The sequence below is a fragment of the Burkholderia sp. A2 genome (genome assembly GCF_001729305.1).
GTDB lineage: Bacteria > Pseudomonadota > Gammaproteobacteria > Burkholderiales > Burkholderiaceae > Burkholderia > Burkholderia sola.
The window spans coordinates 1-55,117 of record NZ_LZXX01000024.1; the positions used below are offsets into that span (position 1 = coordinate 1).

Annotated in this window: 56 protein-coding genes, 1 tRNA gene, 1 pseudogene and 1 riboswitch (1 of these 59 cut by a window edge); of the genes and pseudogenes, 29 read left to right on the forward strand and 29 right to left on the reverse strand. The window is 67.9% G+C overall.

What is annotated here, in order from left to right; all coding sequences use genetic code 11:
* Window positions 1-109: 109 nt before the first annotated feature.
* Window positions 110-475, reverse strand: coding sequence for a BON domain-containing protein (locus A9Z05_RS01770; protein WP_050011705.1), 366 nt, complete (start codon window positions 473-475; stop codon window positions 110-112).
* Between the two features lie 431 nt (window positions 476-906).
* On the opposite strand from A9Z05_RS01770, the gene A9Z05_RS01775 reads away from it, so the two are divergent.
* From A9Z05_RS01775 to A9Z05_RS01785, 3 genes are all read left to right on the forward strand, one after another.
* A complete protein-coding gene (locus A9Z05_RS01775; RefSeq protein ID WP_069616634.1) occupies window positions 907-2,349 on the forward strand; it encodes a TAXI family TRAP transporter solute-binding subunit in 1,443 nt (480 codons plus the stop codon).
* A 94-nt stretch (window positions 2,350-2,443) separates the two neighbouring features.
* Window positions 2,444-3,082: a 2-hydroxychromene-2-carboxylate isomerase gene (locus A9Z05_RS01780; protein ID WP_069616635.1), complete on the forward strand. Its 639-nt coding sequence runs from the start codon at window positions 2,444-2,446 to the stop codon at window positions 3,080-3,082.
* 80 nt (window positions 3,083-3,162) lie between these two features.
* Window positions 3,163-4,110: a LysR family transcriptional regulator gene (locus A9Z05_RS01785; RefSeq protein WP_069616636.1), complete on the forward strand. Its 948-nt coding sequence runs from the start codon at window positions 3,163-3,165 to the stop codon at window positions 4,108-4,110.
* Between the two features lie 44 nt (window positions 4,111-4,154).
* Here the strand turns inward: A9Z05_RS01785 and A9Z05_RS01790 are convergent, their stop codons facing one another.
* From A9Z05_RS01790 to xdhA, 4 genes are all read right to left on the reverse strand, one after another.
* Window positions 4,155-4,556, reverse strand: a complete 402-nt coding sequence (locus A9Z05_RS01790) for a nuclear transport factor 2 family protein (protein WP_069616836.1) — start codon at window positions 4,554-4,556, stop codon at window positions 4,155-4,157.
* Window positions 4,557-4,647: 91 nt separating this feature from the next.
* Entirely contained in the window at window positions 4,648-5,316 is a 669-nt protein-coding gene (xdhC, locus tag A9Z05_RS01795) for a xanthine dehydrogenase accessory protein XdhC (protein ID WP_069616637.1), read from the reverse strand.
* Between the two features lie 69 nt (window positions 5,317-5,385).
* Complete coding sequence (gene xdhB, locus A9Z05_RS01800) at window positions 5,386-7,749, reverse strand: xanthine dehydrogenase molybdopterin binding subunit (protein WP_069616638.1); 2,364 nt, start codon at window positions 7,747-7,749, stop codon at window positions 5,386-5,388.
* Window positions 7,750-7,767: 18 nt separating this feature from the next.
* A complete protein-coding gene (xdhA, locus tag A9Z05_RS01805) occupies window positions 7,768-9,366 on the reverse strand; it encodes a xanthine dehydrogenase small subunit (RefSeq protein ID WP_069616639.1) in 1,599 nt (532 codons plus the stop codon).
* Window positions 9,367-9,698: 332 nt separating this feature from the next.
* Here xdhA and A9Z05_RS01810 point away from each other — a divergent pair, with 332 nt between their 5' ends.
* Window positions 9,699-10,913: an MFS transporter gene (locus A9Z05_RS01810; RefSeq protein WP_069616640.1), complete on the forward strand. Its 1,215-nt coding sequence runs from the start codon at window positions 9,699-9,701 to the stop codon at window positions 10,911-10,913.
* A gap of 246 nt (window positions 10,914-11,159) precedes the next feature.
* On the opposite strand, the gene A9Z05_RS01815 is transcribed toward A9Z05_RS01810, so the two are convergent.
* Window positions 11,160-12,050, reverse strand: coding sequence for a DMT family transporter (locus A9Z05_RS01815; protein WP_069616641.1), 891 nt, complete (start codon window positions 12,048-12,050; stop codon window positions 11,160-11,162).
* A 133-nt stretch (window positions 12,051-12,183) separates the two neighbouring features.
* On the opposite strand from A9Z05_RS01815, the gene A9Z05_RS01820 reads away from it, so the two are divergent.
* Window positions 12,184-13,119 (forward strand): AraC family transcriptional regulator, encoded by a 936-nt coding sequence (locus tag A9Z05_RS01820; protein WP_069616642.1) that lies wholly within the window; start codon window positions 12,184-12,186, stop codon window positions 13,117-13,119.
* A gap of 28 nt (window positions 13,120-13,147) precedes the next feature.
* Here A9Z05_RS01820 and A9Z05_RS01825 read toward each other — a convergent pair whose 3' ends face one another.
* Entirely contained in the window at window positions 13,148-14,359 is a 1,212-nt protein-coding gene (locus A9Z05_RS01825; protein WP_069616643.1) for an alanine--glyoxylate aminotransferase family protein, read from the reverse strand.
* A 762-nt stretch (window positions 14,360-15,121) separates the two neighbouring features.
* On the opposite strand from A9Z05_RS01825, the gene A9Z05_RS01830 reads away from it, so the two are divergent.
* From A9Z05_RS01830 to A9Z05_RS01850, 5 genes are all read left to right on the forward strand, one after another.
* A complete protein-coding gene (locus A9Z05_RS01830; RefSeq protein ID WP_069616644.1) occupies window positions 15,122-16,105 on the forward strand; it encodes a LysR family transcriptional regulator in 984 nt (327 codons plus the stop codon).
* Window positions 16,106-16,135: 30 nt separating this feature from the next.
* Window positions 16,136-17,134 (forward strand): 2-hydroxyacid dehydrogenase, encoded by a 999-nt coding sequence (locus A9Z05_RS01835; RefSeq protein ID WP_069616645.1) that lies wholly within the window; start codon window positions 16,136-16,138, stop codon window positions 17,132-17,134.
* A gap of 172 nt (window positions 17,135-17,306) precedes the next feature.
* A complete protein-coding gene (bluB, locus tag A9Z05_RS01840) occupies window positions 17,307-18,035 on the forward strand; it encodes a 5,6-dimethylbenzimidazole synthase (RefSeq protein ID WP_069616646.1) in 729 nt (242 codons plus the stop codon).
* Window positions 18,036-18,253: 218 nt separating this feature from the next.
* Entirely contained in the window at window positions 18,254-19,423 is a 1,170-nt protein-coding gene (locus tag A9Z05_RS01845) for an MFS transporter (RefSeq protein WP_069616647.1), read from the forward strand.
* A gap of 285 nt (window positions 19,424-19,708) precedes the next feature.
* Window positions 19,709-20,869, forward strand: a complete 1,161-nt coding sequence (locus A9Z05_RS01850) for an MFS transporter (protein ID WP_069616648.1) — start codon at window positions 19,709-19,711, stop codon at window positions 20,867-20,869.
* 226 nt (window positions 20,870-21,095) lie between these two features.
* Here A9Z05_RS01850 and fahA read toward each other — a convergent pair whose 3' ends face one another.
* Genes fahA through A9Z05_RS01875 form a run of 5 tightly spaced genes read right to left on the reverse strand, consistent with a single transcriptional unit; the run spans window position 21,096 to window position 27,014 of the window.
* On the reverse strand, window positions 21,096-22,400 hold the full coding sequence (fahA, locus tag A9Z05_RS01855) for a fumarylacetoacetase (protein ID WP_069616649.1): 1,305 nt from the start codon (window positions 22,398-22,400) through the stop codon (window positions 21,096-21,098).
* The gene (gene hmgA, locus A9Z05_RS01860; protein WP_069616650.1) at window positions 22,397-23,731 is read right to left on the reverse strand and encodes a homogentisate 1,2-dioxygenase; all 1,335 of its coding nucleotides are present in this window, start codon (window positions 23,729-23,731) and stop codon (window positions 22,397-22,399) included. The genes fahA and hmgA overlap by 4 nt, the downstream gene beginning before the upstream one ends.
* Window positions 23,732-23,747: 16 nt before the next feature.
* Window positions 23,748-25,106 carry an aromatic acid/H+ symport family MFS transporter gene (locus A9Z05_RS01865; protein ID WP_069616651.1) on the reverse strand — a complete coding sequence of 453 codons (1,359 nt, stop codon included), beginning with the start codon at window positions 25,104-25,106 and terminating at the stop codon, window positions 23,748-23,750.
* Window positions 25,103-25,333, reverse strand: a complete 231-nt coding sequence (locus A9Z05_RS01870; RefSeq protein ID WP_069616652.1) for a DUF2783 domain-containing protein — start codon at window positions 25,331-25,333, stop codon at window positions 25,103-25,105. The genes A9Z05_RS01865 and A9Z05_RS01870 overlap by 4 nt, the downstream gene beginning before the upstream one ends.
* Window positions 25,334-25,361: 28 nt before the next feature.
* On the reverse strand, window positions 25,362-27,014 hold the full coding sequence (locus tag A9Z05_RS01875) for an FAD-dependent oxidoreductase (RefSeq protein WP_069616653.1): 1,653 nt from the start codon (window positions 27,012-27,014) through the stop codon (window positions 25,362-25,364).
* Between the two features lie 364 nt (window positions 27,015-27,378).
* On the opposite strand from A9Z05_RS01875, the gene A9Z05_RS01880 reads away from it, so the two are divergent.
* A complete protein-coding gene (locus A9Z05_RS01880) occupies window positions 27,379-28,182 on the forward strand; it encodes an EAL domain-containing protein (RefSeq protein ID WP_069616654.1) in 804 nt (267 codons plus the stop codon).
* A gap of 197 nt (window positions 28,183-28,379) precedes the next feature.
* Here A9Z05_RS01880 and A9Z05_RS01885 read toward each other — a convergent pair whose 3' ends face one another.
* Together A9Z05_RS01885 and A9Z05_RS01890 are read right to left on the reverse strand one after the other, a co-directional pair.
* Window positions 28,380-28,790 (reverse strand): GFA family protein, encoded by a 411-nt coding sequence (locus A9Z05_RS01885; protein WP_069616655.1) that lies wholly within the window; start codon window positions 28,788-28,790, stop codon window positions 28,380-28,382.
* 145 nt (window positions 28,791-28,935) lie between these two features.
* On the reverse strand, window positions 28,936-29,727 hold the full coding sequence (locus tag A9Z05_RS01890) for an IclR family transcriptional regulator (RefSeq protein WP_069616656.1): 792 nt from the start codon (window positions 29,725-29,727) through the stop codon (window positions 28,936-28,938).
* Window positions 29,728-30,042: 315 nt separating this feature from the next.
* Here A9Z05_RS01890 and A9Z05_RS01895 point away from each other — a divergent pair, with 315 nt between their 5' ends.
* Window positions 30,043-31,230, forward strand: coding sequence for an acyl-CoA dehydrogenase (locus tag A9Z05_RS01895; protein ID WP_059779344.1), 1,188 nt, complete (start codon window positions 30,043-30,045; stop codon window positions 31,228-31,230).
* A gap of 119 nt (window positions 31,231-31,349) precedes the next feature.
* Here A9Z05_RS01895 and A9Z05_RS01900 read toward each other — a convergent pair whose 3' ends face one another.
* Window positions 31,350-31,988, reverse strand: coding sequence for a peroxiredoxin (locus A9Z05_RS01900; RefSeq protein WP_006476788.1), 639 nt, complete (start codon window positions 31,986-31,988; stop codon window positions 31,350-31,352).
* A gap of 317 nt (window positions 31,989-32,305) precedes the next feature.
* On the opposite strand from A9Z05_RS01900, the gene A9Z05_RS01905 reads away from it, so the two are divergent.
* The 3 genes from A9Z05_RS01905 (at window position 32,306) to A9Z05_RS01915 (ending at window position 33,605) form a co-directional block, all read left to right on the forward strand.
* Entirely contained in the window at window positions 32,306-32,608 is a 303-nt protein-coding gene (locus tag A9Z05_RS01905; protein WP_006494044.1) for a YqjD family protein, read from the forward strand.
* 120 nt (window positions 32,609-32,728) lie between these two features.
* Window positions 32,729-33,118: a phage holin family protein gene (locus A9Z05_RS01910; RefSeq protein WP_069616657.1), complete on the forward strand. Its 390-nt coding sequence runs from the start codon at window positions 32,729-32,731 to the stop codon at window positions 33,116-33,118.
* A 43-nt stretch (window positions 33,119-33,161) separates the two neighbouring features.
* Window positions 33,162-33,605, forward strand: coding sequence for a DUF3318 domain-containing protein (locus tag A9Z05_RS01915; protein ID WP_069616658.1), 444 nt, complete (start codon window positions 33,162-33,164; stop codon window positions 33,603-33,605).
* 54 nt (window positions 33,606-33,659) lie between these two features.
* Here A9Z05_RS01915 and A9Z05_RS01920 read toward each other — a convergent pair whose 3' ends face one another.
* The 7 genes from A9Z05_RS01920 to glyA form a co-directional block, all read right to left on the reverse strand.
* Complete coding sequence (locus A9Z05_RS01920) at window positions 33,660-34,106, reverse strand: type IV pilin protein (RefSeq protein ID WP_069616659.1); 447 nt, start codon at window positions 34,104-34,106, stop codon at window positions 33,660-33,662.
* On the reverse strand, window positions 34,103-34,630 hold the full coding sequence (locus tag A9Z05_RS01925; RefSeq protein ID WP_176730135.1) for a hypothetical protein: 528 nt from the start codon (window positions 34,628-34,630) through the stop codon (window positions 34,103-34,105). Before A9Z05_RS01925 ends, A9Z05_RS01920 begins: the two co-directional genes overlap by 4 nt.
* Window positions 34,631-34,773: 143 nt before the next feature.
* Window positions 34,774-35,607: a type IV pilus assembly protein gene (locus A9Z05_RS01930; RefSeq protein WP_069616660.1), complete on the reverse strand. Its 834-nt coding sequence runs from the start codon at window positions 35,605-35,607 to the stop codon at window positions 34,774-34,776.
* Window positions 35,597-35,986, reverse strand: coding sequence for a hypothetical protein (locus tag A9Z05_RS01935; RefSeq protein ID WP_176730132.1), 390 nt, complete (start codon window positions 35,984-35,986; stop codon window positions 35,597-35,599). The genes A9Z05_RS01930 and A9Z05_RS01935 overlap by 11 nt, the downstream gene beginning before the upstream one ends.
* A gap of 17 nt (window positions 35,987-36,003) precedes the next feature.
* Window positions 36,004-36,567: a GspH/FimT family pseudopilin gene (locus A9Z05_RS01940; protein WP_069616661.1), complete on the reverse strand. Its 564-nt coding sequence runs from the start codon at window positions 36,565-36,567 to the stop codon at window positions 36,004-36,006.
* A gap of 153 nt (window positions 36,568-36,720) precedes the next feature.
* Window positions 36,721-37,200, reverse strand: coding sequence for a transcriptional regulator NrdR (gene nrdR, locus A9Z05_RS01945; RefSeq protein WP_050011738.1), 480 nt, complete (start codon window positions 37,198-37,200; stop codon window positions 36,721-36,723).
* A 6-nt stretch (window positions 37,201-37,206) separates the two neighbouring features.
* Entirely contained in the window at window positions 37,207-38,454 is a 1,248-nt protein-coding gene (gene glyA / locus A9Z05_RS01950) for a serine hydroxymethyltransferase (protein ID WP_069616662.1), read from the reverse strand.
* A gap of 137 nt (window positions 38,455-38,591) precedes the next feature.
* Window positions 38,592-38,692, reverse strand: a riboswitch (ZMP/ZTP riboswitch).
* A gap of 180 nt (window positions 38,693-38,872) precedes the next feature.
* Here glyA and A9Z05_RS01955 point away from each other — a divergent pair.
* The 9 genes from A9Z05_RS01955 to A9Z05_RS01995 all read left to right on the forward strand — a co-directional run bounded on the left by A9Z05_RS01955 (window position 38,873) and on the right by A9Z05_RS01995 (window position 45,436).
* Complete coding sequence (locus tag A9Z05_RS01955; RefSeq protein WP_069616663.1) at window positions 38,873-39,619, forward strand: SDR family NAD(P)-dependent oxidoreductase; 747 nt, start codon at window positions 38,873-38,875, stop codon at window positions 39,617-39,619.
* 108 nt (window positions 39,620-39,727) lie between these two features.
* On the forward strand, window positions 39,728-40,213 hold the full coding sequence (gene ybgC, locus A9Z05_RS01960) for a tol-pal system-associated acyl-CoA thioesterase (protein ID WP_069616664.1): 486 nt from the start codon (window positions 39,728-39,730) through the stop codon (window positions 40,211-40,213).
* 144 nt (window positions 40,214-40,357) lie between these two features.
* The gene (gene tolQ, locus A9Z05_RS01965) at window positions 40,358-41,035 is read left to right on the forward strand and encodes a protein TolQ (protein ID WP_006476795.1); all 678 of its coding nucleotides are present in this window, start codon (window positions 40,358-40,360) and stop codon (window positions 41,033-41,035) included.
* Window positions 41,036-41,045: 10 nt separating this feature from the next.
* The gene (tolR, locus tag A9Z05_RS01970; protein ID WP_006484943.1) at window positions 41,046-41,495 is read left to right on the forward strand and encodes a protein TolR; all 450 of its coding nucleotides are present in this window, start codon (window positions 41,046-41,048) and stop codon (window positions 41,493-41,495) included.
* On the forward strand, window positions 41,492-42,547 hold the full coding sequence (gene tolA, locus A9Z05_RS01975) for a cell envelope integrity protein TolA (protein WP_069616665.1): 1,056 nt from the start codon (window positions 41,492-41,494) through the stop codon (window positions 42,545-42,547). Before tolR ends, tolA begins: the two co-directional genes overlap by 4 nt.
* A gap of 109 nt (window positions 42,548-42,656) precedes the next feature.
* Window positions 42,657-43,952 carry a Tol-Pal system beta propeller repeat protein TolB gene (gene tolB, locus A9Z05_RS01980; RefSeq protein ID WP_059574261.1) on the forward strand — a complete coding sequence of 432 codons (1,296 nt, stop codon included), beginning with the start codon at window positions 42,657-42,659 and terminating at the stop codon, window positions 43,950-43,952.
* Between the two features lie 17 nt (window positions 43,953-43,969).
* On the forward strand, window positions 43,970-44,482 hold the full coding sequence (gene pal, locus A9Z05_RS01985) for a peptidoglycan-associated lipoprotein Pal (RefSeq protein WP_050011745.1): 513 nt from the start codon (window positions 43,970-43,972) through the stop codon (window positions 44,480-44,482).
* A 19-nt stretch (window positions 44,483-44,501) separates the two neighbouring features.
* Window positions 44,502-45,251: a tol-pal system protein YbgF gene (ybgF, locus tag A9Z05_RS01990; RefSeq protein ID WP_006484965.1), complete on the forward strand. Its 750-nt coding sequence runs from the start codon at window positions 44,502-44,504 to the stop codon at window positions 45,249-45,251.
* A 108-nt stretch (window positions 45,252-45,359) separates the two neighbouring features.
* Window positions 45,360-45,436: transfer RNA gene (locus tag A9Z05_RS01995), tRNA-Lys, on the forward strand.
* 128 nt (window positions 45,437-45,564) lie between these two features.
* Here the strand turns inward: A9Z05_RS01995 and A9Z05_RS02000 are convergent.
* The 7 genes from A9Z05_RS02000 to yiaA all read right to left on the reverse strand — a co-directional run bounded on the left by A9Z05_RS02000 (window position 45,565) and on the right by yiaA (window position 51,753).
* Window positions 45,565-46,512: a fatty acid desaturase family protein gene (locus A9Z05_RS02000; protein ID WP_069616666.1), complete on the reverse strand. Its 948-nt coding sequence runs from the start codon at window positions 46,510-46,512 to the stop codon at window positions 45,565-45,567.
* Complete coding sequence (locus A9Z05_RS02005; protein WP_256121819.1) at window positions 46,509-47,114, reverse strand: phosphatase PAP2 family protein; 606 nt, start codon at window positions 47,112-47,114, stop codon at window positions 46,509-46,511. The genes A9Z05_RS02000 and A9Z05_RS02005 overlap by 4 nt, the downstream gene beginning before the upstream one ends.
* An 8-nt stretch (window positions 47,115-47,122) precedes the next feature.
* Window positions 47,123-48,280, reverse strand: coding sequence for a hypothetical protein (locus A9Z05_RS02010; protein WP_069616667.1), 1,158 nt, complete (start codon window positions 48,278-48,280; stop codon window positions 47,123-47,125).
* On the reverse strand, window positions 48,277-49,026 hold the full coding sequence (locus A9Z05_RS02015) for a hypothetical protein (protein WP_069616668.1): 750 nt from the start codon (window positions 49,024-49,026) through the stop codon (window positions 48,277-48,279). The genes A9Z05_RS02010 and A9Z05_RS02015 overlap by 4 nt, the downstream gene beginning before the upstream one ends.
* Window positions 49,023-50,039: a hypothetical protein gene (locus A9Z05_RS02020; RefSeq protein ID WP_069616669.1), complete on the reverse strand. Its 1,017-nt coding sequence runs from the start codon at window positions 50,037-50,039 to the stop codon at window positions 49,023-49,025. Before A9Z05_RS02020 ends, A9Z05_RS02015 begins: the two co-directional genes overlap by 4 nt.
* Window positions 50,040-50,106: 67 nt before the next feature.
* On the reverse strand, window positions 50,107-51,171 hold the full coding sequence (locus A9Z05_RS02025; protein ID WP_069616670.1) for a glycosyltransferase family 2 protein: 1,065 nt from the start codon (window positions 51,169-51,171) through the stop codon (window positions 50,107-50,109).
* 138 nt (window positions 51,172-51,309) lie between these two features.
* Entirely contained in the window at window positions 51,310-51,753 is a 444-nt protein-coding gene (gene yiaA / locus A9Z05_RS02030; RefSeq protein ID WP_050011812.1) for an inner membrane protein YiaA, read from the reverse strand.
* A 267-nt stretch (window positions 51,754-52,020) separates the two neighbouring features.
* Here yiaA and A9Z05_RS02035 point away from each other — a divergent pair, with 267 nt between their 5' ends.
* From A9Z05_RS02035 to A9Z05_RS02050, 5 genes and pseudogenes are all read left to right on the forward strand, one after another.
* Window positions 52,021-52,350 carry a carboxymuconolactone decarboxylase family protein gene (locus A9Z05_RS02035; protein ID WP_069616671.1) on the forward strand — a complete coding sequence of 110 codons (330 nt, stop codon included), beginning with the start codon at window positions 52,021-52,023 and terminating at the stop codon, window positions 52,348-52,350.
* 189 nt (window positions 52,351-52,539) lie between these two features.
* Window positions 52,540-53,373, forward strand: a complete 834-nt coding sequence (locus A9Z05_RS02040; RefSeq protein ID WP_069616672.1) for a class II glutamine amidotransferase — start codon at window positions 52,540-52,542, stop codon at window positions 53,371-53,373.
* A gap of 574 nt (window positions 53,374-53,947) precedes the next feature.
* Complete coding sequence (gene cysC, locus A9Z05_RS02045; protein ID WP_069616673.1) at window positions 53,948-54,511, forward strand: adenylyl-sulfate kinase; 564 nt, start codon at window positions 53,948-53,950, stop codon at window positions 54,509-54,511.
* Between the two features lie 85 nt (window positions 54,512-54,596).
* A pseudogene (locus A9Z05_RS33900) lies at window positions 54,597-54,758 on the forward strand (mannose-1-phosphate guanylyltransferase/mannose-6-phosphate isomerase); the annotation flags it as partial.
* 187 nt (window positions 54,759-54,945) lie between these two features.
* A protein-coding gene (locus A9Z05_RS02050; RefSeq protein WP_069616674.1) for a mechanosensitive ion channel family protein crosses the window boundary here: on the forward strand, window positions 54,946-55,117 show its beginning. The gene runs 641 nt beyond the window's last position; only the first 172 of its 813 coding nucleotides appear in the window; it begins with the start codon at window positions 54,946-54,948; its stop codon lies beyond the right edge, outside the window.

Genomic DNA, 55,117 nt, shown 5'->3' on the forward strand with positions numbered 1-55,117 from the left:
CGCCGCCGCGCCGCGCGCGGCTGCCGGCCTCTGAAGCGCAAACGGGCCCCGGCATGCCGGGACCCGCCTGAAACGGGCGCGCGCGGCGCTCGCGCGCCGCCGCCCGGCGTTACTGCTGCTGGACCGTCAGCTTGTTCGTGACCGACGTCACGCCGCTCACGCCCTTCGCCGCCTCTTCCGCCTTGTCGATCTGAGCCTGGTCGGGCACCGTGCCCTCCAGCGTGATCGCGCCGCCCTTCGAGCGCACGACGAGGTTCGCCACGTCGATGCCGCCTGCCTTCGTAATGGCCTTGCGCACCGCGTAGCCGAGCTTGCGGTTCGCCTTCTTCGCGGTTTTCGCGGCGGCCTTCGGCGCGCTCGTCGCGGCCGCCGGCGCTTCCGTTGCCGCTGCGTCGCTCGACTGCGCATATACGCTGCCCGACAGACAGGCCGCCACGGCGGCGACGCCCAACGCTCTCAACACGATCGACTTCATGCTATCTCCTTATCACTCCGGAACGGCCGTGCACAGTACGGCCGGATACCCCCAAAAACAGCCGGCCCGCGCGCGAACGGGCGGGACAGCCGGTGTTTTCCACGGCGATACGAGAGAGGCGTCACGGGCCGGCGGCCGGCGCACGCGAAAGCGGGCCGGCCGGGCCGGGCAGCCGCCGGCCGGACGCGCCCGGTCTCATGACGTGCCGGGTCGCGCGCAAATCGGGCGCGGCTGCGTCGCACAATGTAATCCAGCGCCCGCCGAAGCGCAAAGCTTTTGACGCGACGGCGCCCGCAGCCGTCGCCGCGCAGCCGCGCGAGCCCACCCGATTCGCGCATGCGCGGCGAAACCGGGTACCATCGCCGCGAGCATCCGCGTCGTCCCGCGACGACCGTCATCGATGCGTCACGCCAGCGTCATCCGCCGATCCCATGAAGCCTGCCCGCCCCCGCCCGCCGCGCCGCATCCTCGCCCGCTTCGTCGCCGTCTCGTGGCGCGACCTCGCGCTGTCGATCGGCCCGACCGTGCTGCTCGCCGGCGCGGCCGTCTGGCTCGCGGTCAAGCTGATCCAGCCGGCGCCGCCGTCCTCGCTCGTGATCTCGGCCGGGCCGCCCGGCAGCACGTACTGGAACGCCGCGCAGAAGTACAAGACGATCCTCGCGAAAAACGGCGTCACGCTCGACGTTCAATCGTCCGAAGGTTCCGCGCAGAACCTCGCGCGGTTGTCGAACCCGAACGCGCCGGTCGACGTCGGCTTCGTGCAGAGCGGCATCGGCCCGAAGGAGCGCGACGAGCATCTGGTGTCGCTCGGCAGCATCGGCTACGTGCCGCTCGCGATCATGTACCGCGGCCCGGTCGTCGCGCGCCTGTCCGACTTCAAGGGCAAGCGGCTCGCGCTCGGCGCCGAAGGCAGCGGCGCGCGCGAACTGAGCCTCGCGCTGCTGAAGATGAACGGCATCGTGCCGGGCGGCCCGACCGAGCTCCTGCCGACCGCCGGCGAGGACGCCGCGACCGCGCTGCTCGACGGCAAGATCGACGCCGCGTTCCTGTCCGGCGACTCGACGCAGATCCCGGTGATGGCGAAGCTGTTCCGCGCGCCCGGCGTGCACGTGTATTCGTTCACGCAGGCCGAGGCGTACGCGCGGCGCTTTCCGTACCTCACCGCGATCACGCTGCCGATGGGCGTCTACGATCTCGGCCGCAACCTGCCGCCCGCCGACATCCACACGGTCGCGCCGACGATCGAACTCGTCGCGCGCGACTCGCTGCATCCGGCGCTGTCCGACCTGCTGATCGAGGCCGCGCGCGAAGTGCACGGCCACGCGACGATCCTCCAGCACGCGGGCGAATTCCCGTCGTCGGTCACGCGCGGCTTCCCGCTGTCCGACGACGCCGCGCGCTACTACAAGTCGGGCAAGAGCTTCCTGTACCGGCGGCTGCCGTTCTGGGTCGCGAGCCTCGTCGACCGGCTGCTGGTCGTGGTCGTGCCGCTGATCGTCGTGCTGATCCCCGGGCTGCGGCTCGTGCCGTCGCTGTACGGCTGGCGCGTGCGCTCGCGCATCTACCGCTGGTACGGCGCGCTGATCGCGCTCGAGCGCCGCGCGCTCGGCGAACATACGGCCGAGGAGCGCGTGCAGCTGCTCGACGAGCTCGACGACATCGAGGAAGCCGTGAACCGGATGAAGATGCCGCTCGCGTATGCCGGGCAGTTCTACGTGCTGCGCGAGCACATCGGCTTCGTGCGCGAACGGCTCACCGCGCACGACCAGGATGCGCCGGCGGGCCCGCCCGGCGCCGGCAACCCGCCGGCGCGCGCGGAAACCGGCCCGCCGCCGGCCGGCGATGGCCCCCGGGCGACTCCCGGTTCCGCGTGAGCGAACGATCCGCGATCATTGCTGCATGCGCGCGCTGCCGCGTAACATGGAGGCCGCCGCCAGGCGCCGCACGCCCCACCTTCTGGAGAACGACATGACCACCGGCCTCGATACCGCCCAACCCGCCTGGTTCTTCGACTTCGTGTCGCCGTTCTCGTATCTGCTGCTCGAGCAGCACGACAAATGGCCGGACGTGCCGTTCGACCCCGTCGCCGTGTCGTTGACCGACCTCCAGCGCCACTGGGGCCAGCGCCCGACCGCCGACGTGCCGGCCAAGCGCGTGTTCACGTACCGTCACGCGCTGTTTCGCGCGGAACAGCTCGGCATCCGCTTCAAGATGCCGCCCGCGCACCCGTTCGATTCGGACAAGGTGCTGCGCCTCGCGATCGCGCTGCGCGCCGATATCGCGACGGTGCTGGAAATGTTCCGCTTCATCTGGCGCGAAGGCAACGATCCGTCGACGCCGGAAGGCTTCGCGGCACTGTGCGAACGCGTCGGCGTGAGCCACGGCGACGAGCTGATCGAGTTCGAGGAAACCGCTGCGCAGCTGGCGCGCAACACGGCCGACGCGATCGCGCTCGGCGTGTTCGGCGTGCCCACCTTCTGGATGAACCAGCAGCTGTTCTGGGGCGAGGACGCGCTGCCGATGGTGCTGTACTGCGCGCGCACGCCGAACTGGCTCGAATCGCGCGAGGTCAAGCGGATCAGCACGCTGCCGAAGGGCCGCGCGTGATGGCGTGCGTGATGGCCGGTATCACGCACGGCAACGCGCGGCTGCGGTAAGGTTACGCGTCCCCCGAATCACCCCCACCAATGGACGACGACGACCGTACCGCCTCGCTCGACATCTGGCTCGTGCGCGTGTTGCGCACGCTGCTGCTCGAGCGCAGCGTCACGCAGGCCGCGCTGCGGCTGAACCAGACCCAGCCCGCGATCAGCACCGCGCTGCGCAAGCTGCGCGAGACGCTGAACGACCCGATCCTCGTGCGCGGCAAATCCGGCATGGTGCCGACCGAATATGGCGCGTCGCTGCTCGAAGCCGCGTCGCGCGCGCTGCGCGAGGTCGACTTCATCGCGACGCCGCACGGCGACTTCGATCCGTCGTCCGCGCGGCGCACGTTCCGCGTCGCCGCGCCCGACTACCTGAACGATTTCTTCATGCCGACGCTGATCGAGCGCTTTCGCGACGCGGCGCCGCATGCGCATCTGGAAATCGATTCGCTGAATCCCGCGCTCGACCACGCGGGCGCGCTCGAATCGGGCGCGCTCGATCTCGTGATCGGCAACTGGCCCAAGCCCGACCCGCAGTTCGCGCGCCAGGACCTGTTCTCCGACACGATCGTGTGCCTGATGCGCGACGCGCATCCGCTCGCCCGCGAGCCGCTCACGCGCGACGCCTATGCGGCGGCCGCGCACGTCGCGCCGACGCCGTACACCGGCGACAAGCGCAACGCGATCGAGATCGGCCTGGCGCGCGCGCGCCTCACGCGCCGCATCGTGACGACGCTGCCGTACTTCGGGATCGTGCCGCAGGTGCTGCTGCAGTCGGACCTGATCTTCACGACGACGCGCCGCTTCGCGACGCACTATGCGCAACTGCTGCCGCTCGTCGTCGTCACGCCGCCCGTGCCGTTCCCGCGCATCAAGAGCTACCTGCTCACGCACCCGCAACCCGATCGGCCGACCGACATCGCGTGGCTGTGCGCGCTGATGCAGAGCGTGTCCGACGAGCTGACGGTCGCCCGCACGCGCAAGCGCTGACGCGCGGCCAAGGCGCGGCGCGGCTGGTCAGGCAACACGGCCGCTCAGGCCGTGCAGAAGGTTTCCTGCAGATGGGTCCAGCGCACGACGCCCGCCGCGTCGCGCGCGAACACGGCGGTCGCGCGGCGCGCCGGCAGTTCGCCCGCCGCCGCGTGCTGCGCTTCGAGATAGGTGATCACCGCATGCGCTGCATCGGCCGCGAGCACGCGAATCTCCGACAGCGTGATGCGCAGCCCCGGCTTCGCGCCGGCCAGCTTCGCGAACAGCGCGCGCATGCCGTCACGGTCGACCATGCGGCCGTCGGTCAGGATCATCGTGAAGTCGGCGGAAAACGCGGCGAGCAGCGCATCGAGCGCCGCCGGCGCGGTATCGACGCCGGACAGCCAGCGCTCGATGGCGACGAGGCTCGCATCGAGCGCGTCGAGATAGACGGAGTGATCGGACATGAGTGCGTGCACGGTGACGTGAAGCGCGGCCCGCTGCCGCGCGTTGTCGTGCAGTGTATGCAAAAACGCGCGGCCGTGCGGCGTCGGCGTTTCAGCGCGCGCAGGACACGTCGTCGCGTGCGCGACCGGCCGCGGCCGCCTTCGCCTCGGCCACCGGCATGCCCGAGCGGGCCTGCAGCAGCTCCGCGCAGACGGCCACCGCGATCGCGCCCGGCGCCTTGTCGACGATGCCCACGACGCCGATCGGACACACCATGTCGACGAGCCGCGCCGGGTCGACGCCGCGCGCGGCGAGCCGGCGCTCGAACTTCACGCGCTTGGTGCGCGAGCCGATCATCCCGAAGTACGCGTAGTCGCGCCGCCGCATGATCTGCGCGGCGAGCGCGAAGTCGAGCGCGTGGTTGTGCGTCATCACGAGGAAGTACGCGCCGGGCGGCGCCGCGTCGACGACGGCCTCCGGCGTGTCGGTCGGCTCGGGCTGCACGTTCGGCGGACATTCGTCCGGGAACAGCTCGTCGCGCGTGTCGACCCACTGCACGACGCACGGCAGCGCGCCGAGCAGCGCGACGAGCGCGTGGCCGACGTGCCCCGCGCCGAACAGCACGACGTGCATCGGCGGCGGCGCCGCGGTCGCGCGGTTGCGCTGGCCGGTGCCCGGCGCGAACGGCTGCGGTTGCGACGGCGCGTTGCCGCACGCGCCGTCGCATCCGGCGGCGGGCGCGGGCGACGCGGCACGCGGCGAACGAGCGGGGCCGTTCATGCGCGCCTCCGCCGGGCCGGGCCGCCGTGAGCGAGCAACGAACGAAGCAGGCACGAAGCGCGTTTCATCTCACCCTGCCTCGCTCGCGCTCGCCGCGCGCACCGCGCCGATCGCGCGCAGGATCGACTCGCCGGTGGCCGGCGCGTCGAGCGGCGGGTTCACCCGGTAGTCGCCGACCGCGGCCACGGCGTCGCGCACCGCGAAGAACACCGAGAACGGCAGCAGCAGCGGCGGCTCGCCGACGGCCTTCGAGCGGTGGATGCTGTCCTCGACGTTGCGGTTCCGGAACAGCCGCACGTTGAACTCGGGCGGTGTGTCGTTCACCGTCGGGATCTTGTACGTGGACGGCGCGTGCGTCATCAGCTTGCCGCCTGCGTTCCACCAAAGCTCCTCGGTCGTGAGCCAGCCCATTCCCTGGATGAACGCGCCTTCGACCTGGCCGATGTCGAGCGCCGGGTTCAGCGACGCGCCCACGTCGTGCAGCGCATCGACGCGCAGCGTGCGCATCTCGCCCGTCAGCGTGTCGATCACGACTTCCGACACGGCCGCGCCGTACGAGTAGTAGTAGAACGGCCGACCCTGCAGCTTCGATTGATCCCAGTGCAGCTTCGGCGTCGCATAGAAGCCGTCGGACCACAGCTGCACGCGCGCGAGATACGCCTTCGCGACCACTTCGCCGAACGGCACGCGATGGCCGCCGACCCACACGACGTCGTTGCCGAACTTCACGTCGGCCGCATCGACCTTGCCGTCGCCGAACTGCTTCGCCGCGAACGCCGCGAGCCGCTCGCGCAACTGGCGCGCCGCATCCTGCGCGGCCTTGCCGTTCAGGTCGGAGCCCGTCGACGCGGCGGTCGCGGACGTATTCGCGACCTTGCTCGTGTCGGTCGCGGTCACGCGGATCCGGCCGAAACGGATGCCGAGTTCGTGCGCGACGACCTGCGCGACCTTCGTGTTGAGCCCCTGGCCCATCTCCGTGCCGCCGTGGTTCACGAGTACCGAGCCGTCGGTGTAGATGTGCACCAGCGCGCCGGCCTGATTGAAGTGCGTGACGTTGAACGCGATGCCGAACTTCACCGGCGTGAGCGCGATGCCCTTCTTCAGCACCGTGTTGCGTGCGTTGAATGCGCGCACGCCCGCGCGCCGCGCGCGGTAGTCGCTCGTCGTCTCGAGTTCGCCGAGCAGCTCCTGCAGCACGTTGTCCTCGATCGTCTGCCCGTACGGCGTCACGTTGCGTTCGGTCTTGCCGTACAGGTTCGCGTAGCGGACGTCGAGCGGATCGCGGCCGAGCGATCGCGCGATGTCGTCGAGGATGTATTCGATCGCGAACGCGCCCTGCGGGCCGCCGAAGCCGCGAAACGCGGTGTTCGACTGCGTGTTGGTCTTGCCGCAGTAGCCGGCGATGTCGACGTCGCCGAGCCAGTACGCGTTGTCGAAGTGGCACACCGCGCGCGTCATCACCGGGCCCGACAGGTCGGCCGAGAAGCCGCAGCGCGACGTCATGTCGAGCGCGACGCCGTCGATGCGGCCGTCGTCGTCGTAGCCGACGTCGAAGCGGTAATGGAAGTCGTGCCGCTTGCCGGTGATCATCATGTCGTCGTCGCGGTCCGGACGCAGCTTCACCGGGCACAGCAGCTTCCATGCGGCGAGCGCCGCGCAGCACGCGAACAGGCCCGACTGCGATTCCTTGCCGCCGAAGCCGCCGCCCATCCGGCGGCATTCGACCAGCACGTTGTGCGATGCGACGCCGAGCACGTGCGCGACGAGGTGCTGCATCTCGCTCGGGTGCTGCGTCGAGCAGTACACGTGCATCCCGTCGTCGTCCTTCGGCACCGCGTACGCGATCTGCCCTTCCAGGTAGAACTGCTCCTGCCCGCCGAGCAGCATCTCGCCCGACTCGCGGTGCGGCGCGACGGCGAGCCGCGCCGCCGCGTCGCCGCGCGCGAGCTTCAGCGGCGGGATCACGTAGGTTTCGGCCTTGCGCGCTTCCTGCGCGGTCAGGATCGCGGGCAGCTCCTCGTAGTCGACCTGCGCGCGGCGCGCGGCGAGCCGCGCGGTTTCATGCGACGTCGCGACGACGATGAACATCGGCTGGCCGACGAACTGCACGACGCCTTTGGCGAGCACCGGATCGTCGTGGACGATCGGGCCGCAATCGTTGACGCCCGGGATGTCGTCGGCCGTGAACACGGCGACCACGCCCGGCGTCGCGCGCACCGCGTCGAAGTTCATCGACACGATCTTCGCGTGCGGCTTCGCGGACAACCCGAGCGCCGCGTGCAGCGTGCCGGCGACGAGCGGGATGTCGTCGGTGTAGGTCGCGCGCCCGCTCACGTGCAGGTGAGCGGATTCGTGCGCGCGCGACACGTGCACTTGCGCGGCGTCGGCCTGCGGATCGAGGGTGCTGAGGAACGGTTCTGCTTGCTGGTTCATGTTCGGTGTTCTCCGTCGTCAGACGCGTGCCGCGTCGTCGGCAACTTCAGCGCCTGCTTCGGCGGCCACTTCGCGCACGTTCAGCGCCTGCGGCGGCAGCGGGTCGTGCGCACGCGTCTCCAGCCAGAAGCGATACATCAGGTTCTTCGCGGTCTCGAGGCGATACGCGCTCGTCGCGCGCATGTCGGACAGCGGCTGGTAATCGCGCTCGAGCGCCTGCATCGCGGCCTGCGCGGTGGCTTCGTGCCACTGCGCGCCGTCGAGCACGGCTTCCGTACTGGAAGCGCGCTTCGGCGTCGCGGCCATCCCGCCGAACGCGATGCGCGGCTCGCGGATCGTGTCGCCGTCCGCGATGAACGCGAATGCGGCGCACACCGCGGAAATGTCGGAGTCGAAGCGCTTCGACAGCTTGTAGGTGCGGAACCGCAGCTTTTCGCGCGCACCGCTGCGGGTCGGCACCTTCAGGCCAGCGACGAATTCGTGCGGCGCCATGTCCTTCTGCTGATAGCCGGTGTACAGCGCCTCGAGCGGCAGCTCGCGCACGGTGTCGCCGCCGCGCAGCACGACGCGCGCGCCGAGCGCGATGAGGCCCGGCATCGAATCGCCGATCGGCGAGCCGTTCGCGACGTTGCCGCCGAGCGTGCCCGCGTTGCGGATCGGCAGCGACGCGAAGCGCTTCCACATCTCGGTCAGCTCCGGATAGGTGCCGGCCAGCGCCGCATAGGCCTTCTCGACCGTCACGCCCGCGCCGATCCCGATCCAGTCGTCGCCGTGCACGACCTGCTGCAGTTCGGCGATCTGGCCGACGTAGATCAGGTCGTCGAGGCGGCGCATCTGCTTGGTGACCCACAGGCCGATGTCGGTGCTGCCCGCGAGAATGCGCGCGTCGGGACGCTCGGCCTTCAGCGCGGCCAGCGCGTCGAGCGTGCGCGGCGCCGCGAAACGCGCGCCGTTGACCGCCGTGTAGTCGAACGTATCGTCGCGCTTCAGCGATGCGAGCGTGCGGGCGAGCGCGGCCGTGTCGACCGGCGCCGACGGTGCCGACGCGGCTTCGCCGGTCGCGCCGTCGGTCGCACCTTCGCCGGTCGCGTCGAACATCCGCACCGCCGCATCGACGATCGGGCGATAGCCGGTACAGCGGCACAGGTTGCCCGTCAGCGCATCGGCGATCTCGGTGCGCGTCGGCACATCCTTCGCCTTCGCGCACGCACTGCCGCAGCCTTCGTGGCCATGCTTCTCGTACAGCGCCCACATCGACATCACGAAGCCGGGCGTGCAGAACCCGCACTGCGAACCGTGGCAATCGACCATCGCCTGCTGCACCGGGTGCAGCGAACCGTCCGGCCGGCGCAGGTCCTCGACCGTGAGCAGCGCCTTGCCGTCGAGCGTCGGCAGGAACTGGATGCACGCGTTGACGGCCTTGAACTCGACCGCGCCGGCGTCGGTCAGCTCGCCGACGACGACCGTGCACGCGCCGCAGTCGCCTTCCGCGCAGCCTTCCTTGGTGCCGGTGCAATGCGCGTCCTCGCGCAGGTATTGCAGCACGGTGCGGGTCACGTCCGCGCCGCTGACTTCGCGGATTGCGTGACGGTGGTAGAAGCGGATCGGCTCACTCATGTCTCGGTGTTTCTTCAAATGGGGGCAAGGCGGCCTGCGCGGAGCGCTCGACCGACGTTTTTCCGACAGTTTGCACGCTATCACCGTCAAATTCCGCAACCCATAGCCCATCACGCATGCGGCTCATATAACTGCCGCGATATGCGCGCCCGACCGGCCGACGCCCTTGCCGCACGGGGCGCGCCGTCCGTTCCCGGCCCGCGCGACCGTCGGCCCCTTCACGAACGGCGCGCGGTTAACTAAGCGGTACCTGCGTGAAAACCGGTTCCATGGGAAAATCCCGATTCCCTTTTCCGCCGTTTTCCGTTCGTTTCGCCATTCGTTCCGACCCCATGTCATCCGATTCCGCCACACCGCCGCGCAGCGGGTTCGCGGTCACGCTGCAAATCGTGTCCGTCGTCTGCTTCACGTTCATCTGCTACCTGACCATCGGGCTGCCGCTCGCGGTGCTGCCGGGCTTCGTCCACGACGACCTCGGCTTTTCCGCGATCGTCGCGGGCGGCGCGATCAGCGTCCAGTATTTCGCGACGCTCGCGTCGCGCCCGCTCGCCGGCCGCCTCGCCGATACGCTCGGGCCGAAGCAGACGGTGCTGCGCGGGCTGGTCGGTTGCGGCGTGTCGGGCGTGCTGCTGCTCGTCGCGCTGCTGCTCGCGCACTGGCCGGTCGCGAGCCTCGCGCTGCTCGTCGCGAGCCGGCTCGTGCTCGGCGTCGGCGAAAGCCTGTGCGGCACCGGTGCGATCCTGTGGGGCATCGGCCGGGTCGGCGTCGCGCACAACGCGAAGGTGATCTCGTGGAACGGCATCGCGACCTACGGCGCGCTCGCGCTCGGCGCGCCGGTCGGCGTCGCGATCGCGCACACGCTGAATCCGGCGCTGATCGGCGTGATCGTGATCGCGCTCGCCGCGCTCGGCTTCTACCTCGCCCGCCTGATCGCACCGGTGCCGCTCGTGCACGGCGAACGGATGTCGTATGCGAGCGTGTTCACGCGCGTGCTGCCGCACGGCCTCGGCCTCGCGCTCGGTTCGGCCGGCTTCGGCTCGATCGCCACGTTCGTCACGCTGTACTACGCGGCGCGCCACTGGCCGAACGCCGCGCTGTCGCTGACCGTGTTCGGCACGCTGTTCATCGGCGCGCGCCTGCTGTTCGCGAACACGATCAAGACCTACGGCGGGTTCCGCGTCGCGATCGTGTCGTTCGCGTTCGAATCCGCAGGCCTGCTGCTGCTGTGGCTCGCGCCGGTGCCGCACGTCGCGCTGGTCGGCGCCGCGCTGACGGGCTTCGGCTTCGCGCTGATCTTCCCGGCGCTCGGCGTCGAGGCCGTCGCGCTCGTGCCGCCCGCGAGCCGCGGCGCCGCGCTGTCCGCGTATTCGGTGTTCCTCGACCTGTCGCTCGGCATCACGGGCCCGCTCGCCGGCTATGTCGCGGGCGCGTTCGGCTATCCGCAGGTGTTCCTGTTCGCGGCGGTGGCCGCGGCCGCGGGTGTCGCGCTGTCGATGGTGCTGTACCAGCGGCAGGCGCGCGTGGCGGGGAGCGGCGCGGCGGCGTGAGCGGGGTGACGCGCGTTACGCACCGGTCACGCGAAACGTGCGTCAACGCAGCAGTACGTTGAAATCCCGCAATACGCGGGCCGCATCGGGATGACTCCAGCGTAGGCGCTCGCGCAATCATCATCCCCTCCCGTTACGACCGGAATGATCGAGCGCAGCGCCGAATCGAAACCAAGTCAACCGCGTCAACTTAATCGACCCTTCACCGGGTTTCTCGATCGCGGCTTCGCGCAACCGCGAACTTCATCAGGCCGTCCGCAGAAACAACCGTCGCGTGAGGTCGAACGCGACGAGATTGCCGGCCACCACCAGCAGCAGGCCGATCACCGCGAGCGGCGACCACTGGTAGCCCTCGAACACCGTCGACACGGCCAGCGCGACGATCGGGAACAGCACCGTGCAGTACGCGGCGCGCTCCGGCCCGATCCGGCCGACGAGCGTCAGGTACGCGGTGAAGCCGATCACCGAGCCCGGCACGGCGAGGTACACGAGCGCGCCGAGATAGCGGGGGCTCATGTCGAGCGTGAACGGCATCCCGGCCACCGCGCCGCCGACGGTCAGGATCGCCGCGCCGATCAGCATCGCCCAGCCGTTGGTCGCGAGCGGGTGCAGCCCCATCGACTGCATCCGGCTCGACAGCAGGTTGCCCGCCGAGAAGCACATCGTGCCGGCGAACGCGATCGCGAGCCCCGTCCACGTCGCGTGGTCGTCGAGATGGCCGGCCATCTGCTGCCAGAACAGGCATGCGATGCCGGTCAGGCCGAGCAGCGCGCCGGCGATCGCCGACGGCCGCAGCGGGCGGCCCATGAACAGCCGGCCGTTGATCGAGTTCAGCAGCGGCGCGGTCGAGAAGATCACCGCGACGAGCCCGCTGGGCACGACCTGCTCCGCATAGTAAAAACACAGGAAATTCAGGCAGAACAGCGCGAAGCCCTGCGCGACGAGAAAGCGCCACGCTTCGCGCGGCGGGCGCACCGGGCGGCGCATCGCGCGCAGCAGCGCGAACAGCACGGCGGCCGCGAGCCAGAAGCGCCACGCGATCGACACGGGCGGCGGCACCGAGCCGAGCTGCCACTTGATCGCGATCCAGGTGGTGCCCCAGATCAGCACGGTGACGAAATAAAGCGACAGGTTCATGGCGGCGTTCCGGAAAATCGATGAATCGGGATCCCGACTATGCCGTCGCGCCGCGCGCGCCGATTGTCCGGAATTGCGGTCTTTTTCGGGACGCCGCACGCGGCGCCGCGCGCCCGCTTATACTCGGCGCATCATGAGTCTCTCCCTCTGCGCCCCGCCCGTCGACCGCGCCGCCGCCCTGGCCGGCGGCGATCTGCCGTTCGGCCTGCAGTCGGTCTGCCGCACGCTCGCCGACGCGAACGCGACGCTCGAGCGCTTCGCGTGGCTCGGCGACCACCTCGCGATCGCCGAATGGACGCGGATCACCGACGAAAGCGAGACGGTCTACGAGCAGCCCGGCCACCACACGCTGTCGTGCTACCTCGACGGCGGCTATCGGACCGAGCGCCAGCGCGTGCCGCGCTACGGCGCGCCGAGCCTGCTGTGCGCGTTGCCGGGCGACCATGAATCGCGCTGGTGGGTGCGCGGCGAAATGCATTTCATCCACCTGTATTTCCTGCCCGAGCACTTCACGCAGCGCGCGATCCGCGAGCTCGACCGCGAGCCGCGCGAGCTGAAGCTCGCCGACCGCACCTATTTCGAGGATGCGCGCGTCGCCGCGCTGCTGCGCTCGCTCGCACTCGACGGCTGGGACAATGCCGACGATCGGCTGCGCGTGAACGAGACCGCGCACGACGTGCTGAGCCTGTTGCTGCGCGGGCAGAGCGCGACGCGCACCGACACGTCGTTCCGCGGCGGGCTCGCGCCGGCCGTGCGCCGCCGCGTGCGCGACTACATCGACACGTATCTCACGCAGCCGCTGACGCTCGGCGAACTCGCCGAGGTGGCCGCGCTGTCCGAATACCATTTCTCGCGGATGTTCCGGCTGTCGTTCGGCCGCGCGCCGCACGCGTGGGTGGCCGAGCAACGGCTCGCCCGGGCCCGAGAGCTGCTGCGCACGACGGCGTTGCCGCTCGCGCAGATCGCGGCCGACTGCGGCTACGCGAACGCCGGCCACTTCAGCCATCGCTTTCGCGACGCGCACGGCACGACGCCGAATACATACCGGCGCGCGATGCAGGGCCGCTGAGCGCGGCCCGTTTCCTCGCTGCTTCCGCTTACGCGCCGCGCCGCGACAGCTCCTGTTCGAGCGCCGCGACGCCGGCCGGCAGGTCGACCGGCACTTTCAGGTCGACCATCGTGCGGCCGAACGCATGCAGCGTGCGGAACAGGTTGTGTTCGCGGCACTGCTCGCCCATCTGCCCGATCCGCACGATCGGCAAGCCGAACGAGCCCGAGATCTCGACCTGGTACTGCTTCGAGATATGACCGCAGACCATCCCGGGCGTGAGCCCCTCCGGCGTCTCGATCCCGACCACCGAATTGAGCCGGCAGTCCTTCGGCGCATAGAGCTTGAGCCCCATCGATTCGACGCCAGCCTGCAGCGCCAGCGAGCAGCGCAGGTGGCGCGCGAAGCGGCTTTCGAGCGTCTCCGCGCAGACGAGCCGCAGCGCCTCGTGCAGTGCGAGCACGCCCGACACGGGCGCCGTGTAGTGATAGCCGGCGTTGTGCCAGAAGTTCTCCGCGAGCGCCATGTCGAGGCACCAGTGCGCGTTCGGCTCGGGGCGATGCTTCATGCGGTCCCACGCGGCATCGGAGAACGCGATCAGCGATACGCCCGGGATCGACGACAGCCCCTTCTGGCCGCCGGTGATCACCGCGTCGATGCCCCACGCATCCATCTCGAGCGGCATCGTCGACAGCGTGCACACCGCGTCGACGACCACCAGCGCGCCGGCCGCCTTCGCGAGCGCGGCGATGTCGCGCAGGTCGCGGTTCCACACGGTGTTCGACGTCTCGCCCTGCACGATCGTGACGATCTCGGGCCGCTCGCGCGCGATCGCGTCGGCGATCTCGTCGAGGCTCGCGACCGCGCGGTCGGCCACTTCGAGCGTCGCGACGTCGGCGCCGACGCGCGTGGCCATCTCGGCCATCCGCGCGCTGAAGAAGCCGTTGCGGATCGACAGCACGCGCGTGCCGCGCCATGCGAGGTTCGAGATCGCCATTTCCATCGCGGCCGAGCCGGGACCCGCGACGCCGAGCACCCACTTCGTGCGGGTCTGGAACACGTAGCGCGCCATCTCCTTCACCTGCTCGATGATCTTCGCCATCGTCGCGCCGAGGTGGTTGATCACGATCGTGTTCGCCTTGGCCACCGCGGCCGGGATCGGAACCGGCCCGGCTCCCATCATCAGCAGCGGTTCTTCGGGCAGGATCGCGTCGAGCGGCACAACGACGGGACAGGGAATCGGCGAATAATCGATGGACATGGCTGGAAAAGGATCAGGAAAGGAAGGGCCCGGCCGCCCGCGGCACGGCGCCCGTGGCACGGCGCGGCCAACTGATCGATCATTCCGTGTTCCGCCGCCTCGCGCAAGAGGCACGCACGTCCGGACAGCACGACGGTGGCCCGGTCGCCGGACCGGGCCAGCCGGCCGCGCACTGCGCGCACGATGGCCGGCCGGATTGAAAAGGGATTGCCCGCCGGCCGCGAAACGGTTCCACTCGGGTTCCGAACGCCCGATTTTCTCCTCCAATATCGAGATGATTCGGTCGAAAACGGCGGTTCAGCCTCATTCGCGGGCAGAACGAAATGGACCGGCCACCTGATACAAATCGCGGAACGAATGCGATACACAAAATCCGAACGTGGAAAAAACATCCACTATTGCAGCATGTATTGGGGAACGACGCCGAAACCGCTCCGCCTCCATCTGCTCGAATTTTTCGCAACACATTGATTTAAATAGAAAATTTTCGCGTCGCGGTTGCACACTCCAATACCACGCCGGTTTTTCCGGCGCGTCCTTGCTGCATTGCAGCGTTAAACCGGTACTCGCGATTTCGATTTTACGCAAGCCGCCCGTTTTCTCAGGTTGACGGATATCTGCTCTGTATTGAACAATCGTCTGCGGAATCGAAAATTCTATTTTCGAGACGAGGGAGAGCTGGGGCCGCGCAATGCGCTTTCGACGTTGTGCGGCGATAAATCACAACCAAAATCAATCAACCGGGCCAGAAATACGCAAGCCATGAACCAGATTCAGACCATGCGTGTATTCGTCTGCGTCGCCGAGCAGCAAAGCTTCCGGCGCGCGGCGCACCATCTCGGCGTGTCCAATGCGCTCGTCACGCGTTCGATCGCGATGCTCGAGGGCCACCTGAACACACGGCTGATCCATCGCACCACGCGCAACCTGTCGCTTACCGAGGCCGGCGTGCGCTACCTCGACGGTTGCCGTGCGTTGCTCGAGGAATTCGACCACCTCGAATCGTCCGTCGCGCATGCCGTGCGCGAACCGGCCGGCACGCTGCGCGTCGTCGCGTCGGGGCTGCTGTCGCCGCTCGCGCTGACGCCGCTCGTCAGCAGCTTCCGGCACCGCTACCCGGAGCTGCGCGTGCAGCTGACCGTCGCCGAAGGGCCGCTCGACGTGCTCGATTCGGGCTACGACGTCGGCATCGTCACGGGCACCCGGCTCGACGGCAACCCGTCGCTGATCGGCCATGCGCTCGCGCCGAACCCGTTCGTCGCGTGCGCGGCGCCGGCCTATCTCGACCGCCGCGGCGAGCCGCGCGTGCCCGACGATCTGCCGGGCCACGACTGGGTCACGCTCGCACCGCACCAGCACGCGCCGACGTGGCAACTCGTCGGTCACGACGGCGTCGCCCATACGGTCACGGTGCGCCCGGCCTGCACGGTCAATCAGCTCGCGCTCGTGCAGGCGGCGGCCGTGGCCGGCGCCGGCATCGCGGTGCTGCCCGAGCCGTGCGTGGCCGACGCGCTCAACCACGGCTCGCTCGTGCGGCTGATGGCCGGCTACCGGATCGACGATCCCGACGCGCAGTTGTCGCTCGTCTATCCGAACCGCCAGTACGTGCCGGCCCGTACGCGCAGCTTCGTCGAGCACGCGCTCGAGCACTTCGGCGCGCCGTCCGCCCGCGGGCAGACGGACTACGACTTCCTGCGGCCAGTGCGCGGCCCCGAACGCTCCGACATCGTCACGGGCCTGCAGTAAACTGCGCGCGTCAGCCATCGGAGGTGCAGCGTGCGCGTGATCCTGTTCAGCAGCCGGCAGTACGACGACGATTCGTTCACAGCCGCCAACCGGCAGTTCGGCTATCGGCTGCACTTCCAGCCGTCGCACCTCGACGCGGAAACGGCGATCCTCGCGCACGGCTATGACGTCGTCTGCCCGTTCGTCAACGACACCGTCGACGCAGCCGTGCTCGAACGGCTCGCCGACGGCGGCACGCGGCTGATCGCGCTGCGCTCGGCGGGCTTCAACCACGTCGACCTCGCCGCCGCCGAACGGCTCGGCATCACGGTCGTGCGCGTGCCCGCGTATTCGCCGCACGCGGTGGCCGAGCACGCGGTCGCGCTGATTCTCGCGCTCAACCGCCGCCTGCCGCGCGCGGTCGCCCGTACGCGAGAAGGCGATTTCTCGCTGAACGGCCTGCTCGGCTTCGACCTGCACGGCAAGACCGTCGGCGTGATCGGCACCGGCATCATCGGCAGCGTGTTCGCGAAGATCATGATGGGCTTCGGGATGCACGTGCTCGCGCACTCGGTACCGCCGTACGACGACGAGCTGATCGCGTTCGGCGCGCGCTACGTCGAGCTCGACGAATTGCTGCATCACGCCGACATCGTGAGCCTGCATTGCCCGCTGCTGCCGTCGACGCACCACCTGATCAACGAGCGGACGCTCGCGCGGATGAAGCACGGCGCGATGCTGATCAACACGGGGCGCGGCGGGCTCGTCGATGCGCAGGCGCTGGTCGACGCGCTCAAGAGCGGCCAGCTCGGCCATCTCGGGCTGGACGTGTACGAGGAGGAAAGCGGGCTGTTCTTCGAGGATCACTCCGACCTGCCGCTGCAGGACGACGTGCTCGCACGCCTGCTGACGTTCCCGAACGTGATCGTCACGTCGCACCAGGCGTTCTTCACGCGCGAGGCGCTGGCCGAGATCGCGCACACGACGCTGCTGAACATCGAGGCGTGGCATGCGCGGGCGCCGCAGAACGTCGTGGTGGCAAATCGCTGAAAAACCGCGCATTTGAGGGGTCGCGGCGCATCCGCAATCGTTTGCTCGCGCATCCCGCCGCGCACTGCACCCATCATCGTCAACAATTCAGCGCATTGTTTCGGTTGAGGTAACGTTTCGAGCGCGTCGTCTGCTATCGTTGCGCCGACGTCCTTCCCTGCCTTTGCCGCTCATGCGTTTCGACGACTCCGACATCGCTGCTGTCTACCGCGCCATCTTCGAACGGCGCGACATGCGTCACTTCACGCCGGCGCCCGTCGATCCGGCCGTGCTCGCGCGGCTGCTGCGCGCGGCGCACCACGCGCCGAGCGTGGGCTTCATGCAGCCGTGGCGCTTCATCCGCATCACCGATCCCGCATTGCGCACCGCCATTCACGCGCTGGTCGAGGCCGAGCGCCGCGCGACCGCCGACGCGCTCGGCGAGCGCCAGGACGAATTCATGCGGCTGAAGGTCGAGGGCGTACGCGAATGCGGCGAGTTGCTGGTCGTCGCGCTCGCCGACGGCCGCGAGCGCCACGTGTTCGGCCGCCGCACGCTGCCGGAGATGGATCTGGCATCCGCCGCGTGCGCGATCCAGAACATGTGGCTCGCGGCGCGCGCCGAAGGGCTCGGGATGGGCTGGGTGTCGTTGTTCGACGTCGATGCGCTGCGCACGCTGCTGCGGATGCCCGACGGTGCGAAGCCGATCGCCGTGCTCTGCATCGGGCACGTCGATGCGTTCTATGCGAAGCCGATGCTCGAAGCAGAACGCTGGGCCGCGCGGATGCCGATCGAAGCGTGCCTGTTCGAGAACGGCTGGGATGATCCGGCGGCGATCGACGGGGCCGGATCCGCGGCGTCGCGAGACGATACCGAAACGTCGGACGCGCTGCTCGACGGGGCTGCGGAGCCCACCGTCTGACCCGGTTCGGCCGGCTCCTCGCCTACAGTCGAGCCACCGCCAATCTCACAGTGTGAGCACACCGCCGGCCGCCCGTCGCACGCCGGCAACACGTATTTTGGCGCCCAGCATCAGGGTTTTCACTGAAGTAGAATCGCGGCTGACTCTCGCCTCACCGACCGCCCGTCCCGCGCATCCCGCGCCCGGCTCGAGCGGCCTTCTTTCCCGAGCCTACCGCGATGCCCCTGCCTCTTTTCGCCCTTGCCGTCGCCGCATTTGGAATCGGTACCACCGAATTCGTGATCATGGGGCTGCTGCCCAATGTCGCGCGCGACCTCGGCGTGTCGATCCCGGCCGCCGGGATGCTCGTGTCGGGCTACGCGCTCGGCGTGACGATCGGCGCGCCGATCCTCGCGATCGTCACCGCGAAGATGCCGCGCAAGCGTGCGCTGATGGGGCTGATCGGGCTGTTCATCGCCGGCAACCTGTTCTGCGCGATCGCGCCCGGCTACGCGGTGCTGATGGCCGCGCGCGTCGTCACCGCGTTCTGCCACGGCGCGTTCTTCGGCATCGGTTCGGTGGTCGCGAGCAACCTCGTCGCGCCGAACCGCCGCGCACAGGCGATCGCGCTGATGTTCACCGGCCTCACGCTCGCGAACGTGCTCGGCGTGCCGCTCGGCACCGCGCTCGGCCAGGCGTTCGGCTGGCGCGCGACATTCTGGGCCGTCACCGGCATCGGCATCGCCGCGGCCGCCGCGCTTGCGGTGTGTCTGCCGAAAAACCTCGCGATGCCGGACACCAGCATCACGCGCGAATTCAGCGTGCTGAAGCACCCGCAGGTGCTGATGGTGCTCGGCATCAGCGTGCTCGCGTCCGCGAGCCTGTTCAGCGTGTTCACGTACATCACGCCGATCCTCGAGGACGTGACGGGCTTCTCGCCGCATCAGGTCACCTACGTGCTGCTGCTGTTCGGCCTCGGCCTGACGGTCGGCGGCACGCTCGGCGGCAGGCTCGCCGACTGGCGCCGGATGCCGTCGCTGATCGCGACGCTCGCGCTGATCGGCATCGTCCTCGCGCTGTTCGCCGGCACGATGCACCTGCCGTTCGCCGCGCTCGCGACGGTTTTCGTATGGGGCATGCTCGCGTTCGCGATCGTGCCGCCGCTGCAGATCATGATCGTCGATCGCGCGAGCGACGCGCCGAACCTCGCGTCGACGCTGAACCAGGGCGCGTTCAACCTCGGCAACGCGACCGGCGCATGGCTCGGCGGGATGGCGATCAGCTCCGGCGTGTCGCTCGTGAGCCTGCCGTGGGTCGGCGTCGCGATGGCCGTCGCGGCGCTCGCGCTCACGCTGTGGTCGGCGTCGCTCGAACGCCGGCCGATGGCCGTACCGACCGAATACGTGTAACGCAACCCTGCGGCAATCGTTGCGTCCGCAACTCCTATAGGGCCTGTTCACGCCAATAACGGGCTTGCGAACGTGCGTTGCCGGCTGCAGTGCAAGAAGCAAGGAGCGCCGTTTGGCCGAGCCAAACAAGCGACGCGCGACGCCGCAATGCGGCCGGCAACGCACGTTCCCCTGATTGAAAAAATCCTTTGTCGGGCCAGCGCAAGCCCGTTATTAGCGTGAACAGGCCCCAGACGTGACGGCGTTCATGGACCTTTCAAGGGCCGCGGTGTAGCATCGCGGCCGATGAAAGCCATTCTCAATCGCGATTTCCTCGCGCTGATCCTGAGTGTCGCGGTCGTCGGCCTCGGCACCGGCGCCACGCTGCCCCTCACCGCACTTGCCCTGACCGAAGCCGGGCACGGCACCAACGTCGTCGGCATGCTGACCGCCGCGCAGGCCCTCGGCGGCCTCGCGATCGTCCCGTTCGTCACCGCGCTCGCGCGGCATATCGGCGCGCGCCGCGCGATCGTCGTGTCGGTCGTGCTGCTCGCGGCCGCCACCGCGCTGATGCAGTTCACGTCGAACCTGATCCTGTGGGGCGTGCTGCGCGTGCTGTGCGGCGCCGCGCTGATGCTGCTGTTCACGATCGGCGAGGCATGGGTCAACCAGCTCGCCGACGATTCGACGCGCGGCCGCGTCGTCGCGATCTACGCGACCAATTTCACGCTGTTCCAGATGGCCGGCCCCGTGCTCGTCAGCCAGATCGCCGGCGCGACGGGCATCCGCTTCGCGCTGTGCGGCGCGCTGTTCCTGCTCGCGCTGCCAACGCTCGCGACGATCCGCCGTGCGCCGCTCGCCGGCGACGACGCACATCACGAAGCGCACGGCCGCTGGCTCGACGTGCTGCCGCGCATGCCCGCGTTGATCATCGGCACCGGCTTCTTCGCGCTGTTCGACACGCTCGCGCTGTCGCTGCTGCCGCTCTATGCGATGGATCACGGCGTCGCGAGCGCGACCGCCGTGCTGCTCGCGTCGATCATGCTGTTCGGCGATACCGCGATGCAGTTCCCGATCGGCTGGCTCGCGGACAAGCTCGGCCGCGAACGCGTGCACCTCGGCGCGGGCTGGATCGTGCTGGCCGGCCTGCCGCTGCTGCCGTTCGTGATCGCGAATCCGTGGCTGTGCTGGCCGCTGCTGTTCGTGCTCGGCGCGGCGGCCGGCAGCATTTATACGCTGTCGCTCGTCGCCTGCGGCGAGCGTTTCCGCGGTGCGGCGCTCGTCACCGCGAGCTCGCTCGTGTCGGCGTCGTGGAGCGCGGCGAGCTTCGGCGGCCCGCTGGTGGCCGGCGCGTTGATGGAGCAACTGGGCAGCAATGCGCTGGTCGGCGTGCTGGCGGCCTGCGTCGCCGCGTTCGTCGCGGCCGCGTTGTGGGAACGACGCGCGGCGGTGCAGCGCGCGGTCTGATGACGATTGGCGTTGGCGTTGGCGTTGGCGTTGGCGTTGGCGTTGGCGTTGGCGTTGGCGTTGGCGTTGGCGTTGGCGTTGGCGTTGGCGCGCAGCATCATGCACCGGTACGCATCGGCCCGCTCGTGCCCGTCCCGCGGTCAACGAAAACGGCCCGCGCAAGGCGGGCCGCCCTGTCCTTCCGGACGACGCTTGACCTACACGTAACGTCCGGCGCTGCGATCCGTCACGCGCCGCGCGCCGGCAAAACCTTGCCCGCACAGGTGCCGAAGCCGACGCGATAGCCGTCGCCCTGGCACCAGCCGGCGAGCGTGAGCTCGTCGCCGTCCTCGATGAACGTGCGACTGCCGCCGCCGTTCAGCGCGATCGGCTCCTTGCCGTTCCACGTCAGTTCGAGCAGGCTGCCGAACGAATCCTTCGTCGGCCCGCTGATCGTGCCCGAACCCATCAGGTCGCCCACGCGCGTGTTGCAGCCGGCCACCGTGTGATGCGCGAGCTGCTGCGCCATCGTCCAGTACATGTGCCTGAAGTTCGTGCGGCAGATCGACGTCGCGTCGGCGGCGCCCTCCGCCCGCAGCGTCACTTCGAGCGCGATGTCGAACGCATGCTTGCCCGCATGCCGCAGATATGCGAGCGGCTGCGGCGACTGCTCGGGCTGCGCGACACGGAACGGTTCGAGCGCGTCGAGCGTGACGATCCATGGCGAAATCGTCGTCGCGAACCCCTTCGAGTTGAACGGGCCAAGCGGCACGTATTCCCACTGCTGGATGTCGCGCGCGCTCCAGTCGTTCAGCAGCACCATCCCGAAGATATGCGCTTCCGCGTCCTCGCACGCGATCGGCTCGCCGAGCGCGTTGCCCTTCCCGACGATGAAGCCCGTTTCCAGTTCGATGTCGAGCTTGCGGCACGCGCCGAACACCGGACGCTCCTGGTCGGGCAGCTTCAGTTGCCCGTTCGGGCGCCGCACCGGCGTGCCGCTCACGACCACCGACGACGCGCGGCCGTTGTAGCCGATCGGCATCTCCGACCAGTTCGGCAGCAGCGCATGCTTCGGATCGCGGAACATCGAGCCGACGTTGGTCGCATGCTCCTTCGACGAATAGAAATCGGTGTAGCCGGGAATCTCGACCGGCAGATGCAGCGTCGCGTCGCGCTGCGCGACGAGCACCTGCGCGCGCAGCGCCGCATCGTCACGCAGCGTCGCGTTGTCGCGCGAGAACAGCGCCGACAGCTGCACGCGCACGCTGCGCCACGTGTCGCGACCGAGCGCGATGAACGCGTTGAGCGTCGGCGCGGCGAACGCATCGGCATCGGCCGGCAACGTCACGAGGCCCGCACGCGCGAGCGCCGCGAGATCGACGATCTGGTCGCCGAGCGCGACGCCCGCACGGCGCGCGCCCTGCTTCGCATCGCTGAAGATTCCGAACGGCAGGTTCTGGATCGGGAAATCGCAGGCGGGATCGTTCGCCGTGTCGACCCAGCTCTTGCGAGCCGGGTCGAGCGTCGCGCGCCAGTCTTGGGTATCGCTCACTTTTGCTCCGGATTGAAGTGTTTCTTGATGCCTTGCCAGCATTCGAAGTAGTCGGCCTGCAGCTGCGCGGTGTCGAGCGCGTAGCGCGTCGGCCGGATCAGCGTGCGGGTTTCGAACATGAACGCCATCGTCGCGTCGACCTTGTGCGGCTTCGTCGTGTCGCTCGCCGACGCCTTCTCGAACGTGTCCGCATCGGGCCCGTGGCCCGACATGCAGTTGTGCAGGCTCGCGCCGCCCGGCACGAAGCCCTCGGCCTTCGCGTCGTACGCGCCGTGCACGAGCCCCATGAACTCGCTCGCGACGTTGCGGTGGAACCAGGGCGGGCGGAACGTATCTTCGGCCGCGAGCCAGCGCGGCGGGAAGATCACGAAGTCGATCGTGTCGACGCCCGGCGTGTCGCTCTGCGATTGCAGCACGAGGAAGATCGACGGATCGGGATGGTCGAAGCTGATCGAGCCGATCGTGTTGAACAGGCGCAGGTCGTATTTATACGGCGCGTAGTTGCCGTGCCACGCGACGACATCGAGCGGCGAATGACCGATGTCCGCGCGCCACAACCGGCCGTTCAGCTTCGCGATCAGCTCGAACGCGCCTTCGCGATCCTCGTACGCGGCCTGCGGCGCGAGGAAGTCGCGCGGGTTCGCGAGCCCGTTCGAGCCGATCGGGCCGAGATCCGGCAGGCGCAGCAGCGCGCCGAAGTTCTCGCAGATGTAGCCGCGCGCGTCGCCATCCGGCAGCGCGACGGCAAAACGCACGCCACGCGGAATCACCGCGATCTCGAACGGCTCGACGTCGAGCCGGCCGAATTCCGTCGCGATGAACAGGCGCCCCTGCTGCGGCACGATCAGCAGCTCGCCGTCCGCGCTATAGAAGAAGCGGTCCTGCATCGACCGGTTCGCCGCGTACAGGTGGATCGCGCAGCCGTTCATCGCCGCGGCCGACCCGTTGCCGGCCATCGTCACGAGGCCATCGATGAAATCGGTCGGCTCGACCGGCATCGGCAGCGGATCCCAGCGCAGCTGGTTCGGCGGCGTCGGCGGCACGTCGGTCGAATCGCCGAATTCCGACACGAGCCGCTGCGCGCCCGCATACGGCTCGAACGGCCGGTGCACGGCGGCCGGACGGATCCTATACAGCCACGAGCGGCGGTTGTGGCCGCGCGGCGCGGTGAACGCGGTGCCCGACAGTTGCTCCGCGTACAGCCCGTACGGCGCGCGCTGCGGCGAGTTGCGGCCGTGCGGCAGCGCGCCGGGCAACGCCTCGCTCGCGAATTCGTTCGCGAAACCGCTCAGGTAGCCGGCTTCCGCCGGTTTCGACAGGTCAAGCGTCATCGTTTTCCTTTCTCCTTCAATTCAGGGCGGCGTGCGGCGCCTGCGCGCCGCTGCGCCGCGTGACGCCCGCAAGGCCCAGCACGAACAGCGCCGAGCACAGCACCGGCACCGCGGCCGCGTGGAACAGCGCGCCGTTCGACCAGTTGAGCGCAATCAGTTGCCCGCCGACGAGCGGCCCGAGCACCGAACCGATCCGGCCGATGCCGAGACTCCAGCCGATGCCCGTCGAGCGCAGCGACGTCGGGTAATACTGGCCCGCGAGCGCGTTCACGGCCGGCTGCCCGCCGACCACGCAGAAGCCGCCCGCGAACACCGCCACCAGCAGCCACGGCAGCGCATGCGCGACCGAGCCGATCAATCCCACCGACACGGCCGCGCACGCGAAGCATGCGAACAGCACGCGCACGAAGCCGTAACGTTCGATGAACCAGCCGAGCGACAGCGTGCCGATCACGCCGCCCGTCTGCAGCACCGTGCCGACGATCACCGCCGTGCCCGGCGAATAGCCGGCTTCGCGCATCACGGTCGGCAGCCAGTTCGACAGGAAGTACAGGTCGATCAGGTTCATGAAGCTGATCGACCACAGCAGCAGCGTGACCGGCAGGCGGCCATGGCGGAACAGCTCGGCGACCGGCGCGCCGCTCGCCGCGCGCTCGCGCACGACGAGCCGCGTGTTCGCATCGATGCCGGCGTGCGGCGCGAAGCGCGCGAGCCAGTCGCGCGCCTGCGCGACGCGCCCCTTCAGCACCAGGAACTGCAGCGATTCGGGCAGCCGCGCGAGCATCGCGATCGTCAGCACGAGCGGCACCGCGCCGCCGACGAAGAACACCGAGCGCCAGCCGAGCGCCGGAATCAGCGCCGCGCTGATGAAGCCGCCGATCGCCGCGCCGAGCGTGAAGCCGCACGACACGATCATCATCCGCTTCACGCGATGCGCGGCCGGGCTGAATTCGCCGACAAGCGCCATCGCGTTCGGCATGATGCAGCCGAGGCCGAGGCCCGTGACGAAGCGCAGCGCCATCAGCATGGGGATCGAGCTCGCGAACGGCGTCGCGAGCATCGTCACCGCGAAGAACAGCGTCGAGCCGATCAGCACCGGGCGCCGCCCGATCCGGTCGGCCAGCACCGACAGCCCGAGCGCGCCGAGCAGCATCCCGAACAGGCTCGCGCTGAACACGGGCCCCAGCGCCTGCTTCGGCACGCCCCATTCGGCGATCACGCTCGGCGCGACGTAGCCCATCGCCTGCGCATCGAAACCGTCGATCACGAGGCACAGCCCGCACAGCGCGAGCAGCATCGCGTGAAAACCCGGGCGATGGGTCTCGTCGATCACGCGCTCGACTTCGAGCACGCGCGTATCGGCCGCCGCGCTCATTGCGCGACCTCGGCGGACGGATGCACGGGCGGCGTCACGCCCTGGCGCGCGAGCGCCATCGCTTCGCGCAGCACGTCGGCGTCGCCGATCTGGTTCGCGAGCAACAGGATCAGCTTCGCGTTGACGAGCTGGCTGTCGGCGTCCGACAGGTCGCGATGCATGTCGATCAGCGCTTCGTAGAACGCATCGGGGTCGGCCAGACGCGGGCGGGTATCGAGCGGGGGCATGACGGTGTCTCCGGTGTCTTTATCGTATTCAGCGTGCGCAGGTCGCGCGCGCCAGTGCGTCGGCGATCGCCTGACGGTCGAGCGTGCGCGTGCGTGCGCACACGTGCTGGTCGGGACGCAGCAGGTAGAACGTGCCGGGCTGCGCGTCGTAGCGCCGCGCGGCGAGCCCGTCGACGTCCTCCACGACGTCGACGCCGGCCGCCGGCTGCGCATGCCCGGCCGGCACGACGAGCACCGGCCGCACCGGCAGCGCGAGGCCGTCGACGGCCTGCGCGAGCGCGGCCGCGTCGCCCGGCAAGCCGAACAGCACGCCGGTGAAGCCGCCGCGCAGACGCTGCAGCAGCCAGCCCGGCGCACCCTGCGCGCGCACCGGCGCATCGGCCGCCGCCGCGCCCGGCCGCATCGCGCACGCAAACGTGTCGCCGTTGCGGTCCGGCGTATTGAGCGGCGAATCGGCCAGCACGGCCGGCACCGACAGGCGCCCGCTGTTCACCAGCTTGCGCGCGAACTCGCAGTCGCGCGCGAGCTTCAGCGTCGCGTCGCGGAACACGCGCGACACCGCGCTCTTCGGCGTGATGAAGTCGGTCGAGCGCGTCGAGTTGCGGATGTTCTCGTCGGCCGCGAACTCGCGCTCGCTTGCATAGGTGTCGAGCAGGCGATCGTGCGCGCGGCCGTCGAGCACCAGCTTCAGCTTCCACGCGAGGTTGTCCGCGTCCTGCACGCCGCTGTTCGCGCCGCGCGCGCCGAACGGCGACACCCCGTGCGCGGAATCGCCCGCGAACAGCACGCGGCCGTGGCGGAACGTATCCATCCGCTGGCAGCGGAACGTATAGACGCTCACCCACTCGAGCTCGAACTCGACGTCCGGCCCGAGCAGCGCGCGCACGCGCGGGATCACGCGCTCCGGCTGCTTCTCCGCGACGGGATCGGCATCCCAGCCGAGCTGGAAGTCGATGCGCCACACGTTGTCCGGCTGGCGGTGCAGCAGCACCGACTGGTTGCGGTGAAACGGCGGATCGAACCAGAACCAGCGCTCGGTCGGAAATTCCGCCTTCATCTTCACGTCGGCGATCAGGAAGCGATCCTTGAACGTGCGGCCACGGCTTTCCAGGCCCATCATCGTGCGCATCGGGCTGCGCGAGCCGTCGGCCGCGATCACGTACTGCGCGCGCAGCGTCGCGACGCCGTCCGGCGTCTCGATCGTCAGCACCGCGTGTTCGGCCGACTGGTCGACGCCCGTCACCTTGTGCTTCCAGCGAATGTCGATGTTCGGCAGCTCGAACGCGCGATCGGCCAGATAGCCTTCGACGTAGTACTGCTGCAAATTGATGAACGCCGGGCGCGCATGCCCTTCCTCGGGCAGCAGGTCGAACGCGTAAAGCTGCTCGTCCTGCAGGAACACCTTGCCGACATGCCAGCTCACGCCCTTGTCGACGAAGCGCTCGCCGCAGCCGAGCCGGTCGAAGATCTCGAGCGTGCGCTTCGCGAAGCAGATCGCGCGCGAGCCGGTCGACAGCGTGTCGTCGTCGTCGAGCAGCACGACCGGCACGCCCTGCTGCGCGAGGTCGATCGCGGCCGCGAGGCCCACCGGCCCCGCGCCGACGACGATCACCGGGTGGACGGCCGCGTCGTGCGCGCGGGCGCGGTACTCGAATTTCAGCGTCTGGTAATCGATGCTCATGGTCGCCATCCGCGCCTCACCCCCCGCCGTGCGCGCACCGCCGCGCCCGTCGTCCCGTCCGTCTGCCGCCGGCGCGCGCGCCCGCCTGTCCTGTCAACCGCCACGTCTCGCTCCTTGCTTCCTGTTGATTCGCGAACGGCGCCGTTGCTCGGCGCCTGCCTGCCGCATTTCTTGATCGGCGACACATCCTTGGATTTACGAATAGTAAAACCAATTACGGATAGTGAAATCAACGTAAACCCTGATCGCTCGCTCGGGAACGGGATAACCATATGAGTGAAACGGCAAGCCGAGCGCGGCGCGCACTGCTAATATCAAGTCAACGAGGCGGCCCTTTCGGCCGCCATTTTTCCTTTTCACGCCGATGATTCCGCCTACCATCCCCGAGCTGGTCACCCGTGCCGGGCAACTGCCGTATCTGCGGGAGCACCTCGCGCTTGCCGAAGGCGGAACCGCGTGCGCGAATCTGCCCGAGCGCACGCTCGCCAGCGCGTACGAGCCGATCTACGACGTGACGATGCCCGGCTCGCCGCAATCGACGTCGTTCGCCGACGCGATCGAGCGCTACGGCGACGAGCTCGGCTTTCAGGCCGTCACGCTCGTCACCGGCGCGCAGCACGATCCGGTCGACGCGGCCGTCGACGACCAGACGCTGGTCGCGATCGACCGCCTGTCGCGCGCGCTGCACGCGATCAATTTCTTCGGCGCGCAACGCCACGGGCTGCTGTTCCTGCGCGTGCACGAGCGGCTGCTCAAGAGCGTGAAGTACGACCACGGCAAGCATTTCTCGTCGGTGCTGCAGCGCTTCGGGCTGCCGACCGAGCGGATCGTGATCGAGCTGCCGGCGGTCGCGGTCGCCCACAAGACGTTCCTCGGCTACCTGACCCGCAGCTACCAGCATCACGGTTTCAAGGTCGCGGACAAGCTGCCGGACCCGGGCCGCATCCTCGCGGTCGAATCGGACATGGCGCGGCCCGACTACATCAAGATGGATGCGGGCATCGCATTGCGCGACGGGATGGTCAAGGCGCTCGTCGCCTATGCGCAGCGCGTGCGGATTCCGCTGATCTTCGACGGCGTCGTCGACGAGACGCAGTGCGAGTTGCTTCGCCAGCACGACGTGCGGTTCATGCAGGGGCCGGTGTTCGCGAAGGTCGTGACGGTCTGAGCGGCGAGGCGGGAAGCGGAAGCCGCGCGCGGGGCGTGGCCCGCCGGATAGCGGACTCCGGTATCGCGTTGCTTCGGGAATCGGGTTTCAGCACGCGGCGTCGCTCGGCGCCGGCCGGTTTCCTGTTCGTTCATGCAGGAAGGTCGGCCCCGCTTGCGCGCGAGCCCGACACCGGCGCATCGACGCCGATGTGCGGCCTATTCTCTGCCACCATCGTCGTACTTCGGTAGATCGTCGTCGATCTCGATGCCCGGGAAACGGTCGCCGTACCAGACGTGCCACGCCGGACGCAGCCGCGACGGTTCGTCGAGCGTCGCGTAATTGATCTCGACCGTCTGCGGCGCGTCGGAACGCCGGTATTCGAGCTGCGCGCCGCAACGGCCGCAGAAGCGCCGCTCACCCCACGCGCTCGACGCGTAGACGGTCGGTTCGCCCTGCAGGTATGCGAATGCGTCGATCGGCACCGATGCCGATGCGACGACCGCCGCCCCGGTCGTGCGCTGGCAGAGCCGGCAGTGGCAGAAGCCGGCATCGGTCGGGACGTCGGCGATACGGTAGCGGATCGCGCCGCACGCGCATCCGCCTTCCATCGGTTCGGGGTGCGCCATGGCAGACCTCGTCGTCGGGAAGCAGGCGAACGATGATGAGCGCGGTTCGCCCGTCGCGCAATACGCGAGGCGACGCCTCTGTTTCCGCCCCCGCCGCGAACGAACCGGTTGGCGCGCGACGGCAACGCCCGCGCGCGCGGGTTGCTCAGACCGTCGGCCCGAGCCGCTGCGCGAGTGCCTTCAGTCGCGGTCCGACCTGCGTGCGAAACACGTCCTCGTCCATCGACGACGCGGGGCCGCTGCAGCTCAGGATCAGCCAGCGCCCCTCGCGCGGCTCGCGAAACGGCACGGCCGCCGCATTCACGTCCATGTGCCACGCGCGGAACGAATAGCAGCACCCGCCTTCGGAAAACTCGGCCACCGCGTGCTGCGCGGCCGCGACGAGCGCATCGGCGTCGGCCGCGCCGCCGGCCGCGCGGTGCAGTTCGGCATAGAGCGCGCGGCGCACGTCCTCCGGCTGCACGGCCAGGTACGCGCGCCCCATCGAGCTCGTCAGCATCGACAGCCGCGAACCGGGTGCGAGCCCGAGCGTCAGCGCGGTCTCGCTGCGGATCGTCTCCAGATAGATCATGTCGAGCCCGTCGCGGCAGCCGAGCGACACGGCCGCGCCGATCTCGCGCGCGAGCGCCTGCATGTGCGGCCGCGCGAGATCGATCGTCCCCGAGCCCGACAGCAGCGCGTAGCCGAGCGACAGCACGCCGGCGTCCAGCGCATACTTTCCGAGCGTCTCGTCGTAGCGCAGATAGCCGAGCACGGTCAGCGTATAGGCGAGCCGGTTCACCGTCGCCTTCGGCAGGCCCGTGCGTTCCGCGAAATCACGATTGCCCAGCATCGTCTCGCCGGGCCGGAAGGCGCGCAGCAGGTCGAGTCCGCGCGCGAGCGCGACGACGAACTTGCGCTCGTCGATGGGGGTGTCGTCGATGGTTGAAAGTGTCATCCGGTGCTACACTGAGGTCGATTTGCAAAACATTGTTCCGCACAGCGAAACGCAAGTCAAGCGAACTTCAGGTATCAGCCCGGAGCAAGCGCCGAAGCGCGACCTCTGCCGGACCGGCATGCACGGGCTGGCAGGCTGCGTCGAGGCGCCCGCCCCGAACGACCGCAAAGCATGGAGCCGAGTGAGCGCTGACCCGGGTCGACCGCAATGCATGGAGCCCGAGTAAGCGCTGAAGCGCTAATTCGGCGCCGACCGCGATGCATGGGGCCCGAGTAAGCGCTGAAGCGCTAACTCGGGCCGACAGGAGATGAGACGATGAGTGCTGCAACTTTTCATTGGGACGATCCGCTGCTGCTCGACCAGCAACTGACCGAAGAAGAGCGGATGGTCCGCGATGCCGCGCAGGCGTACGCACAGGACAAGCTCGCGCCGCGCGTTACCGAAGCGTTCCGCCACGAACGCACCGACGCGGCCATCTTTCGCGAAATGGGCGAAGTCGGCCTGCTCGGCCCGACGATCCCGGAGGAATACGGCGGCCCCGGCCTCAACTACGTGAGCTACGGGCTGATCGCGCGCGAAGTCGAGCGGGTCGATTCGGGCTACCGGTCGATGATGTCCGTGCAGTCGTCGCTCGTGATGGTGCCGATCCACGAATTCGGCTCCGACGCGCAGAAGCAGAAATACCTGCCGAAGCTCGCGACCGGCGAATGGATCGGCTGCTTCGGCCTGACCGAGCCGAATCACGGCTCTGATCCGGGCAGCATGGTCACGCGCGCGAAGAAGGTGCCGGGCGGCTACTCGCTGTCCGGCGCGAAGATGTGGATCACCAACTCGCCGATCGCCGACGTGTTCGTCGTGTGGGCGAAGCTGGAAGAGAACGGCAAGGACGCGATCCGCGGCTTCATCCTCGAGAAGGGCTGGAAGGGTTTGTCTGCGCCGGCGATCCACGGCAAGGTCGGGCTGCGCGCGTCGATCACCGGCGAGATCGTCCTCGACGAGGTGTTCGTGCCCGAAGAGAACCTGATGCCGAACGTGAGCGGCCTGCGCGGCCCGTTCACCTGCCTGAACTCGGCGCGCTACGGGATCGCGTGGGGTGCGCTCGGCGCGGCCGAGTCCTGCTGGCACACCGCGCGCCAGTACGTGCTCGACCGCCAGCAGTTCGGCCGGCCGCTCGCCGCGAACCAGTTGATCCAGAAGAAGCTCGCCGACATGCAGACCGAAATCACGCTCGGCCTGCAAGGCGTGCTGCGCCTCGGCCGGATGAAGGACGAAGGCACGGCCGCCGTCGAGATCACGTCGATCATGAAGCGCAATTCATGTGGCAAGGCGCTCGACATCGCCCGTCTCGCCCGCGACATGCTCGGCGGCAACGGCATCTCCGACGAATTCGGCGTCGCGCGCCATCTCGTGAATCTCGAAGTGGTCAACACGTACGAAGGCACGCATGACATCCACGCACTGATCCTCGGCCGCGCGCAGACGGGCATCCAGGCATTCTTCTGACGATCCGGCCATGACGCGGCCGGCGACGACGCCGCGCACGCCACCATGCAAAAGCCCGCCCGGCATCGCTGCCGGGCGGGCTTTTCTGCATCGGAGCCGCTGCGCCGGGCCGCCGATGCTTACTTGTTCGGCTGCGGCGTCAGGCGCAGATACGGGCGCACCGCGTTGAAGCCCTTCGGGAAGCGTTTCTTCAGCTCTTCCGGATCCTGCAGCGACGGCACGATCACGACGTCGTCGCCGTCCTTCCAGTTACCGGGTGTCGCGACCTTGTAATTGTCGGTCAGTTGCAGCGAATCGATCACGCGCAGCACTTCGTCGAAGTTGCGCCCCGTGCTGGCCGGATAGGTGATCGTGAGCCGCACCTTCTTGTTCGGGTCGATCACGAACAACGAACGCACCGTCAGCGTTTCGTTCGCATTCGGGTGAATCATGTCGTACAGCTGCGACACCTTGCGGTCCGCGTCGGCGATGATCGGGAAGCCCACGACCGTCGACTGCGTTTCGTTGATGTCGTTGATCCAGCCTTTGTGCGATTCGACGCCGTCGACCGACAGCGCGATCACCTTCACGTTGCGTTTCTCGAATTCACCCTTCAGCTTCGAGGTCAGCCCGAGTTCGGTCGTGCACACCGGCGTGTAGTCGGCCGGATGGGAGAACAGCACGCCCCAGCTGTTGCCGAGCCACTCGTGAAACTTGATGGTGCCCAGGCTCGATTCCTGCTCGAAATCCGGTGCGATGTCACCAAGACGCAGACTCATGATGTTCCCTCCTCGAACGATGCTGGTTGAAACCGCGCGCCGGACAGCGCGGGGCAGTCCATCAGCTTACGGGAAGCAATGGGCCGTGCGAACGAATATTCCGTTTGATATTCATACTTTTTTGTCATTTTTACCCGGCGTCGTGGTAGGACGGTGGGCGGCAAGGGAAACTTTTCAATCCTTTGTCGCTCTGTTCATGATTACAAGTCGTTTACCATGCAGTCTTGCGCTGCCGCCGTGTGTCTTCCCGGCTCGCCAGCAGGCAGGGGTTTCGCTACGATGTGAACCTGCAGCATGACAGCACGAAGGGAGTTGCAATGTCGGAAATCAACAAGGAGAAACTGATGTCGGATATCAAAACCGTTCTCTCGGACGCCGAAGACCTGCTCAAGCAAGCAGCGAGCAGCACGGGCGACCGTGCGGCCGAGCTGCGCGAGAAGGCCATGTCTCGCCTGAAGCAGGCCAAGGAAAAGGCGGCCGACGTCCAGGTCGTGGTGGTCGAGAAAGGCAAGAAGGCCGCGCGGGCAACCGACGACTACGTGCACGAGCATCCGTGGACGTCGATCGGCGTGGCTGCCGGCGTCGGCGTGCTGATCGGCTTGCTGATCAACCGCAAGTAACGCGCTCTGCGCCGTTTCGCCCCGCGGGCCGCGTCGCGCGACCCGCGGGCGTCGAAGTCGGCCGGCTTGCGCCGGCCGGCTTGGTCCTAGCTGCTTACTGCACGCGCAAGCACCTCATCCATGACGACAGACACCCCCTCGCAGCCGTCCGGTCAAGGACCGCTGCGCCGCCTCGTCGGCTCCGCCATCGGCCTTCTGCAGACGCGCCTCGAACTGGTGGGCATCGAGCTTGCCGAGGAGAAGGAGCGCCTGATGGGCGTGCTGTTCCTCGGCCTCGCCGCGATGATGCTCGCGACGATGGCGCTCATCAGCCTGACCGTGCTGATCGCGATCGCGTTCTGGGATACCTACCGCTGGCAGGCGCTTGCCGCGATCACCGCGCTGTATGCCATTGGCGGCATCGCGTGCGCGCTGAAGGCGCGCTCGGGCCTGCGCGACGCGCCGACCGTGTTCGAGGCGACGCTGGCCGAACTCGAGAAAGACCGCGACCTGTTCCGCGGCAAGCCGTGAGCGCGCTCGCGCTCGTCCCTCCCACCTACTTCGCCGACGCGCCATGAGCCAGAACATCACGGGCAATCCCTCCCGCTCCCATTCGTCGCGATCGAACTGGAGCGCGTCGCAGCACCGTGCGCTTCGCAAGGAATTGCTGATCCTGCGATCCGAAGTCGAGCGGCTCGAATTTGCGGAGGCCGCCGCCGAAATGCGCCACGCCGTCACGCGCTTCAGCTGGCTCAAGGTGTTCATCCCCGGGCTGTCGACCAGCAGGTTCGGCCAGTCGGCCAGGAACCTGAACGCAAGCCTCGGCCAGCTCGTCAACCAGTATCCGATGCTGAGCTCGCTCGCATCGCTCGTGCTGGCGAAACCCGTTCGCTCGCTGCTGCGCGCGAGCACGGGCCCCGCGTTGAAGTGGGGCACGCTCGGCTTCGCCGCATGGGAGGTCTACCGGATCTGGAAGCAGTCCCGCGACGAGCGCGGGCTCGACCCACGCGACGACTGACCGTCGGCACCCCGCGCGCGCGGCCACGCGCCGCTGCGCGCCCTCCCGGCGAACTCAGCGCACGCCCCAGCAGACAGCGCCCGGTTCGTCGACACCCTCGCTTCCCGCATTGCCTTTCGTCCCGTCCGAGCGCAGCGTGAACGTGCCGCACGCATCGTCGCGCATCGGACCGGTGTCGAGCGGCGTCGCCGCCAGTTCGTAGCTCACCGGCGAATCGTCGCCGTCCGGCCGCCCCAGCGCCAATCGATACACGGCATGCCCATCCGGCGGCGCCTGCGCGAGCGCGTCCGGCAACGCCGCAGGCGGCGCACCGTCCAGCGTTTCAAGATATTGGGCCGCACGATACAGCGCGGATACCGCCGACGCGCGGTGAACCCGTGCGACATGCTCGCGATACGACGGGATACCCCACCCGGCCAGCACCGCGACGATCGCGAGCACGATCATCAGCTCGATCAGCGTGAATCCGGCCGCTCGGCACAGGGACAGGCGGCCGTTCATCGAAGCACCGCGGCGACACGACGCCAGCGCAACACGACGATGTGGCCGTCGCGCATCACGACCTGGTGTTGCAGCCACACGGCGCTCGACGCGTGCGCGCCGACGCCACGCGCGGTGACGAGGTAAGCGCGGTCGCCGGCCTGCGCTGACGGGCGCCGCCACGCCTCGATCAGACATCGCGGCGATTGCGCGGCCATCGGCCATTCGGCGAAAGGCGCGAACGCTTCGGCAGTCGCCAGCGGCGGCATGCGACGCCAGGCGTCGGGCTCCGCGTGCGAGTCCCTTTCGCTCACATACGGTGCCGAGCCGCGCAGCAATCGCGCAGTGCACGCGGCAAGCGCGGCATCGGCCGCGTGGAATGCGATCAGCCGATCCGACAACGCACGGGTGCGGCGCGACTCCGTCAATGCGGCATCGAACCATGTGCCGGTCAGTGCCGCGACTGCTGCGCCGACCGCGATCACCGCGGGCAACGCAAGGCCTGCGTCGCGGCGCCACGCGCGGCGGGCCGGCCGGAAACGCATGTGCGACTCGCGCGGGCTCGCAGGCGAAACGCCCGCGCCTGCAGCCGGCTGCTGGTTGTCATCACGTGCGACGGTGCGCGCTTGGGCGTGGCTCGCCTTCACGCGTGTGGAGATGTCGTCCCGCGCGCACTGCGTTGCGCCGCTCATCGCGCCACCTCGCTTGCTCGAGTTGCATCATGCAACGCAGCGTCGGATGCGGGCGCGACGTTCCGCAACGCGACGATGCAATCGAGCGTCAAACGTGCGCGGCCGTCCGGTGCAACGACGACGCGGCCGTCGCAGTCGACATGCCGCGTCGGTTCGCGCATCGGCTCGCCGCGCGCGCGCACGCAGACATGCACGGCCACGACCTCGCGCCAGTCGTCGGCACGCATCGCATCGGCGTCGACGAACCGCGTGGCGCCGCGACGCAAATAACGCAGGCGCAATTGATCGATTCCCGCCGCGACAGGCTGCGGCGTGCCCGGACGGCCGCTTCCTTCGCAATACAGTTCGGGCTCGCCCGTCGACGGGCTGACATGTACGTCGAAGCGATTCTCCACCGGCGCAGGTTCGCCCGGCTCGCCGACACCCTGCCCGAGGCAATCCGACGCGTGGCCGCTCACCGTCGTCCACGTCGATACGGCATCGCCGACATACCGGACCAGCACCGCGTCGGACGACAGACGCGCAAGCTCGCAGCGCACCTCTGCGCCGCTACCCCGCACGCGCGCCGTCGAACACCCGAACACCGGCGGCAACGACGATGGCGCTTGTGCATCGAGCGGCAGGAATCCTGCCATCTGGATCTGCTGACCGATCAGCGTCAGCGCGGTCGCGGCGGCGTCGCGCATCCTGAACCCGTCTTCCGCGCGCCGCTGCGCAATGCGCTGCGCATGGTACAGCGCACCGGCCGCCGCGAGCACGAGGAGCCCGACGGTCATCGCGATCAGCACTTCGAGCAGCGTATGGCCACGCATATGGCGATCAACGTTCATCGCCCGCCCGCTCGTGAAATGGAATACGGACACACGACGGCAGCTGCGCCGACATTCCCGCGGCATTGCAGCGCACCGACGCGAGTCCATCGCCGCCACGCCAGCGGACAACCACGTAGCGCACGCCGCCCGGCCCGCCATCGAGCGTCATCGCGCCGCCCGGCAACGATGCGACCGCCAGCGCCGCGAGGCCGTCGTCGGCCGCCGCGGCAGCATGCAGACGTTCGATGCGCGCATCGGCCAGCCACAGCGCGCGTTCGCGCCAGATCGTCGCGCGCTGCGCACGCGCCATCGCGAGCTGGCTGCCGGCCACTGCCAGCATCACGGTGGCGAGCAGCGCGATGGCCAGCGTCGCCTCGATCAACGACGTTCCGCGCATGGCATTGCGCATGGCGGTCACGCCGCGTCGCAACGGCCGGCGACCATCCGCGCGCGACCGCCTGCCGCAATCCGCACGCAACGCGATGCGCGCGCGTCGTCGGCGCCCGATACGCTGCGCCGCGGACGCACCTCGAAACGCCGGATTCCGCCGACCGCCTGACCGACCGGCGGCGCAAACGCGAGCTCATGCGCGGCGCCCGCGACGGCCACTTCGGCATCGCGCGGGTAGCGTCGCAGCACACGCGACTGCCCGTCGACATGCCCACTGACGATCCAGTCGCACGACCACTCGGCCAGATCGCATCGCTCTTCGGCACGCAGACAGGCGCCGTCGCGCCCGGCACGGCACAGCGTGACGCGCGCGCCGAGACGCGTTGCCTCGGCACGCGCAAACGACAGCGCACCGAGCAGCGCGCGCGAGCGGGCATCCACGCGTTCGCGCATGCGCCACTGGTCGAACGCGGGCACCGCATAGAGCGCGAGCCCCGCTGCCAGCGACATGGCGACCATCAGCTCGACGAGCGTGAATCCGCCCGGCCGTTGCACCAAATTCTTCAGGGGTTGAGCGCCCGGTTTCATCGCAATCGTCCTCCGCAACAGTGATGCGACGACTGTAGCGGCGCGTGCGGATGCGCGCCATTGACCGAACGGCCGACTGGCGACATGCGATCGCAACCGACACAATCGGCGCGAATCGAACCAATGGAGCAGACGATGAACGAACGTAGCGCGTCAGCGCTTACGCGGGGTCTTGGCGGGAGAGGCGCGACGGAACTCTTCGATCACGTCGGCAAATTCGGAAACGTCCTCGAACTGGCGATACACCGATGCGAAGCGCACATACGCGATCGTATCGAGGCCGCGCAACTCGTTCATCACGAGTTCGCCCAGCTTCTCGCTACGCACTTCGCGCTCGCCAGTCGCGAGCAGTTGATACTCGATGCGGGCAACCGCCGCGTCGATCGCGTCGGCGGCAACCGGCCGCTTGCGCAGCGCGAGTTGCATGCTGGCGACGATCTTGCGACGGTCGAATTCCGTGCGGCTGCCGTCCTTCTTCACGACGAACGGCAGGGACAACTCGACCCGCTCGTACGTCGTGAAACGCTTGTCGCAAGCCGAACAGCGACGGCGCCGCCGAATCGCGGCGCCATCTTCGGACACGCGCGAGTCCACCACCTGCGTGTCGTCATGCCGGCAGAACGGGCAGCGCATCGGCGATCAGCGATAGACCGGGAAACGCTTGGTCAGCTCGGCGACCTGCGCGCGCACGCGCTCGATCGTCGCTGCGTCTTCCGGGTTCTCCAGCACGTCGGCGATCAGGTTGCCGACCTGCTCGGCTTCCGCCGGCCCGAAACCGCGCGTCGTCATTGCCGGCGAACCCAGCCGCACGCCGCTCGTCACGAACGGCTTTTCCGGGTCGTTCGGGATCGCGTTCTTGTTCACCGTGATGTGCGCCGCGCCGAGCGCCGCTTCCGCTGCCTTGCCCGTGATGTTCTTCGCGCGCAGGTCGACCAGCATCACGTGGCTTTCCGTGCGGCCCGACACGATCCGCAGCCCGCGCTTCACCAGCGTTTCGGCCAGCACGCGTGCATTCTCGACGACCTTCTGCTGATATTCCTTGAACTCCGGCGACAGTGCTTCCTTGAACGCCACGGCCTTCGCCGCGATCACGTGCATCAGCGGGCCGCCCTGGATCCCCGGGAAGATCGCCGAGTTGATCGGCTTCTCGTACTCGGCCTTCATCAGGATCACGCCGCCGCGCGGGCCGCGCAGGCTCTTGTGCGTCGTCGTCGTCACGAAGTCCGCGTGCGGCACCGGGTTCGGATACACGCCCGCCGCGATCAGACCGGCGTAGTGCGCCATGTCGACCATCAGGTACGCGCCCACCGACTTCGCGATCTTCGCCAGACGCTCGAAGTCGATCTTCAGCGCAAACGCCGACGCGCCCGCGACGATCAGCTTCGGCTTGTGTTCCTGCGCGAGCTGCTCGGCCGCTTCGTAGTCGATGTCTTCGTTTTCGTTCAGGCCGTAGCTCACCACGTTGAACCACTTGCCCGACATGTTCACCGGCGAGCCGTGCGTCAGGTGGCCGCCATGCGCGAGGCTCATGCCCATGATCGTGTCGCCCGGCTTGAGCATCGCGAAGAACACGCCCTGGTTCGCCTGCGAGCCCGAGTTCGGCTGCACGTTCGCGGCTTCCGCGCCGAACAGTTGCTTCACACGGTCGATCGCCAGCTGCTCGACCACGTCGACGTACTCGCAGCCGCCGTAGTAGCGCTTGCCCGGATACCCTTCCGCGTACTTGTTCGTGAGCTGCGAGCCCTGTGCGGCCATCACGGCCGGGCTCGTGTAGTTTTCCGACGCGATCAGCTCGATGTGATCTTCCTGGCGGCGGTTTTCGTGCTCGATCGCTGCAAAGATTTCGGGATCGACGTTCGCAATGGTGCTTTGGGCTCTGTCAAACATACGGTTTCCGTTAAGTGTGTACAGGTTGACCGGAGCGGCCGAGTACGGTGCGCTGCTGGCGAGACCAGCTCGACGTGGCGGAAGAATCCGTATGACGCGAGGCAGGACAGCCACCGGCGATGCACGCGACGGCGCACAACGGCTGCCCAGGCGAACGGCAAAAACGGCGCCCCGCGCTTCACGGTGGGATGCTCCACCTTGAACCCGAAGGGTTCTATCGCCAGTCACGCAGGGGTGATGAGCGCATTAGTGTATTGGATGCGTCATGAATAGGCAACCGCCCGGCAGCGGCCTCCAAACAATAAGGGCCGGACTCTACGCGCCCGTGCCGAAACGCTTCGCCGTCTTGCCGCGGTGCGGCATTCTCAGTAGGCTTGCGGGATTCCACCCGCTATTCCGTTACCGACCAGGAGCAGCAATGATCGTGTTCGTCACAGGTGCGTCCGCCGGCTTCGGCGCCGCCATCGCCCGCGCCTTCGTCAAGGGCGGCCATCGCGTCGTCGCCACCGCACGCCGCAAGGATCGCCTCGACGCGCTCGCGGCCGAACTCGGCGACGCGCTGCTGCCGCTCGAGCTCGACGTGCGCGACCGCGCAGCAGTCGAGGCCGTGCCGGCCGCCCTCCCCGCCGAATTCGCCGCGCTCGACGTGCTCGTCAACAACGCCGGCCTCGCGCTCGGCGTCGAGCCGGCCCAGAACGCGAGCCTCGACGAGTGGCAGACCATGATCGACACGAACTGCTCGGGCCTCGTGACCGTCACGCACGCATTGCTGCCCGGCATGATCGCGCGCGGTCGCGGCCATATCTTCAATCTGGGCTCGGTGGCCGGCACGTATCCGTATCCGGGCGGGAACGTATACGGCGCGACCAAGGCTTTCGTCAGACAATTCAGCCTGAACCTGCGTACCGACCTGATCGGCACGCCGTTGCGCGTCACCGACATCGAGCCGGGCCTGTGCGGCGGCACGGAATTCTCGAACGTCCGCTTCCGTGGCGACGATGCAAAGGCGGCGAACGTCTACCAGAACGTCCAGCCGCTCACGGCCGAGGACATCGCCGACACGATCTACTGGATCGCCACGCGTCCCGCGCACGTCAATATCAATACGATCGAAATGATGCCGGTCGCGCAAGCCCCGGCCGGCCTCACGATCCATCGCGGCTGACACGTCGCCCGCAGCCGCAGGCCCGGCTCCGGCCGGCCCGCGGTGTGCTACGACGCACTACATTCCGTTACGAATCGGTTACGAATCCGGTCTTTGCCTTCCGGTAGAATGCGCGCCATGACTCAGCCTACCCGCTCCCCGGAAGCGCCGTCCGGCTTTACCTGGCCGGTGCGCGTGTACTACGAGGATACCGATGCAGGCGGCATCGTCTTCTATGCCAACTACCTGAAGTTCTTCGAGCGCGCCCGCACCGAGTGGCTTCGCGCGTGCGGCGTCGACCAGCGTCGGCTCGCCGACGATACCGATGCGATCTTCATCGTACGCAGCACGTCGCTCGACTACCGCGCGCCGGCGCGACTCGACGACACGCTGACGATCACGAGCCGGCCCGGACGCATCGGTCGCGCATCGGTGGAATTCACGCAGGAAGCCTGGTGCGGCGACACGCTGCTCGTGGCCGGGCAGATCCGCCTCGGCTGCGTCGACCGTCACGGTATCCGGCCGGCGGCCATCCCGCCGGCCGTGCTCGACGCGCTGCAACGCGGGCCCGTCATCGAGGCCGGGCAGACTGGTTTGTCAACGAAGCTCGCATGAGCGCCGTTTAGACACAGCCTATGAACTTGCCGTTCTGATTCGATACTAAGCAAGGTTCGGCGTCAGGCATGGCCGGCGCGCCGCGCCGCACGCACACCGGACGCCCTTGCCGGGCACTCCCGAAGGGACGTTACTCAAACCTCTATGAATACTGTTCAAGACCTGTCGATCATTTCCCTCGTCCTCAACGCGAGCGTGCTGGCCCAGGCCGTGATGGGGCTGCTGCTGCTGCTGTCGCTGATGTCGTGGACCTTCATCTTTCGCAAGTGGTTCGCGATCCGCCGCGCGCGCGCACAGACGGAACGCTTCGAGAAGGATTTCTGGTCGGGCGGCGACCTGCAGGCGCTGTATCAAAGCGCGGCCAACAACCGCCATACGATCGGTGCGCTCGAGCGGATCTTCGAATCCGGGATGCGCGAATTCCTGAAGGCGAAGGAAAAGCGCCTCAGCGATCCGGGCCTCGTGCTCGACGGTGCGCGCCGCGCGATGCGTGCGTCGTTCCAGCGTGAAATGGACGTGCTCGAAGCCAATCTCGCGTTCCTCGCGTCGGTCGGCTCGGTCAGCCCGTACATCGGCCTGTTCGGCACGGTCTGGGGGATCATGAACTCGTTCCGCGGCCTCGCGAACGTGCAGCAGGCCACGCTCGCGAACGTCGCGCCGGGCATCGCCGAAGCGCTCGTCGCCACCGCGATCGGCCTGTTCGCCGCGATTCCGGCGGTGGTCGCGTACAACCGCTACGCGCACGACATCGATCGCCTCGCGATCCGCTTCGAGACCTTCATCGAAGAGTTCTCGAACATCCTGCAGCGTCAGGCCCAGTAAGGAGCGCGCCATGGCAGGAAGCCCCATTCGATCCAGCATGCGCGGCGGCCGCTCGCGCCGCGCGATGGCCGACATCAACGTCGTGCCGTACATCGACGTGATGCTGGTGCTGCTCGTGATCTTCATGGTCACCGCACCGCTCGTCGCGCCGTCGATCATCAACCTGCCGACCGTCGGCAATGCCGCGCCGCAGGAGCAGACGCCGCCCGTCGTCGTCAACATCAAGGCCGACCGCACGATGAGCGTCAAGTACAAGGGCGACTCGGGCGCGACCCAGGAAGACACGATGACGAAGGCCGAACTCGACAGCTTCATCTCGGCCCGGCAGGCCGATCATCCTGACCAGCCGGTCGTGATCGCAGCCGACAAGACCGTGCAGTACGATGCCGTCATGACCGTGATGTCCGATCTGAAGGCGCGCGGCGTCAAGCGCGTCGGCCTCCTCGTCAAATCGCAATGAACCGGCAGCAATCCACGCGCAGGTCCGCCTACCCGCTCCAGCCTCCCCGGGAGCGCGGGACGTGGCGCGCGTTCGCGCTCGCCGCGCTGATGCACGTGCTGCTCGCGCTGTTCCTCTATCACGGCGTGCAGTGGCAGAACAGCACGCCGGCCGGCGCCGAGGCCGAGCTGTGGACCGAGGTGCCCGACGTCCCCGCGCCGCGGCCCGTCGTCACCCCCACGCCGCCCGCGAAGGTCGCGCCGCCCCCGCCGCCGGTGCGCGACGAGCAGGCCGACATCGCGCTGCAGCAGAAGAAGCGACAGCAGGAAGCGGCCGCGCGCGAAGCGCAGCTCGAACAGCAGCGCCGCGCGCAGCAACTGAAGGCCCAGGAGCAAGAGGAAGCCCGGCGCGCGCAGCTCGCCGCGCAACAGGCCGCCGCGCTCGCCGCCCAGAAAGCCGCGGAGCGCGACAAACAGAAGCAGGCCGACAAGCTCAAGCAACAGCAGCTCGCCGAGCAGCAGAAGCTCGAACAGCAGAAACTCCAGCAGCAAAAGCAGGCGCAGCTCGAAGCGCAGCAGGCGGCGAAGGCGAAGGCCGACGCAGCCGCGAAGGCCAAGGCGGAAGCCCAGGCCAAGGCGAAGGCCGAAGCCGCGGCGCGCGCGAAGGCCAATGCGGCGGCGAACGCGAAGCTCGACCGCGAGCGCAGCGCACGACTCGCGCAGTTGCAGGGGCTGTCCGGCGCCGGCGAAGGCGGCGGCGAAGGCCTCGCGAAAAGCGGCACCGGCACGGGCTCCGGCGGCAATGCCGCGACGCCCGGCTATGCCGACAAGGTGCGCCGTCGCGTCAAGCCGAACATCGTTTGGGGCGGCGAACGGGCAGGCCTGACCACCGTCGTGAAGATTCGGTGCACGCCGTCCGGTGACGTATTGAGCGCATCGGTCTCCCGCTCGAGCGGGAATTCGGGGTGGGACCAAGCCGTGGTCAATGCGATCCACGCATCGGTCCCGTTGCCGCCCGATTCTAACGGCCGGACCCCGTCCGACATTACGATTACCTTCAAGGCGGCGGAGTGAAACGAAATGCGCTTACACTCCGAGCGTCGCTGTAGGACGGGAACGAATCGGGTATTTTTACTGTCTCTGCGGTTGCGCAGCGATCCAAGCCATACGGGAAGCAAGAAGCATGAGTTTGATGACAAAGCTAGGTTTCAGGGCACTCGTGGCCTCGTGTCTGATTACGGCGGGCAGCGCCGCTAACGCCCAGGTCAACGTGCTGATCACCGGCGTCGGGTCGACCCAGTTCCCCATTGCCACCGCGAATTTCACGAACGAGGCGAACCTGCCGCAGCAGGTCACGTCGATCGTGCGCGCCGACCTCGCCCGCAGCGGCAAATTCACCAACATCGACGCGGGCAGCACGCCCGTGCCCGAGACCGCATCGGTCGATCTCGGCGCATGGAAGGCCAAGGGCGCGAATGCGTTCGTCGCCGGCAGCGTGAACCGCGACGCCAACGGCCAGTACAAGGTCAACTTCATCCTGTACGACACCGTGAAGCAGCAAAGCCTCGGCGGCCTGTCGCTGACGGCTACCGACACCACGCTGCGCACGGCCGGCCACAAGATCGCCGACTACATCTACCAGAAGCTGCTCGGCGTGCGTGGCGTGTTCGCCACGCGCCTTTCGTACGTGATCAAGACCGGCAACCGCTACCAGCTGCAGATTTCGGATTCGGACGGCCAGAACGCGCGCATCGCGCTGTCGAGCACCGAACCGATCATCTCGCCGGCCTGGTCGCCGAGCGGCACGAAGGTCGCGTACGTGTCGTTCGAGCGCAAGAAGCCGATCGTCTACATCCACGACCTGCCGACCGGCCGCCGCTACATGGTCTCGGACCAGAAGGGCAACAACAGCGCACCGGCGTGGTCGCCGGACAGCAACACGCTCGCCGTCGCGCTGTCGCTGACGGGCAATACGCAAATCTATACGGTCAACGCGAACGGCGGCGGCCTGCGCCGTCTCACGCAGAGCAGCTCGATCGACACCGAACCGTTCTACTCGCCGGACGGCCGCTGGATCTACTTCACGAGCGACCGCGGCGGCGCGCCGCAAATCTACCGGATGCCCGCACAGGGTGAGAGCGCCGGCGCCGCGCAGCGCGTGACCTTCACCGGCAGCTACAACACGAGCCCGCGCGTGAGCCCGGACGGCAAGCTGCTCGCTTACATCTCCCGCACGGGTGGGGGCTTCAAGCTGTACGTTCAGGATCTGCAGACTGGCGCGGCGAACGCCATCACGAATACCAATCGCGACGAATCGCCGAGCTTCGCGGCAAACGGCCAGTACCTTCTGTACGCTACCCAGTCGGGTGGCCGCAACGTGCTGGCTGCAGTGCCCTCCGACGGCAGCGCGCCGCCGCAGATCCTGTCCGTCCAGGGCGGCTCCGTTCGCGAGCCGTCGTGGGGGCCCTTCATGCAATGACCACAAGGAGAGTAACCATGATGTCGAATAAAGCTCGTCTGGCCCTGGCCGTGATGATGATCAGCGCGCTCGCAGCGTGCAAGTCGGGCGTGAAGCTCGACGACAAGGCGAACAACGCGGGCGCAATCGGCACGCAGCCGAGCGCCGACAACGTCGCGCAAGTGAACGTCGATCCGCTGAACGACCCGAACAGCCCGCTCGCGAAGCGCAGCATCTACTTCGACTTCGACAGCTATTCGGTGAAGGACGAGTACCAGCCGCTGATGCAGCAGCACGCGCAGTACCTGAAGAGCCATCCGCAGCGTCACGTGCTGATCCAGGGCAACACCGACGAACGCGGCACGAGCGAGTACAACCTCGCGCTGGGCCAGAAGCGTGCGGAAGCCGTGCGCCGTGCGATGGCGCTGCTCGGCGTGAACGACTCGCAAATGGAAGCCGTGAGCCTCGGCAAGGAAAAGCCGCAGGCAACGGGTCACGACGAAGCATCGTGGGCGCAGAACCGTCGCGCCGATCTCGTCTACCAACAGTAAGTAACGGAAGAATCGCCGTATGACGCACCGTTCAACCTGGCTGCGCGTTGCCGCAGCATTCTGCGTCGCGGGCGCGGCGTGGTCCGCCGCGCCCGCGCACGCCGGCATGTTCGACGACAACGAAGCGCGCCGTGCCGTGCTCGATCTGCGCAGCAAGAGCGACAACCTGTCGAGCCAGTTGTCGGCCGCCCAGCGTACGATCCTCGATCAATCCGGCCGTATCGACCAGCTGAACCAGCAGGTCGCGACGCTGCGCGGCGAGAACGAGGATCTGACGAACCGGCTGACGACGCTCGAGCGGCAGCAGAAGGAGTACTACCAGGATCTCGACACGCGGCTCAAGAAGTTCGAGCCGCAGCAGGCGACGATCGATGGTGTCGAAGGCACGGTGCAGCCGGGTGAAACGGATGCGCTCAGCGCGGCGCAGCAGCAGTTCCGCAACGGCAACTTCAAGGCGGCGGCGGCTTCGTTCCGCGCGTTCATCGCGAAGTATCCGCAGAGCCCCTATCAGCCGACCGCGCAGTACTGGTACGGCAACGCGCAATACGCGCTGCGCGACTACCGCGGCTCGACCGCGACGTGGCAAGGGATCGTCAGCAAGTTCCCGCAACACCCGCGCGCGGCCGACGCCCTCGTGGCGATCGGCACGAACCAGCTCGAACAAGGCCAGAAGGCGGCCGCGAAGAAGACGTTCGAGCAGGTCGTGTCGCAGTACGCCGGGTCGAACGCGGCGCAGACGGCGCAGGGCAAGCTCGAAACCATCAAATAATTATCGTGACGGGTTGTTGACAGTCCCGCAACCCGTCGCTATAATCTTTTGCTCTTTAGGTCGTTGCCCAGGTTGTTGAAGCAACGAATCGACAGGTTTCAAGAACGTGGGGTGGTAACTCAGTTGGTTAGAGTATCTGACTTTTAATCAGAGAGTCGAGGGTTCGAGTCCCTCCCACCCTACCAACTATCTTCGATAGTGTAGAAAAGCCTCCCTCGCGGAGGCTTTTTTGCGTCTGTCGCTTTGTCGTTCGGGCTTGAATGCTCGACGATGCTCGTCACACACTCGACCGCGCACGCCTGGGTCCCGCCGATCACCGCGCACTCACGTCCCGCAGTACCGCACCATATCCCGCATAGAGATTACCGTCGGGCAGCAACCGCAACTGCGCGAGTTGCCGATGCACGACCGGCAGGTTATGGAACGGCATCCGCGTGAACAAATGATGTTCGATATGGAAATGAATGCCGTGCGGGCCGAACAGGAACGTCTGCCATGAACGCCGGACGATCGTGCGCGCGTTGCGGCTCTGGTCGGCGCCAGCCGGCAGCCCCGCGTGCTCGAAGATCGCGCGCACCTGCCCGGCGAACGGCAACAAGGTGACGGACGGCACGATCCACAACGCGACGTACAGCAGCGGATGTCCGACCAGCGCGAGCGCGCCGAACAGCGCACCGTTGCCGGCCAACATCGACGCGATCTCCCACGCCGCATACGCACGCGATTTTTCCGCCTTCGGCAACGCATGCGCGAACGCGCCGCGTGCGAGCTTCACGACGCTCGTCACGTAGCCGATCCCGCACGCGTACGCGAGCAGGCGGACGATCAACCGCCCGCGCGTCACCGGATAGTCGTGCACGCCGAACAGCAGCGCGACGGGGTCGTCCGCTTGCATCGGCGCGCGATGGTGCTTCAGATGGCCGGCCCGATACGTGCGCAGCGACAGCCATAGCGGACCGGCCGCGAGCAGTTGCCCGAGTACGTCGTTGACGCGCCGGTTCCGTGCAAGCGACCCGTGCGCCCCTTCGTGCATCATGACCGCGAGCGCGAGCTGGCTGCGCGCGATCACGATCGCCGCGCAGGCGTAGGCCAGCGGATGCGCAAACGCGACCGCGGCGGCAAACGCGGCGGCGATCATCAGCCAGTCACCCGCGAGCGCCATGCCGACACGCACCGCGCTCACGCGAAACAGCCCCGGATCGGGCACGAACCGGGCGAGCCCGACGTTCGATCCGGCGTGGTGAACGTCCGTCTGCGTCATGCGAGCCTCCTGCGCAGCGAACGCCGCCCGACCCACAGCGCACTAACCGCCGCGAGCACGAACCCACCCAGCACGTCGGCGACCGTATGCTGCTTGAGCGTCAGCGTCGACGCGCAGATCAGCAGCCCGATCGCCGCAGCGACGATCCGGCGCCGGTCCACCAGCATCCGGCACGCGAGACACGTCACCGCGACATGCAGGCTCGGGAAGCCGTTGGCCGCAAGATCGAGCTGCCACATGCGCGCAAGACGCCGACGCACGAACGCATTGCCGATCTCCGCGATGTCGGGCCGCGGCACGGCTTCCGGAAACATCAGGAAACAGGCCACGCCGAGCACGAACACGATCAGCACGGCCTCCCTGAACGCGGCGAACGCGGACGGCCGCGCGTACGCGGCGAGCGCAATCACGAACGGAAAGAACGCGACATAGACGAACCACGACCATGCGATGAACGGAATCCGCGCGTCGATCGCCGTGGTCAGCACGTAGCGCGGTGTGACGCTGCGCTCCAGCAGAAAGAAGATCGCGAGGCCCGCGATCAAGCCGAATATCGCGGCCAGCATCTGCCGAACATCGGGCCGGCGATCGTCCTGAAACATTCGCGTTTTCATCGCGGCGTCGGTGCCTCGCATCGGGTTGCCGCGTCGGCCGCTCGAGCATGCGGACACAGCGCGAGGAGGTGCGACGTCCACGCGTCGACACGCGCACGCGCATGCTCGCGGCCCGCTCGCATCCCCGCCGGCGTACCGGGATCGCGCATCAGTTCGATCGACGCCTGCCCGACCTCGCGCCGGAATGCCGCCGCATCGCCCCGCCATGTGACCACGCGGTGCGCGAGCTGCAGCCGTGCCGCGCGCGCGGCGTTGCTTGCCTGTTCGGGCTGATCGGTCTGCACGAGCAGGATCGGGCGGCGATACAGGCGCGCGATCGACAGCGCGGCCATGCCGGGCGCCGACACGATCAGCGACGCTTGCGCGGCGCGCGTCGGCCAGTCGGCATCGACGCCGGTCCAGCCGTCATGTCCGGCGTAGCCCTCGCCCACGCGGTGGGCGGCGAGCCCCGCGTCGCGCATGCCGGCCGACAGCGCATCGGCGAGCGCGGCGTCGCGAAAGTGCGGGTTCAGATAAACGGCCGCGGCTACGCATTCGTGCGCCGGCCGTTCGGCGACGATCGGCACCGGCGTCGGCAGCCGGCGATGCCGGTGCAAGCGCTGCGCATCGTCGGCGAAGTCGTACGCGAAATCGTGCTCGATACGGGCCCGCGCCGCGTCGATCTGCCAGTCGACGATCCGCGCGAAAGCGCGCGCCAGCATGCGCGGCAGCCGCGCATCGAAATTCGCGGTCAACGCACGACGCAGGCTGCCGCCATACACGTGGACGACGCGACGCCGCCAGCCCGGCACCGCCCCCATGAACAGCAACGCCGGATGAAACGAGTCGTTGACCACGAGATCCGCATCGCGAACGATCGCACGCAGCCGCACGATGTCGCGCAGCATGCGGGTCGGCCTGAACACGTAGTGCGCGACATTGCGATCGGTCGCGTCGCGCAGCATGTTCTGCCGCTCGTCGAACTGCACCGCGTAGTGCCGCGACAATACGTGCGCGTCGATGCCGAACGCGGCGAGAAACGCCTGGCCGGCGTCGGACGTCGTCAGCACGTCGACGTGCGCGCCGGCCGCGCGCAACGCATGCACGAGCAGTTGCGCGCGCATCAGATGGCCGCGCGCGTCGGCGGTCGCGAGATAGACGATGCGCGGCATCATGCGCGCGGACGAAGCGACTGGAGCCAGCCGGCCGCGACCATCGCCAGCGCGCCCGTCACGCCGAACCCGGCTTCGATCGCGCGGATCTCGTCCAGCAACGCGGCGAGCGACGCGGCCTCGGACGGCTCGACGAGACGGCGCAGCGTATCGGCGCAAAGCCGGACGTGGCGCGTCTCGTCGGCGAGCACGCGCGACAGCAACGGATACAGCGGATGCGCTTCGCCGATCGTCGCGCAGTGGCGCATGAGCACGCGCGTCGCCATCTGTTCCGCGCACAGGCCGGTCGCATACGCCGGCACGAGTACGCCTTGCGCGAAATGCGGTGCGTAGCGCTGCGCGAGACGACGCCATCGCATGATCTTGCGCCGGCTCAGCCAGTCGGGTTCGTGCGAGCCGGTCGACACGTCGACGCCGCGCCGGCGCAACGCATCGGCAAATGCGGCCGCGTGACGGCGCTCGTCCGCGAGATGCTGCCCGATGCGCGGCGCGAGCCAGTCCGGCGGCTGTCCGGCCCAGTCCTCGTGCAACGCGCACTCGGTCGCTTCTTCGCCGATCAGGTACATGCGCAGCATCCAGCGCTCGCCATGCGTGCTGCGATGCAGTTGCCGGATCGCCGCACGCTTGATGCGATCGACGAGATACGCACGTATCCGCGCCGTACCGCGTGGCACGGGCGCATCGAGACAATCGAAGCGTTCGCCGTGTGTCGCCTGCGACGAAGTGGGCAGCGCCCGTGTCGTGATCATGCCGGCTCGCCCCGTGCCGATGAAGATTGCGTCGCGGCAGCCGCGGCAGCCGCCGGATCGCGACGCCAGCCGAGGATCAGGCCGACGAAGCTTTCCTGCATGAATGCATGCGCCGCGACGGCCGCGCGCGCGAACGCTTCCTCCCGGCCATTCACGCGCAGATAGCCGGTGCCATCGCGCGCGCCGAACTCGATCCGGTCGTTCTTCCGAAAGCCGCGTTCGCGCACGTCCTTCACGAGTGCGCTGCCGTCGAGGCCGAACAGGAACAGCTCGCGCTGCGCGACCCACACCGGAATGTGATTGCTCAGCGCATCGAAGCGGATCGACCACGTACCGGACGCAAGGGCACGATCGACGTCGGCATCGCGCGGCGCGTTCGACGTGAAGCTCGCACGCGCGACCGTCTTCGTCAGGCCGCCCACACCGAGCGCGATCGTGATGTCGTCCGCTAACGGCTGCTTCGGATCGGTCGCACTCACCTTCACGAGATGGCGCGCCAGCCGCGAGGCGAGCGACGGATGCGCGAACAGCGCAAGCGTTTCGTCCGGCGTGAGCACGTCGCGCTCGCGATCGCCGTCCTTCACGCGCACACGATATGGATCGATCCGCACATCGGTGAACTTGCCGTGCACGGGAGCGTGGACGTACACGTCGCGGTCCCATTTCCGGCCGTCGCGACGCAGCAGAACGTGCACGCTCAACGGCACGCGCCGCCCGTCGGCGTCGATGCCCGTGCCCTGCAGCAGCACGTCGCCGAGCACGTCCTTCGTGCGGCGGTTCGCATCGCTCGAGAAGACGATCGCATGCGCATCGGTATCGATGCTCGCGTGTGCGTCGGGCGCATCGAGCGCGACGCGATTGCAGTCCGACGCGGCCGCATTCGCGAACGGACAGCCGCTTTGCGACGTGAAGTGATAAACCCCGCGCCCCGCATGATCGACCGGTGCGGCATCGGCGCCCACGCTGGCGGCAAACAGGGCGAGACAGGCAACGCGGGTGGCGAGTGAGGGCATGGTCGTCGTCGGAAGGGAATCGGGATATCGAAGTGTCGTTGGCCGCGCCACGAGGCGCGGCGCCGTTTCAATGACGGTGATAGGACAGCACGTCGAGATCGCGCCGGGCCGATGCGCGTCCCGTGATCCCGAAACCGCGCGCGAGCGCGCCGAGCGTATCGACGGCCGACGCGGCGATCGTGACGCCGACGGCCGCGAGATAGCGACCGGCGCCCAATGGCGGCAACTGCTGGCGATCGAGCGCGCGCAGGCTGTAGCCGAGCCGCATCGCCATCACGCAGAACGGGCCGAGCGGGCCGCTGCGGCCAAGCCACTGCCATCGACGCGGCAGGTACGCATTCACCAAATACGGCGTCAGCCCGACGCTGTCCTCGCCGCGCATCCAGCGCAACTTCAGCGATTCGCGATGCGTGTCCGGCAGCCGATGCTCGGTGTGCGCGGCCGGCGCGAATTCGACGGCCACGCCGGCCGCCTGCATCCGCAGCCCCATCACCTGGCAATGCGCGCGATAGACGCCGTCGAGCGGCTCGTAGCGGAACCGCGCGAACACGTCGCGCCGGAACGCGACGTTGTTCGCGTAGAAGTTGCGCGTCGCGCCGTCGCGCAGCGGGCTCGGGAAATACATGAAATCGATCGACGTCAGCGCGATGCCGAGCACGTTGGGCGCGTAGCTGGTCCGCCCCGCCACCGCGACGGGCGCGTCGCCCGCGTCGCGTGCGAACGGCGCGAGCAGGTGCTCGAGCCAGTCGTCTGCCGGCCGGCAATCGGCATCGCCGAATACGACGATGTCGCAGCGATCGGCATCGACGCGATCGAAGCCGTCGTTCTTCGCATCGTAGTAGCCGGTGCTTGCGCCGATCTCGACGAAGTCGATCGGGCGGCCGGCCAGCGCGGCGATTTCCGCGCACGCGTCGGCGGGCAGGCCGTCGTGCGTGATGATCCATTGCGCAAGGGCAGCCGGCGGCACGGTCTGCTTCGACAGCACCGCCACGAGGCGTTTCAGGCTGTCGATGGCCTGCGCAAGGCCCGCGCCGCCGCGCAGGTTGTTGGTCTCCAGCACAAGCGCGGCCCGCGCGGCCACGGAACGGGCGACCGCGCGCGTCCCCGCTGCGGTGTCGGTAAGGTTCGGCATCCGGAGTATCTCCATCGTCATGCACGACGGCATGGACAAAACGAAAGGACGGCGGGCCCGCGGCACGCCGGCGAATGCGGGTGCCGCGGACATCGTCGCGCAGTGGGCGGCCTCGGCGGGCGCCCGCTGCGCGTGCCGTCACTCCTGGATCGACGGCGCGGAATCGGCGTCGGTATAGCGCGGCTTCGCGTTCTGCAAGTCGCGCGTGTTCTTCTGCACGGCCACCGAGCCGAACAGCGCGAGCACGAACGACATCGCGTAAAAGCCCTTTTCGCTCAATTGCAGCGTCGCGTTGAAGAGGCCGACGATCAGCAGCGCGATCGACAGCAGCAGCGCGATCCAGCTGAGGCCGTAGTAGATGCCGGTGACGGGGATGCCTTCCGCGCGGTCGCGCACGCTCTTCTGCAGCGAGATCGCCGCATAGAGGCCGAACACCAGCACGGTGAAGTAGTAACCCTTCTCGTTGAGCTGCATGCCGGCGTTCCAGAGCCCGATCAGGAAGGCCGCGAAACCGGCGATCAGCGCGGCCCACGACGCGGCCACGAACGCGAACGACGGTTGCTGGATGGTGGTCTGGTTCATTGCGTTGCCCTCTCTTTCTTGTTGTTCGAAATCGTTTTCGTTGAACGGCGTTTCGCGCATGGTAGCAGCTTTGACGCGCGTCACGGGCGGGCCGCGCATCCGCCGCGAGCGCGAGCCGCGGTTGACGCAATGCATCATGAGACGATTGCGCTGAAAATCGACACCCTGACGTATCCACACCCTCATCGAGAGCGATCAGAATAGCGTTGCATCGCCCGAGATCGCGGCGCCCGCCGCCCTCCTCACTCTTCTCGACAAGGACGCATCATGCTGAACTGGAACGAATACCGGAAGGAACTCTCGACGCGGATCGGCGACATCGCCAAGCTGTCGCCCGATACGCTGGCCGGCTACAACGCGCTGTCCGGCGCGGGCGCCAAGACCGGCCATCTCGACGCGAAAACGCGCGAGCTGATCGCGCTCGCGGTGGCCGTCACGACGCGCTGCGACGGCTGTATCGCCGTGCATACGGCCGAAGCGGCCAAGCATGGCGCGACCAAGGAGGAAGTGGCGGAAGCGCTCGGCGTCGCGATCGCGTTGAATGCGGGCGCGGCGCTCGTCTATTCGGCGCGCGTGATGGACGCGCTCGGCGACTGAGCCCGCGCGGTGCGGCACGAGCGTCGTGCCGCACCGCATCGTCGCGTGGCGCCCGGCCGCTTGGCCGGGCGGTTGCACATCGCGCCCCCGAGCCCGCCATGTGTGACGAATGTCGGCGACTCGCGCGGACGCGTGAGCGTCGCGGAGTCGGCTACCATGCGCGAACGATACATCGTGAAGGAGCGCTCCATGTGCCGCTGGCTCGCTTATACGGGTAATCCGATCCATCTGGAAACCGTGCTGTTCCGCGCGAAGCATTCGCTGATCGACCAGAGCCTGCATGCGGAGCTGGGCGCGACGACCACCAACGGTGACGGCTTCGGCATCGGCTGGTACGGGCACCCCGACGAACTTCCGTTCCGCTATCGCTCCGTGCATCCCGCATGGAACGACCGCAACCTGCGCGAGGCCGCGCGTGCGATCCGCTCGCCGATGTTCGTCGCGCACATTCGCGCGGCGACCGACACGCCCGTGCAGGAAACCAACTGCCATCCGTTCCGCCACGGCCGCTGGCTGTTCGCGCACAACGGGCTGATCCGCGACTTCCACAAGCTGCGCCGCGACCTGACGATGAAGGTCGATCCTGCGCTGTTCCCGACGCTCGAAGGCTCGACCGACTCCGAACTGATGTTTCGCCTCGCGCTGACGTACGGTCTCGAGCAGGCGCCACTGCCGGCGCTCGAACGGATGGTCGGCGTGGTGGAGGAAACCGCCGCGCGGCATCGCGTCGCCGATCCGCTCAACATGACGATCTGCGCGACCGACGGCGAACGGATCGTCGCGGCGCGCTATTCGAGCGAACGGCAATCGCGCTCGCTGTTCCACAGCACGTCGTTCAAGCATCTGCACGAACTGTATCCGCATAACCCGCGCATCGCCGAAGCCGGCGACGATGCGTTCATGGTCGTGTCGGAGCCGCTCGTCGACCTGCGCGGCGCGTGGGAGGAAGTGCCGGAGGGAATGGCGATCGTCGCGCACGGCGCCAATGTGCAGCAGCGTCCGTTCGGACCGCGGCACAGGTGACGTGCCGCCTTCCTGACGCAATCCAGCGTATTCAGGTGGCGAATACTTCAGCGCGACAAGGCAATCGCGGCGATCCGGCTTTCAAGGAGGCCGGCGCTCGGCGCTGCCGACGCAATCGGAAGGGATGCCAAGCGTCGCCCGGCAAATAAGGTTGGAAAACATGCCCCCGGATAATTTCCCAATTCGATAATGAGTGACAGAGACGCATCGCAAAAGCAGCGCTGTACCGACTATCGCGATTTTTAGCCGAATAAAAGATTAATTCCCTTGTGACTTCATGCCGCCCCGGAACCCCGGGCGATAAATCGACTCACGGTCAAGAACCCTGTCGACGACACACATTTATTTCGAATTATTACGCCGGACCGGCAATCATTACCGGACAGATGAGGGTCGCACACCGTCGCGCCGCCTGAAGGCGAACGCTTATTCCCGATCAAAATATTCAGGTTACAAATTTTTAAAGGCCCCGTTACAATTCGGCGACGAATGAATTCGCATCAATAAAGTACGACGCAGCTGCCGGCACATCGAATCCGAGATGACGCAAGATCTCCCAAATTCCCGCCCTGTCATGTCGACGGGCAATCAATCCGTGCTTTCCAGCATGAAGCAGGACCATGCCTTCGTGGTATGGCTCACTGGTGTGTCCGGTGCCGGTAAATCGACGCTCTCGAATCTTCTGAAGGAACAGCTCGATGCGCGCGGCCTTCGGACTTTTCTGCTGGACGGCGATCAACTTCGCGAAGGATTGAATCAGGATCTGGGGTTCAGCGACGCAGACCGCCACGAGAACATTCGCCGGACGGCCGAGGTCGCGCGCCTGATGGTAGCTGCCGGGCTCGTCGTCATCGTTGCGCTGATCTCGCCGTTTCGGGAGGCACGCGCCAAAGCGCGCGCACGTTTCCCGCAGGGCATGTTTTTCGAAGTCTTCGTCGACGTTGCGCTGGATGTGGCGGAAGCGCGCGACCCCAAAGGGCTCTACGCGCGGGCAAGGCAAGGGACGCTTCGGCAGTTCACCGGCATCGAATCGACCTATGAAAAACCGGTATCGCCCGACGTGCATGTGCGCACGGGCGAAGCAGGTCCGCGGGAATGCGTGCACGCGATCATGCAGAAATTGCCGTTGAACAGCTGATGCACGTCGTCGAACGTCGCCGGCCGCCCGTCGTGAACCCCCATCACCGCGAGCACCGGGCCATCGTCGGCCACCGCGACGCGATCTGACCGAAAACCCGTCACCCCCCTTCCCGCGCGGCGCGACGCACCGGCTGACGAACCCCGGCAAGATTCCGCCCGAACTGATCGAAGTCCAGTGGGGCACATATCCCGGCGAGCACGACGTCGTCCGCGTCGAGGACACCTACGGCCGCGCAGCGCGGTGAGCGACGCTATACCCGGCGCGCCACGACAGGCCGGACTTCAAACGAGCAGCACGCACCCACGTCCTGCCGGCTTTTCATTACGTCAACCAATGTCAGCCCGGTTGCCCGCCGCTCACAGGTCAGGTTATAAAAGCGCCTCCCATTCCGGTGCATGCGCCGCCCTTTTACCCTTGACTTCGGAGAACGCGTGATCGATCTCGCCACCGCCCAGCAATTCCTGATGACCCGCGGCCTCGACTTCGGCCTCAACCTCCTCGCCGCCATCGTGTTGTGGTTCGTCGGCCGCTGGGCGATCCGCATCGGTACCCGCCTGCTCGGCAAGGTCGTTCGCCGCAGCGGCAAGGTCGACCCGACGCTCA

Bases quoted from the DNA above. Each gene is read 5' to 3' on its own strand.
- A9Z05_RS02025 (WP_069616670.1), bottom strand. From the start codon at position 51,171: ATGCCGAACCTTACCGACACCGCAGCGGGGACGCGCGCGGTCGCCCGT.
- A9Z05_RS01815 (WP_069616641.1), bottom strand. From the start codon at position 12,050: ATGAACCTGTCGCTTTATTTCGTCACCGTGCTGATCTGGGGCACCACC.
- A9Z05_RS01930 (WP_069616660.1), bottom strand. From the start codon at position 35,607: ATGAACGTTGATCGCCATATGCGTGGCCATACGCTGCTCGAAGTGCTG.
- A9Z05_RS02005 (WP_256121819.1), bottom strand. From the start codon at position 47,114: ATGTTTCAGGACGATCGCCGGCCCGATGTTCGGCAGATGCTGGCCGCG.
- A9Z05_RS01820 (WP_069616642.1), top strand. From the start codon at position 12,184: ATGAGTCTCTCCCTCTGCGCCCCGCCCGTCGACCGCGCCGCCGCCCTG.
- A9Z05_RS01940 (WP_069616661.1), bottom strand. From the start codon at position 36,567: ATGAAACCGGGCGCTCAACCCCTGAAGAATTTGGTGCAACGGCCGGGC.
- ybgF (WP_006484965.1), top strand. From the start codon at position 44,502: ATGACGCACCGTTCAACCTGGCTGCGCGTTGCCGCAGCATTCTGCGTC.
- A9Z05_RS01785 (WP_069616636.1), top strand. From the start codon at position 3,163: ATGGACGACGACGACCGTACCGCCTCGCTCGACATCTGGCTCGTGCGC.
- A9Z05_RS01780 (WP_069616635.1), top strand. From the start codon at position 2,444: ATGACCACCGGCCTCGATACCGCCCAACCCGCCTGGTTCTTCGACTTC.
- bluB (WP_069616646.1), top strand. From the start codon at position 17,307: ATGCGTTTCGACGACTCCGACATCGCTGCTGTCTACCGCGCCATCTTC.
- hmgA (WP_069616650.1), bottom strand. From the start codon at position 23,731: ATGACGCTTGACCTGTCGAAACCGGCGGAAGCCGGCTACCTGAGCGGT.
- A9Z05_RS01830 (WP_069616644.1), top strand. From the start codon at position 15,122: ATGAACCAGATTCAGACCATGCGTGTATTCGTCTGCGTCGCCGAGCAG.
- A9Z05_RS01875 (WP_069616653.1), bottom strand. From the start codon at position 27,014: ATGAGCATCGATTACCAGACGCTGAAATTCGAGTACCGCGCCCGCGCG.
- A9Z05_RS01865 (WP_069616651.1), bottom strand. From the start codon at position 25,106: ATGAGCGCGGCGGCCGATACGCGCGTGCTCGAAGTCGAGCGCGTGATC.
- A9Z05_RS01895 (WP_059779344.1), top strand. From the start codon at position 30,043: ATGAGTGCTGCAACTTTTCATTGGGACGATCCGCTGCTGCTCGACCAG.
- A9Z05_RS02015 (WP_069616668.1), bottom strand. From the start codon at position 49,026: ATGATCACGACACGGGCGCTGCCCACTTCGTCGCAGGCGACACACGGC.
- A9Z05_RS01770 (WP_050011705.1), bottom strand. From the start codon at position 475: ATGAAGTCGATCGTGTTGAGAGCGTTGGGCGTCGCCGCCGTGGCGGCC.
- xdhB (WP_069616638.1), bottom strand. From the start codon at position 7,749: ATGAACCAGCAAGCAGAACCGTTCCTCAGCACCCTCGATCCGCAGGCC.
- pal (WP_050011745.1), top strand. From the start codon at position 43,970: ATGATGTCGAATAAAGCTCGTCTGGCCCTGGCCGTGATGATGATCAGC.
- A9Z05_RS01910 (WP_069616657.1), top strand. From the start codon at position 32,729: ATGACGACAGACACCCCCTCGCAGCCGTCCGGTCAAGGACCGCTGCGC.
- tolA (WP_069616665.1), top strand. From the start codon at position 41,492: ATGAACCGGCAGCAATCCACGCGCAGGTCCGCCTACCCGCTCCAGCCT.
- A9Z05_RS01810 (WP_069616640.1), top strand. From the start codon at position 9,699: ATGTCATCCGATTCCGCCACACCGCCGCGCAGCGGGTTCGCGGTCACG.
- A9Z05_RS02020 (WP_069616669.1), bottom strand. From the start codon at position 50,039: ATGCCCTCACTCGCCACCCGCGTTGCCTGTCTCGCCCTGTTTGCCGCC.
- glyA (WP_069616662.1), bottom strand. From the start codon at position 38,454: ATGTTTGACAGAGCCCAAAGCACCATTGCGAACGTCGATCCCGAAATC.
- tolB (WP_059574261.1), top strand. From the start codon at position 42,657: ATGAGTTTGATGACAAAGCTAGGTTTCAGGGCACTCGTGGCCTCGTGT.
- A9Z05_RS01885 (WP_069616655.1), bottom strand. From the start codon at position 28,790: ATGGCGCACCCCGAACCGATGGAAGGCGGATGCGCGTGCGGCGCGATC.
- ybgC (WP_069616664.1), top strand. From the start codon at position 39,728: ATGCGCGCCATGACTCAGCCTACCCGCTCCCCGGAAGCGCCGTCCGGC.
- yiaA (WP_050011812.1), bottom strand. From the start codon at position 51,753: ATGAACCAGACCACCATCCAGCAACCGTCGTTCGCGTTCGTGGCCGCG.
- tolR (WP_006484943.1), top strand. From the start codon at position 41,046: ATGGCAGGAAGCCCCATTCGATCCAGCATGCGCGGCGGCCGCTCGCGC.
- A9Z05_RS01790 (WP_069616836.1), bottom strand. From the start codon at position 4,556: ATGTCCGATCACTCCGTCTATCTCGACGCGCTCGATGCGAGCCTCGTC.
- A9Z05_RS01880 (WP_069616654.1), top strand. From the start codon at position 27,379: ATGATTCCGCCTACCATCCCCGAGCTGGTCACCCGTGCCGGGCAACTG.
- tolQ (WP_006476795.1), top strand. From the start codon at position 40,358: ATGAATACTGTTCAAGACCTGTCGATCATTTCCCTCGTCCTCAACGCG.
- A9Z05_RS01925 (WP_176730135.1), bottom strand. From the start codon at position 34,630: ATGCGTTTCCGGCCGGCCCGCCGCGCGTGGCGCCGCGACGCAGGCCTT.
- A9Z05_RS01920 (WP_069616659.1), bottom strand. From the start codon at position 34,106: ATGAACGGCCGCCTGTCCCTGTGCCGAGCGGCCGGATTCACGCTGATC.
- A9Z05_RS01905 (WP_006494044.1), top strand. From the start codon at position 32,306: ATGTCGGAAATCAACAAGGAGAAACTGATGTCGGATATCAAAACCGTT.
- A9Z05_RS02035 (WP_069616671.1), top strand. From the start codon at position 52,021: ATGCTGAACTGGAACGAATACCGGAAGGAACTCTCGACGCGGATCGGC.
- cysC (WP_069616673.1), top strand. From the start codon at position 53,948: ATGTCGACGGGCAATCAATCCGTGCTTTCCAGCATGAAGCAGGACCAT.
- A9Z05_RS01825 (WP_069616643.1), bottom strand. From the start codon at position 14,359: ATGTCCATCGATTATTCGCCGATTCCCTGTCCCGTCGTTGTGCCGCTC.
- A9Z05_RS01935 (WP_176730132.1), bottom strand. From the start codon at position 35,986: ATGCGCGGAACGTCGTTGATCGAGGCGACGCTGGCCATCGCGCTGCTC.
- A9Z05_RS02000 (WP_069616666.1), bottom strand. From the start codon at position 46,512: ATGACGCAGACGGACGTTCACCACGCCGGATCGAACGTCGGGCTCGCC.
- A9Z05_RS01915 (WP_069616658.1), top strand. From the start codon at position 33,162: ATGAGCCAGAACATCACGGGCAATCCCTCCCGCTCCCATTCGTCGCGA.
- nrdR (WP_050011738.1), bottom strand. From the start codon at position 37,200: ATGCGCTGCCCGTTCTGCCGGCATGACGACACGCAGGTGGTGGACTCG.
- xdhC (WP_069616637.1), bottom strand. From the start codon at position 5,316: ATGAACGGCCCCGCTCGTTCGCCGCGTGCCGCGTCGCCCGCGCCCGCC.
- A9Z05_RS01890 (WP_069616656.1), bottom strand. From the start codon at position 29,727: ATGACACTTTCAACCATCGACGACACCCCCATCGACGAGCGCAAGTTC.
- A9Z05_RS02040 (WP_069616672.1), top strand. From the start codon at position 52,540: ATGTGCCGCTGGCTCGCTTATACGGGTAATCCGATCCATCTGGAAACC.
- A9Z05_RS01955 (WP_069616663.1), top strand. From the start codon at position 38,873: ATGATCGTGTTCGTCACAGGTGCGTCCGCCGGCTTCGGCGCCGCCATC.
- A9Z05_RS01870 (WP_069616652.1), bottom strand. From the start codon at position 25,333: ATGCCCCCGCTCGATACCCGCCCGCGTCTGGCCGACCCCGATGCGTTC.
- xdhA (WP_069616639.1), bottom strand. From the start codon at position 9,366: ATGAGTGAGCCGATCCGCTTCTACCACCGTCACGCAATCCGCGAAGTC.
- A9Z05_RS01900 (WP_006476788.1), bottom strand. From the start codon at position 31,988: ATGAGTCTGCGTCTTGGTGACATCGCACCGGATTTCGAGCAGGAATCG.
- A9Z05_RS01850 (WP_069616648.1), top strand. From the start codon at position 19,709: ATGAAAGCCATTCTCAATCGCGATTTCCTCGCGCTGATCCTGAGTGTC.
- A9Z05_RS01775 (WP_069616634.1), top strand. From the start codon at position 907: ATGAAGCCTGCCCGCCCCCGCCCGCCGCGCCGCATCCTCGCCCGCTTC.
- A9Z05_RS01845 (WP_069616647.1), top strand. From the start codon at position 18,254: ATGCCCCTGCCTCTTTTCGCCCTTGCCGTCGCCGCATTTGGAATCGGT.
- A9Z05_RS02010 (WP_069616667.1), bottom strand. From the start codon at position 48,280: ATGATGCCGCGCATCGTCTATCTCGCGACCGCCGACGCGCGCGGCCAT.